We start from the raw sequence: 47,913 nt of genomic DNA, 5'->3' as shown, positions 1-47,913 counted from the left end.
TTTTGATGTCCAAAATTTTGTTTCATTCACTTACCGAAGTTAGCTACTAAAAACTTTATTGATTACGTTTTGCTTGTTCAGTTTTCAAGGTTCATGTTGTTTCGTTTAGTGCGTCACCTCTTGGCGACTCACTTATAATATCAAGTATCAGAAACTATGTCAACACTTTCTCTAAAAAAAAATAGTTTTGAAGTATCATGGATTAAAAGAAAATAGAAGTATCTATATGAACACGTTGATTTCCGTTACGGCGGACGCTTTTCGCGGGCATAGCTTCAGTCTTGAGGTGATGGATAGGATAACGGAAAATAAAAATAATGAACGACATCAATTAAAAATGCCGACAATTGACCAAAAGGTGCCTGAAGACCATTTAGTACGCAAACATTCAGCGACATATTTAGGAAGATTATGTAGAAGGAGCCGAGCATCTTTGTCATATTACACGATTAGACAAATCTATGCGCGTCGCAAAGAAACGACTTTGCTGATGCGATAGAAAAGCATGGTATGCGTTGGCAACCTTAAGAGGTCTCAAAAAATTGTCCATGCACGTGATGCTTACTTTTGCTGCCATGAATTTAAACAAACTCGCTACTTGGACATGGCGAGAAACACAAACAGCGTAATAGTGCTCTTAAGAGACACTGACTTTACTTGACCAACCCTCATTTTCAATGAAAAACCACAGGAAAATAAAAAGGTATCGGGAATGCTCAGCACTCCCGATACCTTTTGTCTTCAATCTGAGGCAATCAAAATAGATAATTGCCTTATTACAACTTAGTCAATTTGTAATAATACGTGAAATATAGAAAGTTCGGTTTTTTCCGAGATCAAAAATCTCTCCTGTGTTACTTAGTTTAATAAGAGGTCGTGTTGGAGCGAATTTGTTGACGAACATTACTTCACCACGTTCTAAATTAGAAAGTTCAACAATTGTACCAATAGGTAGATCAGCGACAAGATCAATAAGTGCTTGTACTACTTTAATATCAAACTTTCCAAATTCAGATTCATTAACCATCTCTATCACTTTAAAAGAGGATTGCTTAGATCGATATACACGTTCACATGTCATTGCATGAAATACATCTGCAACAGCAATTATCTGTGCAAAAATCGATATATTGGCTATTTTTTCACCCTTAGGATAACCGCTTCCGTTTAAACGCTCATGGTGTTGAAAGATAGCTTCCTTCATCGTATCCTTTAAAATCGTCAAATCCTTTACCATATTATAACTATAAATAGGATGCTTATAAATCTCATCAAATTCTTGCTCTGTTAAGGTCGTTTTTTTATCACGAATACGCGGGTGAATTTTAGCCATACCGCAATCTGCTAATAAGCCCCCAATTGCTACTTGAATCGTAAGTCCCCTATCATAGCCTAATTTTTGTGCAATAACAGAAGAAATTAATGCTGTACCTACACAATGATGATATAAATAGTCCTTAGGATTGGAATACTCGTTTAAATCAAAAATAATTGTACGATCTTCTAATACCATCTCTAATAATGGCAAAATAATTGTACGTGCTTTCGCAATATCTACTTTCGCACCAGCTTCCCAATTTTTAAATGCCCTTTTAAATTGCTCTACAGAATTGTTATACACCCTTCTAAAAGTTGGGATAGCTTCTGCTGGAATAGCAACTTCTATTTCTTTGTCATCATTTAACTGACCATCTTTCATTCCATCTGTGTATACAGGGACTCTTGAAATGTTAAATGCACTTAAGACTTGTAGATGCTCATGAGAAAATATTGTGTCTTTAAAAATTATTGGATATTGCGTATTAACAAAAATATCTTCAGATATTACTTTACCCAAGCGTAACTCTGAAATTGGGACATGTGTAGTTTCCACGAAATTAACACCTCTTCACTATTTCACTTGCTTAACATTAAGGTTTATTTCATTTTATCATGGAATTCAAAATAATTACTTATTTTTCATGATTTATAATAAAAAACCGATGATCAGCAACCATTGTTGTCGTCATCGGCTTTTTATTATTCTTCTACTTGTTCATCATCTTCAGAAGAGTCGTCATCTTCTGCTTTTTCAACTTTCGCAACTGTTGCGACAAGTTCGTCATCTCCTAAACGAATTAAACGAACGCCTTGTGTGCTACGACCAATTAACGAGATATCATTTACGTCCATACGTATTAGCATCCCATTGATTGTAATTAGCATTAAATCTTCGGAACCATCAACTGTTTTCACAGCAACCATTGGTCCGTTTTTATCAGTGATTTGGATTGTTTTTAAACCTACGCCACCGCGACTTTGTAAACGATATTCTTCTTCGGAAGTTCGTTTACCGTAACCCTTTTCGGTAACCACTAGAATTTCTTCGCCAGATTCAACGATTTCCATTCCAACTACTTCGTCACCGTCACGTAGTTTAATACCACGTACACCACCTGCTGTACGACCCATTGAACGAATATCATCTTCTTGGAATCGTACAAGCATTCCATCACGTGTACCTATAATCACTTGCTTCGAACCATCCGTTAAACGAACAGCTATTAAGTCATCATCTTCACGCAAGCTAATTGCTATTAAACCATTTGTACGGATGTTCGCAAATTGAGATACTGGTGTACGCTTTGTAATACCTGTTTTCGTCGTAAAGATAAAGTAGGCATCTTCTTCAAATGAACCAACACGAATCATTGCCGTTACTTTCTCATCTTTCTCAATATTGAGTAAGTTAACTATTGGTAAGCCCTTTGCTGTACGACCATATTCAGGAATCTCGTAACCTTTTGCTCGGAATACTTTCCCTTTTGTTGTGAAGAATAAAATTGTATCATGTGTAGATGTATTCATCAGGTGTTCTACAAAATCATTTTCGTTTGTACCCATACCTTGTACGCCACGACCGCCACGTTTTTGACTGCGATATGTATTCGCAGCTAAACGCTTAATATAACCATTATGAGTTAAAGTAACTACTGAATTTTCAACAGGAATTAAATCTTCGTCCTCAATCATTTCCATGCCACCAGCTGTAATTTCTGTACGACGTATATCATTGAAGCGTTCTTTCACTTCTAATATTTCGGTACGAATGATTTCAACTATTTTCGCTTCATCTGCTAAGATAGCTTTTAATTCAGCAATTAACACTTGCAGCTCTTGATATTCAGCTTCTATTTTTTCACGCTCTAAACCACTTAAGCGTACTAAGCGCATATCTAAAATTGCTTGTGCTTGACGTTCAGATAAATTAAATCGCTCCATTAATTGTGGCTTCGCTTCATCACCACTACGAGAACCACGAATAATTGCAATTATTTCATCGATATGATCAAGTGCGATACGTAAGCCCTCTAAAATATGTGCACGGTCCTCTGCTTTCTTTAAATCAAACTCCGTACGACGGCGAATAATGACTTTTTGATGCTCAAGATAATGATAAAGCATCTCTTTTAAGCCCATTACTTTTGGTTGACCATTCACTAGAGACAACATATTAATACCAAAGCTCGATTGCATTGCTGTTTGCTTATATAAATTGTTTAATACGACATTGGCATTAGCATCTTTACGCACTTCAATGACCACGCGCATACCACGGCGGTCTGATTCATCCCGCAAGTTTGTAATACCATCTATTTTTTTATCACGTACAAGCTCCGCAATCTTTTCAATGAGCTTTGCTTTGTTTACTTGATAAGGTAATTCATGAATAAGAATTGTTTCTTTACCATTCGCTTTTTGTTCAATTTCAACCTTTGCACGAATAATAATTGAACCGCGACCAGTTTCATAGGCACGACGAATGCCACTCCGCCCTAAAATTAAACCGCCCGTAGGAAAATCAGGCCCAGGGATAATCTCCATAAGCTCTTCTGTTGTAATGGCAGGGTTTTCAGAAAGTGCAAGTACTGCATCAATTGTTTCTCCAAGTTGATGTGGTGGAATATTCGTTGCCATACCAACGGCAATCCCCGCAGCTCCATTCACTAATAAGTTTGGATAACGACTTGGTAGAACAACTGGTTCCCTTTCAGAACCATCGTAGTTGTCTGTATAATCAATTGTATTTTTATTAATATCACGTAGCATTTCCATTGCAATACGTGACATTCGTGATTCTGTGTAACGCATCGCTGCAGCACCATCACCATCGACAGATCCAAAGTTACCATGACCATCAACAAGCATGTACCGGTAACTAAAATCTTGTGCCATACGTACCATTGCATCATAAATTGATGAGTCACCATGCGGGTGATACTTACCCATTACATCCCCAACAATACGTGCTGATTTTTTGTACGCTTTATCTGCTGTATTTCCTAACTCTTGCATGCCATATAAAATACGACGATGTACTGGTTTTAACCCGTCACGTACATCAGGTAATGCACGTGACACGATTACACTCATTGCATAATCGAGAAAGGATGTTTCAATTTCTTCAGTTATATTAATTCCTTTAACACCAGAGCGTTCTTGTTCTGACAAAGTGTAGACCTCCCCTCAATAAAAATTAAATATCTAAATTCTTTACATATACGGCATTTTCTTCGATGAATTGACGACGAGGCTCAACTTCATCACCCATTAAACGTTCAAATGCTTGGTTTGCCTTGATTGCGTCATCTAATTCTACTTGTAGTAATGTGCGATACTCGGGATCCATCGTTGTTTCCCAAAGCTGTTCCGCATTCATTTCTCCAAGACCTTTGTAACGTTGTACATTTGGTTTTGGTATTTTTGGTAGGCGCTCTAAAATTTCTTTTAATGTTTCGTCGTCATAACAATATTCAATGTGCTTGCCTTGTTTCACTTGATAAAGTGGTGGCTGAGCAATATAAATATAACCCGCTTCGATTAATGGTCTTAAGAAACGGAAAAAGAATGTTAAAAGCAACGTACGAATATGCGCACCATCGACATCGGCATCTGTCATAATAACGATTTTATGATAACGGGCCTTTTCTAAGCTAAATTCTTCACCAATACCAGTACCAAATGCGGTAATCATCGCGCGTATTTCTGCATTCGATAAAATTTTATCTAAACGTGCTTTTTCGACGTTTAAGATTTTACCTCGCAATGGCAAAATTGCTTGGAAGTGACGGTCACGACCAGATTTTGCGGAACCACCGGCAGAATCACCCTCAACAATATAAATTTCACAGTCAGCTGGATTCGTAGAAGAACAGTCTGCTAATTTACCTGGTAAACTCGACACCTCAAGAGCTGATTTACGACGTGTAAATTCACGAGCTTTTTTCGCAGCAACCCGTGCACGAGCAGCCATTAAACCTTTTTCAACCACTTTACGAGCTACAGTTGGATTTTCTAGCATGAATCGCTCGAAACCATCTGAGAATAAAGCATTTGTAATTTGACTTACTTCAGAGTTACCCAACTTTGTCTTCGTTTGCCCTTCAAATTGAGGGTCAGGATGCTTAATAGAAACAATAGCCGTTAAGCCTTCACGAACATCTTCGCCCGTAAGATTTGTATCTGCCTCTTTTAATAATCCATTTTTACGTGCGTAATCATTGATAACGCGTGTTAGAGCCGTTTTAAAGCCGGACTCATGTGTACCGCCTTCATACGTATTAATGTTATTAGCAAATGAAAAAATATTTGATGAGAATCCAGCATTATATTGCATCGCAATTTCAACTGAAATACCATCTTTTTCACCAAGAACATCAATCGGTTCATGGATTGGTTCTTTAGATTGATTCAAGTGCTCTACATAAGAACGGATACCACCTTCATAATGATATGTAGTAGAACGTTGTTCTTCTTCACGTTCATCTGCAATTGTAATGCGGATACCTCGGTTTAAATAAGCTAATTCACGAATACGATGTGCTAAAATATCGAATTCGTAGACTGTTGTTTCTTTGAATATTTCAGGATCGGCTTTAAATCGTGTAGTTGTTCCATTACGATCAGTATCCCCAATAATAGTTATAGCCTGAATAGTTTTCCCACGTTCAAATTTAATTTCGTGAATATGTCCCTCACGATGAACTTGAACGATAGTCTCAATTGAAAGAGCATTTACTACAGATGCCCCAACGCCATGAAGACCTCCAGATACTTTGTATCCACCACCGCCGAACTTACCACCGGCATGTAGCACTGTCATAATTACCTCGACAGCGGGTTTCCCCATTTTTTCTTGAATACTAACTGGAATTCCTCGTCCATTATCTTCTACGCGAATCCAGTTTTCCTTTTCAATTGTTACTGTAATATCTGTACAGAATCCTGCAAGAGCTTCATCAATACTATTATCAACGATTTCCCATACTAAATGGTGAAGTCCTTTGGAGCTTGTTGAACCGATATACATCCCTGGTCTTTTACGAACTGCTTCTAAACCTTCCAATACCTGTATCTGATCGGCTTCATAAGCTTGATCTTGTAAACCTTCGTTTTCTATAGCCACGGCTTTCATCTACTCCTTCATAACATCATTGTGTGTAAATGAATGAACAGTCAACCGAGCTGACTATTACCATTCTTTTATAATCTAAAAAACTCCCCGGCTAACTTTCTTCAATCGCACCTTGTTTCACGTGGAACAGTTGAGCATGTTCCATCGTTTCATGATGAATTCCATCAACACTTGTAGTAGTAACAAAAGTCTGGACCTCACCTTGAATGGTATTTAATAAATGCGATTGGCGATAATCATCGAGTTCCGACAATACATCGTCTAAAAGTAGAATGGGTGTTTCATTTGTTTCTTGTTTAATTAATTCAATTTCGGCGAGCTTTAATGACAACGCAGTTGTACGTTGTTGCCCTTGCGAACCATATGTCTGCACATCATAGTTGTTTACCAAGAACTGCAAATCATCTCGATGTGGACCAACCATAGTTACACCACGATCAAATTCACGACTCTTTGCCTCTAATAGCTTTTTGTGCAAAAGATTTTCGACTTCACTAGGTGTGTGATCTTTTTCAATACCAGCAACTGTGCGGTATTTAATAGCTAAAGTTTCCTTGCCTTGTGAAATGCTTGCGTGAATAGGTTCTGCCCACTCCTGTAATAAATCCATAAATTGAAATCTTTTACGAATAATTTGGGTAGCAGCATGAATATATTGCTCATTATAGACTTCATACATTACGTCATCTGTCATTACTTTGCCTTGGTTCATTTTTAAATAATGATTACGTTGTTTTAAAATTTTTTGAAAGGTTAATAAATCATGTAAGTAGACTGGAGAAATTTGTCCAATCTCCATATCAATAAAACGTCGTCGTATTTGCGGACTCCCTTTTACAACATTCAAATCTTCGGGTGCAAACATAACCACATTCATTTGGCCAATATAATGACTAAGGCGGCTTTGCTCAATATGATTTATCTTACCTTTTTTACCTTTTTTCGTAATCGTAAGCTCAATTGGTAAAATACCGTGCCTTTTTCGAACGGCCCCTTCTATTTTACCATAGTCTGAATCCCAACGTATCAATTCTTTATCGTTCGTCGTACGATGAGATTTAGCCATGGCCAATACATAGATTGATTCCATAACATTTGTTTTCCCTTGAGCATTTTCACCAATAAATACATTGATTTTTGGAGAAAAGTTTAACGCTAAAGCATCATAGTTGCGGTAATTTGTAAGTTTTAACTGCTCAATATGCATAATTTATTGTCCAGCGGGTCCAATGATACGAAATCGACCACATCCAGGTATATTTACGACGTCTCCATTACGTAGTTTGCGACCACGGCGATCATCTACTTCGCCATTTACGTATACTTCATTTTCGTGTAAAAACCATTTAGCCATGCCACCTGAGCTAATAGCATCGGTCATTTTCAAAAGCTGTCCTAACGTCACAAACTCAACGTCAATTTCAATGTCTTTCATAGCTGTGTCACCCTCCAAATACATAATATCTATCTCTCTATCATACCTAAAAATGCATCATAAGTAAAAAAAGATAGCCGTAGTTAACGACTATCTCCTAAAGCATATCAAAATTATTAGTGGTGACCAGCAAAATAAAGTGAACTTAATATCTGTTCCTTAGTTTAGTTACACGTACTAAAAAATTAGTAAGTACGAACTGGTAAAATTAACTGTAGTATTGCGTCATCATGTACAGAACGCAAAATAAACGGTCTCATAGCCCCTGTAAATTGAATAACTACATCTTGCCCATCAATTGCTTTTAAAGCTTCCATCATGTATTTCGCACTAAAGGAAATCTTTAGGCTCTCCCCTTCTAATGCTTCTACAGGAATTTCTTCTTGTACTTTACCGATTTCTGGTGAATTGGATGAAACTTCAACAGCTTGATTATCTAAAATATCGAAACGCACAACATTATTACGATCACCACGAGCTACAAGCGATGCACGATCGATTGCTTGTAATAATGCCTTACCGTTAATCGTCACATTTGTTTGATATTCTTCTGGAATTAAACGTGTTGTATCTGGGTAATTGCCTTCTAGTAAACGAGAGAAGAATAATACATCCCCGGTTTTAAATAATACTTGCTGGCTAGTAATAACAATTTGAACAAGATTTGTAGAATCTTCTAAGACCTTGTTTAATTCATTTAAGCTTTTTCCAGGAATAACCACACTATGTTCAACTGCTGGTAAATTTTCTAGTTGTACCTTACGTCTTGCTAGACGATGACTATCTGTTGCAACACAGATTAATGTTTCATTTTTTATCTGCCAGTTTACACCTGTCAATACCGGTCTGCTTTCTGAAGTGGCAACTGCAAATACTGTTTCACGGATAATTGATTTTAATAAGTCCGCAGGTATAGTAAATTTTTGATCTTCGGTTAATTCAGGTAGCAACGGATACTCTGCTGCATCTGAGCCAATTAAATGAAATTCAGATTTACCTGAACGGATATGTGTTTGGAAACCAGCTGTTACTTGTATTTCAACATCATTTGTTGGTAACTTACGCACAATTTCATTGAACATACGAGCTTGTACAACTATTGAACCTGTTTCAGCTATCTGGATAATTTGTTGCCCATCTTCTTCTACTGGAATAAACGTTTGGATTGTAATATCTGCATCACTACCAGTTAAGCGGATACCTTCATTTGTCACATCAATTTTAATCCCCGTTAAAATAGGAATAGTTGTTTTAGAACTTACAGCTTTCATGACATCATTTAAGCCCTCTAATAAACGGTCACGTAAAATATCAAATTTCATTAGTTTTCCCTCACATATTTATATTATTTATTTATTAAATATAAAAAGATATAGTAATAGGTCCTGTGGATTTGTGGATAAGTGCTTTGAGATGAATAAAATCAGTCTATCCACATGTAGATAGACTGTGCATAAGTTTGTGCTTAAATAATTGAATTATCCACAGGATTATTTCCCTAGCATGCTTCGTATTTGTTTAACATCTTGTTGTAGTTGAGTGTCATTTTTCAACATAGAAGATATTTTTTCGTGAGCATGGATAACTGTTGTATGATCACGACCTCCGAATTCTTCTCCAATTTTCGGCAGCGAAAAATCTGTTAATTCGCGTGATAAAAACATCGCAACTTGACGAGGAAAAGCAATTAATTTCGTTCGTTTTTTAGCGACAAAATCTTCTAAACGAATATTAAAATGCTCTCCTACTGCATTTTGAATGTCTAAAATGGAGACTATTCGTGGTTTAGAATTAGGAATTATATCTTTCAACGCTTCAGTTGCTAATGTAGCGTTAATATCCTTGTTAACAAGTGATGAGTACGCCACGACACGAATAAGCGCACCTTCAAGCTCCCGAATATTGGAGTCAATCTGGTTCGCAATATAGAGCATTACTTCATTTGGAACATCTAGACCATCTGCCTTAGCCTTTTTCCGTAGTATAGCAATACGAGTTTCTAAATCGGGTGGTGCAATGTCAGTAATTAATCCCCATTCAAATCGTGAGCGCAAGCGATCCTCTAATGTGGGAATTTCCTTTGGTGGGCGGTCACTTGAAATAACAATTTGTTTTGATTCTTCATGCAATGTGTTAAATGTATGGAAAAATTCTTCTTGCGTAGATTCTTTTCCTGCTAGGAATTGAATATCATCAATTAGTAGCACATCTACATTGCGATATTTATTGCGAAAATCGAGTGCCTTATTATCACGAATAGAGTTAATAAATTCATTTGTAAATTTTTCTGATGATAAGTACACGACTTTTGCATTTGGATTATGTTCTAACACATAGTGGCCAATTGCGTGCATTAAATGCGTTTTACCAAGTCCTACTCCCCCATATATAAAGAAAGGGTTATAAGCTTTAGCTGGTGCTTCCGCAACAGCTAAAGAAGCAGCATGTGCAAAGCGGTTTCCAGAGCCGATGACAAACGTATCAAATGTATATTTCGGGTTTAACATACCTGGCGAAATATCGTGATGATCGTTATTTTTTGCTTGGATAATAGGCGCTGGTAAGTCAAAATCGTCCGAATCCTGGTTTTTTTGAACAACAAATTTAATAAGCAAGTCTTCGCCTGTAAGCTCCGTTAATATACCTGTAATCAAATGAATATAATGATTTTCAAGCCAATCTCGAGCAAACGAATTTGGCGCGGCAATTGTCACTGTTGACCCACTACCATTGTAAGAAAGTAGTTTTGTAGACTTTAGCCACGTTTCGAAGCTTGGTTTAGAAATTTTTTGTTCAACTTGAGCCAGGACATTATTCCATAATTCTTCTAAATGTTCCAAGCTGCTATTCTCCTTTACAGTTCAATACATATACAGCAATAAAAATATCGTGCATTTATGTGATAGGTAAATACGTTCATTTTACGACTAATCCACAAAATCACAAGCTGTGGATAAAACTTAACCAAAGGCTGTGATAAAAATTATCCACAGCATATCAACAGTTGTGGATAAAAGAATAGTTCGTTTCAGTTTTCAACAAAGTGAAGCACAGTTATCGTATCAGAAAAATAAAGCCATTTCAATAGTTTGCGAAACTTATCCACACAACCTTTGTTTATGCACTTTTGAGTTGTCCACAAGCACTGCTTATGTGAAAAAGCTGTAGATAACACTTGTGGATAAAAAAACATGCAAAAAATACTATACACAGGTCTGTGTGAAAAAGACAAGTATTCTGTGGATAATTACAATAATAAAAAATATAAGATTCTAGAAACGATTGTTGAAAGAAATTTATGAAATACATTGACAAAATAGCTGATTACTTTATATAATATGCAGGTCTGTATGTTGAAAAATTCAACTTTCATTCAGGAGGTGTCTATATACATGAAACGTACTTACCAACCAAAAAAGCGTAAGCACAGCAAAGTTCACGGTTTCCGCGCACGCATGAGCACGAAAAACGGCCGTAAAGTTCTTGCTGCTCGCCGTCGTAAAGGCAGAAAAGTTTTATCAGCATAAAATAAGTCCACTGAGCCACATCAGTGGTCTTTTTTTTCTTTATTTTTGGTAAACTTAAAAATAGAGATCGAAGGATATTATTTAGTAGCAGGTGAAAGTAATGAAAAAACGCCATAGAGTGAAAAAGAATGAAGATTTTCAAAAGGTGTTTAAAAAGGGTAAGTCTTTCGCTAATCGCCAGTTTGTCGTTTATTTTTTACCAAAAGAGGGACAAACGGAATTACGTATAGGCATATCGGTTAGTAAAAAGCTTGGTAATGCGGTAACACGCAACCAAATTAAGCGTTATATTCGACAAAGCATTCATGAATTAAAAGATGAGCTCAAGCCGAATATGGACTATGTTATTATCGCCAGACATCCGGCGGCCACTATGGATTTTCATGAAGTGAAACAAGGTTTGCAGCATGTACTACGAATCGCTAAAGTTTTGAAAAAAGCATAGTACATTCCAGCAAATAAAGTGGCGACAAAGCGCACTTTCGTATAAAGTTCCACTGTAACGAGTGTAAATTTAGTAACTATCCTTACTAAATGGTCATATTAAGTTGGAACATTTAGTAGAGTGAAAGCTTATTTGCATGATAAAATAATTGTTAACTTTATTCAAAAGCGAGAGAATATGTTGAGTAAAGAAGAAGGAAAGAAGAACGTAGATAGATTTAAGAAAATTGAATAGGATTTGTAGGGGGAAGACGGTTGAAAAAACAACTTTGGGTAATTTTGTCGCTAGTATCAGTAGCTCTGCTGCTATCTGGTTGTACAGAATTTAATGAGCCAATCTCCAAAGATAGCGAGGGCTTCTGGAATGAATTCATCGTTTGGCCGTTAGTATCGGCGATAAAGTACTTTGCTGATGTACTCGGTACGTATGCGTGGGGGATTATTGCAGTAACAATTATTATTCGTTTAGCTATTCTTCCATTAATGATTAAACAAACAAAGAGTTCTAAAAAAATGCAAGAACTTCAGCCAAAAATGAAGGAATTGCAAAAAAAGTACGCTTCTAAGGATGCACAAACACAGAAACAATACCAACAAGAAATGATGAAGCTAATGAGTGAATCGGGAGCCAATCCAATTGCTGGATGTTTACCTGCATTTATTCAAATGCCAATTTTAATTGGTTTCTATCATGCGATTAGTCGTATGAACGCTACATCTGCTTTTGATTTAGGAAATTTCTTTATGTTCCCATTAGCAGATCCTGCACCAGTACTAGCAATTATGGCTGGTTTAATGCAGTTTATCGTGTTACGTACGGGCCCAGCAATGGACAACCCCCAAATGAAAATGATGATGTACATTATGCCATTCATGATTATTGGTTTCGGTATGGCTTTACCAGCGGCATTATCATTGTACTGGGTAATCGGGAACATTATCTCGATTCTCCAAAACCTTTTTATTTACAAACCTTGGCAAAAGGATAAAACACAACCTGCTCAAAATGGAGGGGCTAAAAAGTGAAACAACTTACGCAAATAGGCGCAACAACACAAGAAGCGATCTCATTGGCGTTACAAAAACTTGGCAAAACCCGTGAACAAGTAGATGTTGAAGTTTTACAAGAAGGCAAAAAAGGATTTTTAGGTTTTGGTGCACGATCTGCTGAAGTTCGTGTGACAGTAAAAGAAGAGCAAGTTCGTTCAACTACTGAAACAGTAAAAGTAGCTGAGCAACTGCATACAGCTAAGGAACTATCGGGCGAAGCAACAGTAGTAGATGATGTTGAAACAGTAAGTTCACAAGTTTCTGAACAACCAATTGAAATCGAAGCTGTCCAGCAAGTCGTAGTAGAGGAAAGTACAGAGGAAGAAGAGAACTCTGTAAATCCAATTGAAGAAGCAAAAGCTTATTTAGTGAATATTGCCGAACAATTGGATATTCAAGATCTTGAAATTGAAACAATACGTGAAGGTAAATATGTATTGTTTCAGCTAAAAAGTGAAAAGGCAGCAATGCTTATTGGAAAACGAGGACAAACCTTAAATTCTTTGCAGCAATTAACACAACTTGTGTTAAATAAAAGTGCTAAGCAGTTCTTAATGGTGAAATTAGACGTGGAAAACTACCGTGAACGTCGCCAAGTAGCACTAGAGCAGTTAGCAGATCGTATGGCTGATAAGGCACTTCGTTTAAATCAGCGTGTGGCATTTGAGCCTATGCAGTCATACGAAAGAAAGATTATTCATAATCAATTGGCAAATCGCCTTGATATTGAAACATACTCAGAGGGAACAGAGCCGAATCGTTATTTAGTCATAGAACCTGTTAAGTAACGGTCAGGATTTGACCCGCTAAAAAACGTACAGACAAAGTATAATAACCTAGGTCATTTTATCGTCATGATAAAATGACCTTTTTTTCTGTGGATAACCGCCTCATGTTGGCTAGTAACTGTAGAGCTTACAAGTGTATGTTAGTGTCTAAATGTAAAATACCTTGTCGATTTTTGTTTCCAGTGGAGTTTGGATATTTTTTAGCGTAAGTGTTGTCCACAATTGGAAATTATCCTTACTTTAGATTTTTTTAAAAATATGTTAGTCTAAGATGTTAGAAAGAGTTGGTCGGTTATGTTTATCCACATGTGGATAACGTTAAGGAGGTAATATAGATGGAGTTCGATACAATTGCTGCGATATCCACACCGATGGGTGAAGGTGCTATTGCAATTGTCCGCTTGAGTGGGGACGAAGCAGTAGTAATTGCAGATAAAATATTCAAATCACCAGGTGGTCAAAGTTTAACAACAAAGGCTTCACATACAATTCATTATGGGCATTTAGTAGAGCCAAAGACAAATGAGGTAGTAGAGGAAGTAATGTTGTCATTAATGCGCGGACCAAAAACATTTACCCGTGAGGACGTAGTTGAAATCAACTGTCATGGTGGACTTGTGTCTGTCAATCGAGTATTGCAATTAGCATTAACAAATGGTGCAAGGCTTGCAGAGCCAGGTGAATTTACGAAAAGAGCGTTTTTAAATGGACGTATCGATTTATCTCAGGCAGAGGCTGTGATGGATTTAATCCGTGCGAAGACGGATCGAGCAATGAATGTAGCCCTTGGCCAAATGGATGGGAAACTATCTCGTCTTATCGGTGATCTCCGCCAAGCATTGCTAGAGACATTAGCGCAAGTAGAGGTTAATATCGATTATCCAGAGTATGATGATGTAGAAGAAATGACGGTGCCAGTATTACTTGAAAAATGTACATGGGTACGAAATGAAATCATTCAATTGCTACAAACATCGTCTCAGGGAAAAATTTTACGAGAAGGCTTATCTACAGTTATTTTAGGTCGCCCAAATGTCGGGAAATCTTCACTTTTAAATAGTTTAGTACAAGAAAATAAAGCGATTGTGACAGATATTGCAGGGACAACTCGTGATATTATAGAAGAGTACGTGAATGTACGTGGTGTTCCGCTTCGTTTAGTGGATACTGCTGGTATTCGAGAGACAGAAGATATTGTAGAGCGAATTGGTGTGGAACGTTCTCGAGAGGCGTTGCGTGGCGCAGATTTAATTTTATTGGTATTAAACTATTCAGATGAATTAACGGTAGAGGATGAGCGTCTATTCGAGACAATTGAAGCGATGGATTATATCGTCGTTGTGAATAAAACAGATTTACCGCAAAAAATCGATTTAGCGCGCGTGAAAGAGTTAGCAGGCAAGCATCGCATTGTGACAACCTCTCTTCTACAAGAAGAAGGAGTCATAGAGCTTGAAGAAGCAATTGCTGCGTTATTCTTTGAAGGGCAAATTGAAGCGGGCGATTTAACATATGTATCAAATGCACGTCATATTGCATTACTTCACCAAGCTCAAGCTACGGTAGAGGATGCATTAGCTGCAGCACAAGCAGGTGTACCAGTTGATATGGTGCAAATAGATGTAACGAGAACGTGGGAGATACTTGGTGAAATTATCGGCGATACGGTACAGGAAAGCCTAATTAATCAGCTATTTTCACAATTTTGTTTAGGGAAATAATTCTACTAGAGAAGGGAAGATACGAGCATGCCAACACAATATGAGGCAGGCACGTTTGATGTAATTGTAATTGGCGCAGGTCATGCAGGCTCTGAAGCTGCTTATGCTGCTGCCAAAATGGGTGCTAATACACTGATGCTAACAATCAATTTAGATATGATTGCCTTTATGCCATGTAATCCGTCAATTGGTGGCCCTGCTAAAGGAATCGTTGTACGTGAAATTGACGCACTAGGCGGCGTGATGGGGAAAGTTATAGATAAAACGCATATACAAATGCGTATGTTAAATACGGGAAAAGGTCCGGCTGTACGTGCATTACGTGCACAAGCGGACAAAGTATTGTATCAACATGAAATGAAACGTGTATTAGAAGAAAATGAAAACTTAACAATTCACCAAGCAATGGTGGAGGAGCTGATTGTAGAAGAAGACGAAGTAAAAGGCGTAATCACACAAATCGGTGCCATTTATCGTGCTAAAACAGTTGTTGTAACAACCGGTACATTCCTACGTGGTGAAATTATTATCGGAGATGTGAAATATTCAAGTGGTCCAAATAACCAACAGCCATCAATTGGCTTAGCAGATAACTTAAAAGATCTTGGGTTCGGTCTTGTGCGCTTTAAAACGGGCACACCACCACGTGTAAACAATCGTACAATTGATTATTCTAAAACAGAGATGCAACCAGGAGACGATGTACCACGTGCGTTTAGTTTTGAAACTACTGAATTCATCATGGATCAATTACCTTGCTGGCTAACTTATACAAGTCCGCAAACGCATGAAATTATTGAGGCCAATTTACACCTTTCACCAATGTATTCAGGCATGATTAAAGGGACGGGACCACGTTATTGCCCATCTATTGAAGATAAAGTTGTGCGATTTAATGATAAACCGCGCCATCAAATTTTCTTAGAGCCAGAAGGTCGTAATACTCGTGAAGTGTATGTACAGGGATTATCCACAAGCTTACCTGAGCATGTGCAAAAACGTTTAGTACAATCCATTCCTGGCTTAGAAAAAGCAGAAATGATGCGTGCAGGCTATGCTATTGAGTATGATGCAATAGTGCCAACACAACTATGGCCAACATTAGAAACAAAACGCATTAAAGGCTTGTATACAGCTGGTCAAATTAACGGAACATCAGGTTATGAAGAAGCTGCTGCACAAGGTTTAATGGCAGGCATGAATGCCGCTGCGAATGTACTTGGTAAAGAAGAACTGATTTTAAGCCGTTCAGAGGCTTATATTGGCGTACTAATCGATGATTTAGTAACAAAAGGGACAAATGAGCCGTACCGCTTACTGACATCTCGTGCAGAATATCGTCTACTGCTGCGTCACGATAATGCTGATTTACGTTTAATGGAGCGAGCATACAAGATGGGAATGCTTGCTGAAGAACGTTTTTCAAAATTCATGAAGAAAAAAGAACTTATTGAAAATGAAATTGCCCGTCTTCGTGAAGTCATTATTAAACCAAATGAAGCAACGCAATCTGCCATCCGCTCTGTAGGTGGTAGTGAACTAAAAGATGGTATTCGTGGAGCAGATCTTTTAAAACGTCCAGAAGTGCATTATGATTTAATATCTTCTTTAATACCGACTGATATTGAATTTACGGACGAAGTGATGGAACAAGTTGAAATTCAGCTAAAATATGAGGGTTATATTGAAAAGGCATTGCAACAAGTCGAAAAACTTCATAAAATGGAAAATAAAAAAATTCCTGAGAATATAGACTATGATGCAATTTCAGGTCTAGCTACAGAAGCACGACAAAAATTAAAACAAGTAACGCCACTTTCTATTGCACAAGCATCACGTATTTCTGGCGTAAATCCAGCAGATATTTCAATTTTACTTGTTTATATCGAACAAGGTAAAATTGCGCGTGTAAGTGGCGAATAATAGAGCAACAGTAAAGTGAATAAGAGGCGGGCATACCTTTGTGCCCGCTTCCTATTTTTAAAAAGGAGACTTTACATGAACGAACAACAATTTATTAAGGCATTAAAGGACAAGGGCATCGAGCTTTCAGAAAAGCAAATAGCCCAATTTAAGAAATACTTTGAGTTGCTTGTAGAGTGGAACGAGAAGATGAACTTAACGGCCATTACGGATATAGAGGGTGTCTATTTAAAGCATTTCTACGATTCGATTAGTGCCTCATTTTATTTTGATTTTACACAAGTAACTACAGTATGTGATGTTGGTGCAGGTGCTGGTTTCCCAAGCATTCCAATTAAAATCTGCTTCCCACATTTACATGTAACGATTGTAGACTCTTTAAATAAACGAATAACATTTTTAAATCATCTAAGCGATGAATTACAATTAGAGCACATGCACTTTGTACATGCTCGTGCAGAAGAATTCGGTCAAAATGTAGCATATCGTGAACAATTTGATGTTGTGACGGCTCGTGCAGTAGCACGCTTGTCGGTATTATCTGAGCTGTGTGTGCCATTAGCAAAACAAGGTGGCTATTTTGTAGCTTTAAAGGCCGCAGCAGGCGCAGAAGAATTGAAAGATGCCAAAAAAGCATTAGCTACATTTGGTGTTACACTTAGAGAAGAATTTTCTTTCTTGTTACCTGTTGAAGAAAGTGAACGAACTTTATATATATTTGATAAAATAAAAGGAACACCGAAAAAATATCCGCGTAAACCAGGTGTACCAAATAAAACACCAATTCAATAATTAGTGTTTCATGTGAAACTTCTCAAGATGGAAAATATTTTTTCTATTTTGAGCATACATACTAGTTAGGGATGGTTCACGCAAATGACATCTATGAACTATATACATTTTAGGAAATATAATAAATAATAATAGAATGACACAGAGCAAGATAGTTACTTAAAGGTGGTGCCACTTGGATGAAAAGTCCTTTTTCACGTTTTTTTGGAGGCGGAAATAAAGCAGAGCCTATTGTGAAAAATGAAGTAGAACAAGCAGAGGCGGTTCAAACTGCAGAAGAGGTCATTAAGCTTCCAATCGATCAAATTGTGCCAAACCGTTTTCAGCCACGTACTATTTTTGATGATGAAAAAATTGAAGAATTATCAAGAACCATTCATACACATGGTGTGATTCAACCAATTGTTGTACGTAGTACAGCAGAGAATCAATATGAAATCATTGCTGGTGAGCGTCGTTATCGAGCAATGAAAAAGCTACAATGGACAGAAGTTCCTGCGATTGTACGAAATTTAAGTGATAAGGAGACAGCTTCCATTGCGTTAATTGAAAATCTTCAACGTGAAGAGTTAACGGCAATTGAAGAAGCGGTAGCTTATCAAAAATTATTAGAGCTTCATGAGCTTACACAAGAAGCTCTAGCCCAACGACTTGGAAAAGGACAATCCACGGTAGCCAATAAATTACGTTTATTAAAGCTTCCTGAAGAAGTGCAACAAGCTATTTTAAAGCGCAGCATCTCTGAAAGACATGCACGTGCATTAATTGCCATTAAAGACCAGCCGTTGCAATTAGATATTTTACAGCAAACGCTTGACAATGATTGGAATGTTCGTCAGCTAGAAGAGCAAATTCATAGAATATTATATCCTGAGGCAGTGGAACAGGAAGAAACAGCACCGAAGAAAGCTAAGCCAAAGCGAAAGGCAATTAGTAAAGATGTTCGTATTGCCTTAAATACCATCAAGCAATCGTTATCTATGGTGACGAAAAGTGGTATAACTGTAAATACTGAAGAAGAAGATACAGAGGATTACTATCAAATCACTGTGAAGATACCTAAAAAGAAAAAGTCTTAAATACATTGTAGTGGTCTGAAATTATCTTAGAAAAACATTTTTATTGAACTACAGGTTATTTATAGGGGAGACAACTTAGACATATTTCTAAGTTGTCTCCTTTTTTGTATATATTCTTAATATTTTATACAACTCTTTTGTGTTTTTTTGATAGAATGAGAGGTAAGATAGCGGTATTAAACAATGATTTTACAAATGGATTTGTCAAAGCAAACTTTGATAGATGAAAGCAGGTGCTTTTAAATGGGTAGAATTATAGCAATCGCCAATCAAAAGGGTGGCGTAGGTAAAACAACGACATCGGTCAATTTGAGCGCTTGTCTAGCGTACTTAGGGAAGAAAGTCCTTCTAATTGATACAGATCCGCAAGGCAATACAACAAGTGGACTGGGCATTAATAAGGGAGAAATACAAAGTTGTATCTATGATGTGTTAATTGACGATGAAAATGTTGAAAATGTCATTCAAGAAACAAATGTTGAAAACTTATCCATTGTCCCCGCAACAATCTCGCTTGCAGGAGCCGAGATTGAATTAGTCTCAACCATTTCACGGGAAGTGCGTCTAAAGCACGCATTGCAAGATGTGAAAGAAGATTTTGATTATATTATTATAGATTGCCCACCGTCATTAGGACTCCTAACTATTAATGCTTTAACGGCATCAGATGCACTCATTATTCCCGTGCAATGCGAGTATTACGCATTAGAGGGATTAAGTCAGCTATTGTCTACAGTACGTTTAGTGCAAAAGCATTTGAACCAACAGCTATATATTGATGGGGTATTATTGACCATGCTTGATGCACGGACAAATTTAGGCTTACAAGTTATTGATGAAGTAAAAAAATATTTTCAAGAGAAAGTATATAAAACAATTATTCCTCGTAATGTGCGATTAAGTGAGGCGCCTAGCCATGGTCAGCCTATTATCATTTATGACGCAAAATCTAGAGGTGCGGAAGTTTATTTAGAGATGGCGAGGGAAGTGATTAAAAATGGCTAAAGGTTTAGGGAAAGGCATAGGAGCGTTATTTCCCGGAGAGTCCCTAGAACATAGTGGACAAGTAGAAGAAATACAATTAGAGCTAATAGTTGCAAACCCTTTTCAGCCACGCAAAATATTTGATGAAGAAACATTGCAAGAATTAGCAGAATCTATTCGGGAACATGGTATTCTACAGCCAATTGCGTTACGGAAAAAGGCTAGAAAATATGAAATTGTCGCTGGAGAACGTCGTTTTAGAGCATCACTATTAGCTGGATTAGATGTTATTCCAGCAATTATTAAAGAGCTAACAGATGCACAAATGATGGAATTAGCAATTTTAGAGAATCTTCAACGTGAAGATTTAACCGTCATTGAAGAGGCGGAAGCTTACCAAAGTTTAATGGAGAACTTACATTTAACACAGGAAGAACTATCCAAACGATTAGGTAAGAGTAGACCACACATTGCCAATCATGTTCGTTTATTAGCGCTGCCAGATGATGTTCGTACACTGATGAATAAGGGTACATTATCAATGGGACAGGGTCGGGCTTTACTCGGTCTGAAAAATAAAAGAAAAATTTCAGAAGTTGCAAGTAAGGTAATAAAACAGGGCTTAAATGTTCGCCAAGTGGAAATGCTCGTGCAAACTTTAAACGAAGAAGTTTCACGTGAAACAGCGCAACCGAAGAAAAAGGATATTTTTGTAGCGGCTAAAGAATCTCAATTAAGAGATTACTTTGGAACAAATGTCCAAATTAAAAAAGCGAATAATAAAGGGAAGATTGAAATTGAATTTTACACCGAAGATGATTTGGAACGCATTTTAGAAATATTGAATTTACAGGAAGAATAGATAGAATCTTCTATAACGTAATCAGAGCGCCAAAATACTAGGCGCTCTCTATTTTTCTAGAGAGGGAAGGCTAGATTGTGGTATTACTAGGGGCATTAATTAATGCAGTGCTCATTATGGCAGGTGCATTAGTGGGGCGAATTTTTAAAAATATACCTGAGTCGATGAAATCTACCGTATTATCAATTATTGGTTTAGCTGTTGCATTATTAGGGATAAAGATGGGCTTTGAAAGTGATAATTTTATTATTTTAGTGGTAAGTTTAGTAGTAGGGACGGTAATAGGTGAATGGATAGATTTAGATAAGCAGATGAATCGACTTGGTCAGTGGGTAGAGTCATTATTTAGTAAAAATCGCAATGGTGACAATCAAATTAGCATCGCTGAGGGCTTCGTAACTGCCTCGCTAATATTTGTTGTTGGGTCAATGGCCGTGATTGGTGCACTCGATAGTGGTTTACGTAATGATCATAATGTGCTAATAACAAAAGGAATTATCGATGGTTTTACATCTATTATATTAGCATCCACATTAGGTATTGGCGTATTATTATCTGCAGTACCTGTATTTGTGTATCAAGGGGTCATTGCCCTCTTTGCAGGCGTTATTAGTGCTTATATTCCAGATGCAGCGCTACAAATGTTCATCACAGAAATGACCGCTGTTGGTGGTGTCATGATTTTGGCGATTGGCTTAAATATAGCAGGCTTAACCAAGATCAAGGCTGCTAACTTGTTGCCGAGTATCATCGTTGTCGGCATTATGGTTGGTATCATCTATCCTTTTCAATGAATAACGATGTGCGGCCAGTAGTAGCGCCCTTGAAAGTTTTTCAGCCATCGCATAAGAAATATGCAGTCTTGTATTTTGTAAAACAAGCATTTCCATAAAGCCTCCAATATTGACAATTCCTTTAATGGAGATGTCGCCGATTGGGGGCAATTGTTTTTTTACAGCCTTCCCAGGCAAAATAGGTCCGTTCTGTACAGCGATATGACCAATATTATGTTCACTTCCTAGACATGCATCAATCGCAATAATGAAAGGTTTCGTAGTATGATGGTGTAGTTGTTGTAGTGTAGCGTCTAAATTGAGGGCATGTAACGGATCTTCCAGAGATCCTACAACTTCATAGGGAAAACTAACTGATTTTTTTAAAAAGCTACCCGTTAAAGGTCCAAGTGTGTCGCCAGTACAACGGTCACTACCAATACAACAGAAAATAAGGCGCTCATGTTGAAAAGGAATATGTTCTAAAAATAATGTACTCAATTGCCAAACGGCATTTTTACTTTCATGGTGAAGCGAATAAGGTAGTACTAAATCTGGTATAGTATTCATAAAAAAACTCACTTTCATTTTTATTTGGAAGAAGTGCTCAATTTTTATGCAGTATACGCAAATTTATAGCAAGTTATTCAAGAGGTGGTATTTATGGATTACTTTAACGAAAAGGTATTAAGGAACTATTGGGACAAGCTGATGTCAGAGGCGTTTTGGGAAAATGTAATAAATGCTTCAATTAAGATTACGATTATTTTGATAGCATCGTGGCTAGCTGTAAAATTAGGTAAAAAGTTTATTAAAAAAGTGTTTTTAATGCGTATGCGTTCACCTTTAAATCACTCAGAACGTCGACAAAAAACAATCGAAAGACTATTACAAAGTGTCATTTCCTATGTTGTTTATTTTTCGGCAATCGTTGCGATTCTCGCTATCTTAGATATTAAGATAGCTGGGTTATTGGCTGGAGCAGGGATTGTCGGTTTAGCCATTGGTTTTGGTGCGCAGAGCTTAGTGAAGGATATCATTACTGGATTTTTTATCATTTTTGAAGACCAGTTTGGTGTAGGCGATTATATAAAAATAAATGCAGCAGAAGGAACTGTTGTAGAAATAGGTTTACGAACAACAAAGATTAATGGGTCTACTGGAGAGCAATTTATTATTCCAAATGGTGCAATTGGAGACGTCGTAAATTACTCTGTGAACAACTCTAAAATTTTTGTGGATTTACAAATGACGACAGATGCAGATTTTGAAAAGGCTGAGGCCATTATCAATAAATATTTAAGCACACTTTCAGAAGTGCATGAAGAACTGGTGTCGACGCCTGCATTTTTAGGTGTGCAAAACGTCAAAGGTACAGAGGTAACTATTCGTATTGTTGCTGAAACATTGCCACAACAACAATATGGGGTGGCACGAACTATTCGTCGTGATGTGACAAAATTATTTGAGGAAAATAATATTCCAATGGCCTATCCAAATATGATGCTGTATGGTAATAGTGGGAAAGAAGGAGGGAGAAACGAATAAATGGAAGCAAAACAATTTGGTTTAAATGATATTGTTGAAATGAAGAAACAACATCCATGTGGCACAAATGAGTGGAAAATTATTCGTATGGGTGCAGATGTACGCATTAAATGTGAAGGGTGTCAGCACAGTGTGATGATTCCACGTCGAGAATTTGAGAAAAAAATGAAAAAAGTATTAAAATTCGCAAATGAAGCTTAATTTTCAGGTGTATTAGACTTTTTAATAGCGAATCAATATAATAGATAAGGTTATAAAGTGAATCTTTAATCGGTGAGCTGCCGATTATTAAAGAAACTTAGATTAAAAACGCCACGTCCTGTGGCTACGTTTAAGTGACCAACATCATGTTGGTCTGTACAGCATTGGGGACGTTTAGGTTGTTAAACGCCCACTTAAACGGCTTGCGTAGTCTTCATTTTGCAGTGGTTCTTAGCACTGGTTAGTACGGGATGAAAGAGCAAATTTGAACAGAACATAGAAAGGTTGTGTCCATGTATGGCATTAACAGCTGGAATCGTTGGTTTACCGAATGTTGGAAAATCAACATTATTTAACGCAATTACAAAGGCAGGAGCATTAGCTGCTAACTATCCATTTGCAACGATTGATCCGAACGTAGGTATTGTCGAAGTACCAGACGCACGTTTAGATAAACTAACTGAATTAGTAATACCGAAAAAAACAGTTCCAACAGCATTTGAGTTTACGGATATTGCGGGTATCGTAAAAGGTGCATCTAAAGGAGAAGGTTTAGGGAACAAATTCCTGGCGCATATTCGAGAAGTCGATGCAATCTGTCAAGTAGTACGTTGCTTTGTAGATGAAAACATTACACACGTATCAGGTTCAGTTGACCCGATTGATGATATTGAAGTGATTAATTTAGAACTTGCACTTGCTGATCTAGAATCTGTTGATAAACGTATTCAACGCGTAAGCAAAATGGCGAAACAAAAAGATAAAGATGCAATGGTGGAAGAACCAATCCTTGTTAAAATTAAAGAAGAACTAGAGAACGGTAGACCGGCTCGTGCTGCTGGGCTTTCTGAGGATGAGTTAAAGGTTATTAAAGGTCTACATCTATTAACAATTAAACCAATGCTTTATGTTGCAAATGTTTCAGAGGAAGAAGTTGCAGATGTAGATAATAATGAATATGTACAAAAGGTACGTGAATATGCATCAGCTGAGGGCGCTCAAGTAATTACAATTTGTGCAAAAATCGAAGAAGAAATTTCAGAGCTTGATGATGAAGAAAAAGCAATGTTTTTAGAAGAACTAGGCATTAAAGAATCAGGCTTAGATCAACTAATCCGTACTTCTTATGATTTACTAGGACTTGCAACTTATTTCACTGCTGGCGTACAAGAGGTTCGTGCATGGACATTCCGTAAAGGCATGAAGGCGCCCCAATGTGCTGGCGTTATTCATACAGACTTTGAACGTGGATTTATTCGTGCAGAAACGGTTGCTTTCGACGATTTAGTAGAAGCTGGTTCTCAAGCTGCGGCTAAAGAAGCAGGTAAAGTACGTCTTGAAGGTAAAGAATACATTGTACAAGATGGCGATATTATGTTATTCCGTTTTAATGTATAAAATTAAGTGAAAGGGCAATCGCAAAAGATTGCCCTTTTTTAGCTATATAGTTATCTGAATTTTCATTTTCTGAGGAGGCATATGTTATGAATATAGCCCAAATTAAAGAACGTGGTTTAGAAATAGAGCAACATGGTAAGTTGCCAAAAGATATATTAGAGATTATTTATGAGCATCAACTCTTTAAGTTATTTGTAGCGCCTGAATTAGGTGGTAAAAATTTAGATTTACTAGAGGGTATTAAGGTTTTTCAACAGATGTCTTCTCTAGATGGTAATTTTGGATGGCTTGTGACAATTGGAACAGGTGGTAATATATTTATCCCTACATTGAATCAAGAAGTTTGTAAAAAAATCTTTTCATCAGTTGATTCAGTAATAGCCGGAAGCGGTTACCCTACAGGGATAGCCGTAAAAAAAGACGGTGGTTACAGGGTAACGGGACAATGGAAGTTTTGTAGTGGCTCGGACTACGCTACAACCTTTACCATGAACTGCTTTATTGAGCGAGACGGCATTAAAACTGAGGACATTATAAGCTGTGCAGTCAGCCGAGAGTATGTTGAAATTCTGCATGATTGGCGAGCGATGGGGTTGAAAGCTACTGCTAGTCATACAATTCGTGTAAAGGATGTATGGGTACCACAAGAAGCAACTTTTCAATTAGGCATAAATAGAAATAGTTATGGTGGTTGGGTACATAGCTTTCCATTTGGTACCTTTGCTGAGGCTTCCTTTTTAAGTGTTTGCCTAGGTATAACAGATAATTTCTTAGAAGAGGCATCAATTTTAATGAAACAAAAAAACAATGAAGCACAGCTGTTTTTAATAGATGAGCAACTGAAGCGCTTTAAACAATTTGAAGCGCAATTTTATACAAAGTTGACGTCGTATTGGCTGCAACATAAGAAAGGACAACAGCTGACCAATGAAGAGTTAAAGCAATTTTCACAGATCAGCAAAGAGGGTGCAGCAGCTTGTGTGGATATTGCCAATAGTATAATTCGTAGTCTCGGTATGGACGCAATACTTGAGACATCTACGATTAATCGTATTTGGCGAAATCTGTGCACGGCTGCACAACACGGATTTTTAACGCCATAAAGTGGTCTATTATTTCTTTTTGAATGTCTCTTTTTTCTGTGTAGGATAAACATAAAGCTTTGGAAATTGGGGATCGTCTTGTACAAGAGCATCTTTTGGATATTTGCGTAATTCTTTGTACATGGCAAAATCGCCAATGGCCCCTGCTATTAAAAAAGCCCCTACTAGAAGTAATACAGTACTATTGACATAGAAACCAGTAATTGTCGGTAAGATACCAGTTGTCCAAAATGGTAGCAACAATGCTTTTTTCATTGCATGATTAGGTAGTGGTTGATCAGTTGTTGCATAAGCTACACCAAGTTCTAAATTTACACCGTATTTTAATGATTTAAATGGTACCCCACCAAAGAGCATAAACCCAATTAGATGAAAGGTTTCATGTAGTATAATGAGGACAATATAGAGGACGACAAATAGGATGCTCGCACTAAACGTACCCCAAAATGAAAATTGAAAATCTTTTAAGCAAATATATTGAATGGCAATAAATAATATGACTAGACCAGTCGTGACAACTATATTGTCCATCATTAGTTTTTTTATATCCAATTCAATCACAACAGGTTCCTTATCTGGTTGCATAAAAAAGCCCCCTCTATGAACTAACTATCATTTATTATATCGAATGAATTCTTAGTTTGCGACTTGAAAGACATATAGCTATGTGTTACAATTCATTGATGTGAGTAATAATTATTACTTGCTCCTTGCTCCCTGTCAACAGGAGAGCCTGAGTCCATAAGGAGGTGTAAACAGATGAGAAAATACGAATTAATGTACATCGTACGTCCGAACATTGAAGACGAAGCGAAGAAAGCTTTAGTTGAACGTTTCAACGAAATCTTAACTTCTAACGGTGCTGAAGTCATCGAAGCAAAAGAGTGGGGCAAACGCCGCTTAGCTTACGAGATTAAAGACTTCCGCGAAGGTTACTACCAAATCGTAAAAGTAAACGCTACTTCAGAAGCAATCAACGAATATACACGTCTTGCTAACATCAGCGAAGATATCATTCGTCACATTGCAGTTCGCGAAGAAGCAAAATAATTTTAAACAAAATGCTGAAAAGGAGGTTGTATTCTGATGATAAACCGTGTCGTACTAGTTGGTAGACTAACAAAAGATCCCGAGCTACGCTACACACCAAATGGTATTGCGTCTACTCGATTTACAGTTGCTGTAAATCGTACATTTTCAAACCAACAAGGTGAAAAAGAAGCAGATTTCATTAGCTGTGTTGCTTGGCGCAAACAGGCCGAAAACTTAGCGAACTTCATGAAAAAAGGAAGTTTGATTGGAGTAGAAGGTCGTATCCAAACAGGTAGCTATGAAGGACAAGATGGTAAGCGTGTATATACAACTGATGTAGTGGCAGATAGCGTACAGTTTTTAGAGCCTCGTAGTGGCGGAGGTGCTCCGGCATCTAACCAATACGGTGGACAATCTTACGCAAATAGCCAACCGTCATATGGCGGTGGTCAACCACAACAACAGTTTGGTGGCGCGATGCCTCAGCAAGGTTCATTTGGCGGCGATTCTTATCAGCAAAATCAACCACCAATGAATCAGCCGAACTATACACGTGTAGATGAAGATCCTTTTGCTAACAGTAAGGGGCCGATTGAAGTATCAGAGGATGATCTTCCATTCTAATCTTCTATCTACAAAAACTATAAACTAATAAGGAGGAGACATCACTATGGCACCACGTCGCGGAGGCCGCAAACGCCGTAAAGTTTGCTATTTTACATCTAATAACATTACAAATATTGATTATAAAGATGTAGATTTATTAAAAAAATTCATCTCTGAACGCGGGAAAATTCTTCCACGTCGCGTAACTGGCACAAGCGCTAAGTACCAACGTAAATTAACTTCTGCTATTAAAGTATCTCGTATCATGGGATTACTTCCATTCGTATCAGAAGACAAATAAGATTGTTATTGCGAGGGAATACACCCTGCATTAATTTCTAAACCAGCATATTTCGATATTCGTATCGAAATGCTGGTTTTTTGTTGTTATGGAATAAATGTTTTTAAGAGGTGTATTCGATAAGGCATTATTTTCGCCAGAAATAAAATGTTATAGCTTAAAGATACTAAGCAATTCCTCTTGAGAATATAGAGAGCGTTTACTCGTACGAGGGTGCTTGTCGAATGTATAAGTGTTTTTGTGCATGTATGCTGCATAGATTTTGCCTAAAGGAAATAGTTGTTCTTAGCGTTTTTTGTTCAATAACGTGAAAAAATGGTACAATAAGCTTTAGTAAGTTTGACTGAAAAAAAGGAAGGTTTTCAATGCCGAATAATCAAACCAAGGCGCTTGTGCAAGGCTCAATGATGGTCGCAATTTTTACAATCTTAATGATTATCTCTGCGTATATCCCATTTATGTTTATGATAGCCTTATTATTTGCCCCATTACCGATTGCTTGGTATAGCGCAAATTACAAGCGTTCCTCATCAATACTCGTAGCAGTTGTAGGCTGTATTTTAACTGTTTTAATGAGTGGCATTACTATGTTACCGTTCGCCTTTACCATGGGCTTGCTTGGAGTAGTAATAGGTAATGCGATTCACCTGAAAAAAAGCAAACTTTATTTACTCATGTCATCGGGTATTGCTGTACTGTTATCAACAGCGCTAGTCTATATAGCTTATGTGCGTTTAGCAGGCATTAACATGATTGATATGAGTTTGGACATCGTTCGGGAAAATTATGAACAATCGAACGAGCTCGCTAAAAGTGTAACTGGACAGGTAGCGATTAAACCAGAACAATTAGAGGTAATGTTTAGAACAATTGAGCTGACAATCCCTGCAGCTATAACGATTTTTGCATTTATGGTAGCATTCATTATAATTACTTTGAATTTACCTATTTTAAAACGCTTAGGTCTAGCTGTGCCAAAGTTTGCACCATTTCAAAATATGCGTTTACCACGCTCTATTTTATGGTACTACATGATTGTTTTATCCATTAATTTATTTATACGTCCAGAAGCCGGCACTATGTTAGATATAATTGTTTTAAATGTGTCTTATATTTTATGGCTATTATTAATCCTGCAAGGGATTTCCTTTATCCATTATTTTATTTCCAAAAAAGGAATGCCGAATGCTGTGAAATGGATCGCCAGTTTATTGGCAATACCATTGTCGTCATTCATCATTTTACTAGGTATTGTGGATTTAGGTTTCAACGTTCGTTCACTTGTTAAAGGAAAGACTAATGACTAAGGGGCTGATCTAATGGGGACTTTTAGAAAACGACCAATCCGCTATCCACTAATTGTTCTTTCCATTTTTGGCATCGTGACGTTCGTACTTCTATGTATTTGGAATATCGGTTTAGGAATCGGCTATGGAATAGGTTTTGTTCTGATAATGGTGTATACGTGGAAGGTTGAACAAGTAACTTTTGAAGAGACAGAAAAGCATATCGAATCCATTTCCTTTCGTATGAAAAAGGTTGGAGAAGAAGCATTACTTGAAATGCCAATTGGCATTTTGCTTGTGAATGAACAATTTGAGATTGAATGGTCGAATCCATATATGCAAGGCGTCCTAAATAGGGAGACATTAGTGGGCGAAGGGATTGTTAATATATCCGATGATATATATGTGTTGATGAAGACCGAAGAAACCAAGGAAACAACCATTACCCTTCGTGATCGTAAATATCGAGTGTTTTATAAAGAAGAAGAGCGCTTGTTATACTTCTTCGATGTTACTGAGCAAATTGCGATTGAAAAACAGTATTTTGCAGATCGTACAGTTATTGCGATTTTATTTGTGGATAATTATGACGAAATAGCACAAGCAATGGATGATCAGCTTCGAAGTTTAACAAATACGATGGTGACATCGATTGTGAATGATTGGGCTGCGGAGCATGGAATATTTGTTAAACGTATTTCATCGGATCGTTTTTTAGCGGTATTAAATGAATCGATTTTAACAGAACTTGAAAAGAAAAAATTTGCTATTTTAGATACAATTCGTGAAAAAACAGCACAGAAAAATCTTTCACTAACGCTTAGTATTGGTGTTGGTGCAGGATCTTCATCTTTGGTGGAACTTGGTGAATTGGCCCAATCAAGCCTTGACCTCGTTTTAGGTCGTGGTGGTGATCAGGTAGCCATCAAGCAACCTACTGGAAAGCTGAAGTTCTTTGGTGGGAAAACGAATCCTGTAGAGAAACGAACGCGTGTTAGAGCTCGCGTCATTTCACATGCTCTGCGTGATTTGATGCAGGATAGTGATCAAGTGTTTGTCATGGGTCATAAGAATCCTGATATGGACTCAATTGGTGCTTCTGTAGGTGTACGTAAAATGGCACAAATGAATGATGTAAAGGGTTATGTTGTCATAAACTTTGACGAATTAAACGGAAGCGTAACACGTTTAATGAGTGAAATAGAAAGAAAATCTGATTTCTATGAAAACTTCTTAACACCAGAAGAGGTTGCGGCAAAAATGACAGAAAAATCCTTGCTCGTTATTGTCGATACACATAAACCAAATTTAGTGATAGATCCATACTTATTAAAATTAGCGGAGAAGGTTGTTGTGATTGACCATCACCGTCGTAGTGAGGATTTTATAGAAAATCCAACACTCGTTTACATGGAACCATATGCTTCGTCCACTGCTGAGCTTGTAACTGAGTTACTAGAATATCAGCCTAAACGTGCAAAAATAAATATGTTAGAGGCAACCGCATTACTAGCTGGGATAATTGTTGACACAAAGAGTTTCACACTTCGTACGGGTGCTCGTACCTTTGAGGCGGCTTCTTATTTAAGAACAAACGGTGCTGATACAGTTTTAGTACAGCGTTTACTAAAAGAAGATGTGGATACGTATATTGAACGTTCAAAAATTGTGCAGACTGTGAAGTTCGTAAAGCCAGGTGTTGCCATTGCCGTGGGTGAAGATTCGAAAGTGTATGATTCTGTCTTAATCGCACAAACAGCAGATATTTTACTAACAATGAAAGATGTTAATGCTTCTTTTGTCATTGCACACCGCTCAGATGGCTTAATAGGCATTAGTGCAAGATCACTTGGAGAAATAAATGTACAGCTTATTATGGAAAAGCTTGGCGGCGGTGGGCATTTGACGAATGCAGCCTGTCAAATCAAAGCTCTTACTATTGATGAAGTGAAAAAATATTTAGAAGAGGCCATATTTGAGGTACTCGAAGGGAGTTCAGAATCATGAAAGTAGTATTTTTGAAAGATGTTAAAGGTAAAGGGAAAAAAGGGGAAATAAAAAATGTGGCAGATGGCTATGCACAAAATTTCCTTATAAAAAACGGTTATGCTGCAGAAGCAAATGCACAAGCTATGAGTCAATTAGATGGACAAAAAAAATTAGAAGAAAAAAATGCAGCAGCAGAGTTAGCTGAAGCAAAAGCATTGAAAGAAAAATTAGAGACTTTAACTGTAGCGCTAAAAGCGAAATCAGGAGAAGGTGGCCGTCTATTTGGTTCAGTTTCTACAAAGCAAATTTCAGATGCACTACAAAAAGTACACGGCATTAAAATCGATAAACGTAAAATGACTTTAAATGATGGAATTCGTGCACTAGGTTTTACAAATGTACCTGTGAAGCTGCACCATGAAGTAACGGCGACATTAAAAGTACATGTAACGGAAGAATAAGGGGCGACTATCCATGAGCGAACCGATGATGGACCGCGTTCCACCGCATAACCGGGAAGCGGAGCAATCGGTTATCGGTGCAATTTTCTTAGAACCACAGGCTTTAATTACGGCATCAGAAATTCTTCTAGCAGACGATTTTTATCAAAATGCACATAAGAAAATTTTTGAAACAATGCTGCGCTTAAGTGATCAAGGAAAAGCGATAGATGTTGTAACAGTTACTGAGGAATTATCAGCAAAAAAAGAGATTGAAGACGTTGGCGGGCTATCATATATACTAGAGCTCGCCAATGCTGTCCCTACGGCAGCAAACGTTGCCCACTACGCTAAAATAGTTGAAGAGAAGGCTTTATTACGTCGTTTAATTCGTGTAGCCACAAAAATCGTGGAGGATGGCTATACACGTGAGGACGAAGTAGAGGCACTACTTGGCGAAGCTGAGAAGAAGATGATGGAAGTTGCCAATCGCAAAAATGCAGGTGACTTTAAGCATGTAAAAGACGTTTTAGTAGAGACCTTCGATAATATCGAGCAGCTACAATCACGTAAGGGGGATGTTACGGGTATTCCTACAGGATTCCGTGATCTAGACCATATTACGGCTGGCTTCCAGCGTAATGACTTAATTATTGTTGCAGCCCGTCCTTCTGTAGGGAAAACTGCCTTTGCGCTGAATGTTGCGCAGAGTGTGGCAGTTCAGGCACGAGAAAATGTTGCCATATTCTCGTTAGAGATGGGTGCAGAGCAATTGGTGATGCGTATGCTTTGTGCAGAAGGGAATATTGATGCTCAAGTTTTGCGTACCGGTGCTTTAACAAACGAGGATTGGGGTAAACTAACAATGGCAATGGGAAGTTTATCGAATTCAGGTATTTTTATTGACGATACACCAGGTGTACGTATCAATGAAATACGAGCAAAGTGTCGTCGTTTAGCACAAGAGCATGGTCTCGGTATGATTTTAATCGACTATTTACAATTAATTCAAGGTAGTGGTAAACCAGGTGAAAACCGCCAACAGGAAGTATCAGAAATTTCGCGTTCATTAAAAGGATTGGCACGTGAATTAAAGGTACCTGTTATTGCTTTATCACAGCTTTCTCGTGGCGTTGAGCAACGTCAAGATAAGCGACCAATGATGAGTGACTTACGTGAATCGGGAAGTATTGAGCAGGATGCCGATATTGTTGCATTCTTATACCGCGACGATTACTACGATAAAGAATCTGAAAGTAAAAATATGATTGAAATTATTATTGCTAAACAACGTAACGGCCCGACCGGTACTGTAACTCTTGCATTCAAAAAGGAATTCAATAAATTTATTAACGTGGATTGGTCACAGATGCCGCCACCACCACCACGTGATTAGTAATATTAATCTGGAAATGAGATAATATTCATACCATTCCGTCATTAAACACGAACGTTAAATCATTCCATTTGATTTTATGTTCGTGTTTTTGACTATTTTTTGTTGACTAGAGGTTTCTATCATTGTTACAATAATTAACGCTTGATAAATGAGATACAGTAAGTATCTAACGGAGGTGCTGATTATGACATCAGTTGTAGTTGTAGGAACACAGTGGGGAGACGAAGGAAAAGGCAAAATTACCGATTTTCTTTCCCAAAAGGCGGAGGCAATCGCTCGTTTTGCAGGTGGCGATAATGCAGGACATACCATTAAAATTGAAGGTGAAACATATAAACTACATTTAATTCCATCGGGTATTTTCTATAAAGAAAAAACTTCAGTAATGGGAAATGGTATGGTTGTCAATCCTAAGTCGCTTGTAACAGAACTGAAAGGACTGCAGGAGCGTGGCATTGATACAGATAATCTTCGTATTTCTAATCGTGCTCATGTTGTTTTACCGTATCATATTAAACAAGATATCGCAGATGAAGAAAGCCGTGGCGATAATAAAATCGGTACAACTTGTAAAGGTATCGGTCCTTGCTACCAAGATAAAGTTGCGCGTATCGGAATCCGTATGGCTGATCTGTTAGATAAAGAAATATTTGAAGAAAAACTACGTCAAAATTTGGCCATTAAAAATAAATTATTCGAGAAATTTTATGAGGTTGAAGGTATTACATTCGAGGAAATATTTGAAGAATATTACGGCTATGGGCAAGAAATTGCGAAATATGTAACTGACACTTCAAAAATTTTAAATGATGTATTAGATGAGGGCGGCAAAGTTTTATTCGAAGGAGCACAAGGTATTTTACTCGATGTCGATCAAGGTACTTACCCGTTTGTTACTTCTTCAAATCCTGTTGCTGGTGGTGTAGCTATTGGTGCTGGTATTGGCCCATCACGAGTTTCAAGTGTTATTGGTGTATGTAAAGCTTATACTTCACGTGTAGGAGATGGCCCATTCCCAACAGAATTATTTGATGAAGTTGGTCAGCAAATTCGTGAAGTTGGTCGCGAATATGGTACAACAACTGGACGTCCTCGACGTGTAGGCTGGTTTGACACGGTTGTCGTACGTCACTCACGTCGTGTAAGCGGTATTACACATTTAGCGCTTAACTCAATCGACGTTTTATCTGGTCTAGAGACAGTCAAAATCTGTACGGCTTATAAATACAAAGATGAAACAATTACGGAGTATCCAGCGAATCTTCATATTATCGAACAATGTGAACCTATTTATGAAGAACTTCCAGGCTGGTCAGAAGATGTTACAGGCTGCCGAACATTAGAAGAGTTACCAGAGAATGCACGACGCTATGTAGAGCGTGTAAGCGAATTAACTGGCATTCAAATTGCTACCTTCTCTGTCGGTCCTGCTCGTGAGCAAACGAACGTTTTAATAGATATTTGGGAAGCATAATCAACAAAAGAAGCAATGGTACAGACACCATTGCTTCTTTTTATTTTGACTTTTAGTGAATACCCTTCTTCTGGTTAGTACAAGCATCACACGAAATGACAGTGGTTTATACTAAAATTACAGACCATACATTAAGAACTGAATAGTTGACGACTAAGGAAAAAGCCGAAATTTTTAGTTGCTGTATGTCTTCTAAAATATGAGTTGTCCATATGTAGAAAAATCTGTTTAAAAATTATAAAAAATTTTGGATTTTGAGAATGAAAAAATTGTACTGAAATTAGAATTAAAAAATGGTATGGAAAAGACGAGCTGCAATCACAGTTCGTCTTTTGTAAACGATATCCTGTATTTTTAATTAATGAATATCTCGTTTTTTGAAATTTCCACCCTTAACTTCTACCACTTCATATACTGTAACAAAAGCAGTTGGGTCAATTTCATGGATGATTTGTTTTATTTTACTATCCTCCAAACGATTAATGACACAAGAGATTTCTTTAAATTGTTGATTGGAATAAGCACCTTGAACAATTTTAAACGTCGCAGTTCGTCCCAAACGGTCTCGAATGGTCTCTACCATTAATTCTGGTTCATTTGTAATAATATTAAAGGTTTTAGAACCACTTAAACCTTCTTCGACGATATGAATTACTTTGGACGCAATAAAGTATGCGATTGCCGACAATATTGCGCCCTGTAGACCGAATACAGTGGAAACAATAATGAAAACAAACAGATTTAAAAAAAGAATTAAATCACTTGTACCAAATGGTAATTTTCGAGAAAGTAGTACGGCTAACATATCAATACCATCTAGTGCTCCACCATTACGCAAAGCCAATCCCATACCAAAACCGATTATAATACCACCGACAACTGTCACTAATAATGTATCACCTTGGATAATTGTTGGTACGTGATGCATAAGGCTTGTGCCTACTGCAAGAGAGAGAATACCGATGACAGAAAAGATAGCGAAAGTTTTACCAATTTGTTTATATCCTAAAAATATGAATGGGATATTAAGCAATGCAATTAGAAGCCCTAGTGGTAATCCAAACAATTTTGAACCAACGATACTTAGACCAGTTACACCACCATCTGATACATTATTTGGGATTAATACGGCTTCTAGTCCATATGCTGCTATCAATCCTCCAATAACAATCATTAAAACCTTCGTTGCGAACTTTACCCCTTTACGTTTATTCCCCATAACTTACACCTAATTTCTTTATGAATACTAAAGGTTGGCTATTTATATATAAACAGCGTAAAAACGTCTTTACACCAATAATCTTGGATTCTATCCTCTGCTTTTTTGTACCCTCTAAAGAACCATCATAGCGGTTAACGATACCTATTCCAACTCCTGAAATGATGCCACCAAATAATGTCACCAGTAATTCGTTGCTTATAAATGGTTCGAAATTATGTAGAAAAATTGTTGTGGCGGAAGAAAACACAGTCATTCCGAGTGCTGTAGAAAGTGCAAAAGTTTTGTCGATCTGTTTATAGCCTAAAAAGATAAAAGGAAAGTTTAAAACGAAGATAAAAATACCAAGCGGTAAAATTAATAAATGGGAAGTGATAATAGAAACACCAACGACTCCACCATCCATGATGTGGTTTGGTACTAAAAATAACCCTAGTCCAACAGTCATTATTACAGTACCGAGGATTGCCATAATGGTCCTTGTTAGAAGTCTACGGCTGTGGGCTTTATTCTCTTTTTGTGTTTTCCCCGTGAGAGATGCTCTCGCGGAGGTCTGTGAATCACTCAAATAAATCGCTCCAATCAATTAGTGTATTAACTTTACTCTATTTTATCGAAATATTAATCAAGTAAAAAGTAATAAGTCTAAATACTGTCTAAAATTTAAGCCAAAAGGATAAAATTGTTTAAAAAACAGAGTAATTGAATATAAATACAATAGAATAACAATTAACAATAATAGGAGCTATGTAACAATTAGTAGAGAAATAATACATTTTCATTACAAAAAGGAGAAAATATTCAATCAATATTTTCTTTATGGTACATTATATTGGTGCAAAAAAATCCTTGTGGGTAAATAAACCTATGATAGGGTAAAGTTGGAAGGGGCTTTATTGATGAATTCGTCTTGGAATAAAAAAGAAGAAAACAATAGATTCACCTACAATTTTTCTTCTTTTAAAAAGGTATCAATTATTGCAGTATTGGTGGCAAGCTTAACTATTAATATGGGGTATGCCAAAGAAATTAATCATAAAGAAGCGTTACATAAAATCTATCATGTTTATGTAGACAATAAATATATGGGTACTGTATCTGATGACAAAGCTGTTAAGGAAATCATTGCTTCAAAAGAAAAAGAAGCAAGTAATCAGTACAAAGAATTCTCTATAGATGCGAACTCTGCTGTAAAAATAATACCAGAGCAAGTCTTTAGTAATGAAACAAAGGATGCAGAAACCTTAGAGAAGGTTGAGCAATTGCTAATAGCACAAACGCCAGCTTTTTCATTATTAGTAGATAACAAACCAATTGCCAATATAAAAGATGCGAATGCTTATGAAGAAACTGTGCGTATGCTAAAGCTACAGTATGTTTCACCACAAGAGTTAGCAAGTTTTCATGCTGACCAACAGGCTATTAATGGTTTACCATCTCTAAAATCTGGTGAAACGCGAATCTTAGATATTTCCTTTAAACAAAGTGTTTCCGGTGTCACACAAAAGATAGCACCAAATGCGATACTAACGTCTGAGGACGCAGTGAAATTATTAATGACAGGCTCTATCGAACAACAAGAATATAAAATTCAATCTGGTGATGTTTTAGGATCAGTTGCTAAAAAACATAGTTTAACAACAGCTGAGTTATTAGCTTTAAATCCTGGTATTACAGTGGATACAGTATTACAAATAGGTCAAGCTGTAAATGTAACTGTTGCTAAACCGTTTGTAACAATTGCTGTAAAACAAGAAAAAAAAGTTACGGATACAATTCCGTTTAAGAAGGTTATAGAAGAAGACCCAACGATGTATAAGGGTGAGTCAGTTATAAAACAGCAAGGTGTTGACGGTAAAAAGGAAACATCCTATTTACTAACATCTGAAAATGGTACACGTACATCCAAAGTAGCTTTAGAAGAAACAATTGTACAGCAACCTATTGATGAAATTGAAATTGTAGGTACAAAGGTTATCTCTTCTCGAGGTACAGGTGAGTTTACTTGGCCGACAGTAGGTGGCTATATCTCTAGTCAAATGGGACAACGCTGGGGTGCACAACATCGAGGTATCGACATTGCCCGTCCTAGTAACTACAACATTCTTGCAGCAGACAATGGTGTTATTGTAGCAGCAGGGGTTTCAGGTAGCTATGGAAATCGTATTGTTGTTAATCATAATAATGGCTACACGACTCTATATGGACATTTATCTTCTATTGATGTAAAGGTTGGACAAGTTGTCGAAAAGGGATCAGTTATTGGAATTATGGGTTCTACTGGAAATTCAACAGGCACACATCTACATTTTGAAGTTGAGAAAAATGATGCGCTTGTGAATCCTTTATCTTACGTAAGTCAGTAATTTACTTGTATAAAAGGCAGTCCAAACGCTGGGCTGCCTTTTTTATATAATCATAAAATATGATGTTATTTCCCAAGAAATATAGTTATTTTAATCGGTGAAACGCTCAATGATTATTTAGAAACGTCGCTAAGATATTTTAATAATCTTAACCACCAGAGAGATTGGGAAAATTGTCAAAAAAGATAAACTGATCATGAATAATGCATGGAAGCTAAAAGCATGTTAGAGTTAAGAGTAGTGACTTTTAACTTTTTTCAGTAAAGTTGACTACTTTGCCGATGAGGTTACACAATGTTTTTCTACGCGAAAGCCAAACGACAAGATCAGACTTCAATACACTAAAATGAAATTTATAATACACATTGTTTTAGAATAGATGAATAGCGAAAGGGAGAGAATGGATGAACAAAACGATATTAGTTGTTGACGATGAAAAACCAATCGCAGATATTTTACAGTTTAATTTAATTAAAGAAGGCTACAAAGTTATTTGTGCATATGATGGAGATGAAGCGCTAGAAAAGGTTGAAGAAGAACAGCCGGATCTAATGCTATTAGATATAATGTTACCAAAGCGTGATGGTATGGAAGTTTGTAGAGAAGTGCGTAAAAAATATGATTTTCCTATTATTATGCTGACAGCAAAAGGCTCTGAGATTGATAAGGTATTAGGCTTAGAAATGGGCGCAGACGATTATGTGACGAAGCCATTTAGTACACGGGAACTGATTGCTCGTGTGAAAGCGAACATGCGCCGGTTACAAGTAGTGGCCTCTGCTGCAGAAGAAGCACAGGAAGAGTCAAATGAAATTGTTGTAGGCTCTCTTGTTATTCAGCCGGATGCTTATTTAGTAATGAAGCGTGAAGAATCAATCGAACTTACCCATCGTGAGTTCGAACTATTGCATTACTTAGGTAAACATATAGGACAAGTGATGACACGTGAGCATCTATTACAAACCGTATGGGGTTACGATTATTTCGGTGATGTACGTACAGTGGATGTAACGATTCGTCGTTTACGTGAAAAAATAGAGGACAACCCGAGTCATCCAGCTTGGATTGTGACACGACGTGGCGTAGGTTATTATTTACGAAATCCTGAACAGGAGTAAATGGAATGCAGAAAGTGAGTTTCTTTAAATCAATTCATGTCAAGCTAGTGCTTATTTATATCTTACTTATCATGCTAGCCTTGCAAATTATAGGCATCTATTTCGCACGGGAATTAGAGCGAAATTTGAAGAATAATTTCCAAGAATCCATTTTTCAACGTGTCGATTTGATGCAATATAGCATTCGTGAAGAAATTTTAAAAGAACGCGATGAAAGTATGCCAAAGCTCGAAGAAAGCCTAAAGTCCATCGTGAAGGAATTTTCTACAGGCTTGAAGGATATCTCGACTGGAGATATTTTAGAAATTCGCGTTATAGATAGTCGACAGCGTATTCTCGCAACATCAGAAGTAGAGAACCAAAATTTGATTGGACAACGTTCGAATACGGACCTTGTCCGCCGTGCCATATCAGCAGAAACGTTATTTGATATTATAAAACTCGACAATAAAACAAGAAACCGAGTATGGGTGTTAGCAACCCCAATTCGTGATGGAGCAGGTCCTGATGATGAAATCATAGGGGTACTCTATATCGAAGCAAATATAGAATCAGTTTTTGAACAATTGAATGATATTAACCGTATTTTCCTGGGCGGAACAGCGATGTCTTTAGTTATCACTATCTTCTTAGGAATTTTAGTAGCTCGTACGATTACACAGCCGATTGCTGACATGCGAAAACAGGCACAGGCGATGGCAAAAGGGAACTATTCACGTAAAGTACGAGTTTATGGGACGGATGAAATCGGGCAGCTCGCCCTTACCTTTAACCATTTGACGAATCGCTTGCAGGAGGCACAATCTACAACAGAGGCAGAGCGACGTAAGCTCAATTCGGTTCTAAGTAATATGACAGATGGTGTGATTGCCACTGATCGCAAAGGGCGTATTATTCTTATTAATGATCCGGCACTAGAGTTATTGCATATTTCAAGAGATATTACATTAGGCCGTCCCATTGCATCTGTTTTAGGCATCGATCAGGAATATAGCTTTGAAGATTTAATTTATATGAACGATGCAGTGAGTTTAAATTTTAGTACGGCAGAGGCTCCATATATATTACGCGCGAATTTCTCAGTTATTCAAAAAGAGACGGGCTTTATCAATGGTTTAATTACCGTGCTACATGATAACACGGAGCAGGAAAAGATTGAAATGGATCGTAGAGAATTTGTATCCAACGTTTCACATGAATTACGGACACCATTAACAACGATGCGCAGTTATCTAGAGGCGTTGGCTGATGGAGCTTGGAAAGATGAAAATATTGCACCAACATTTTTAAATGTTACACAGACAGAGACCGAGCGTATGATCCGCTTAGTCAATGACTTGTTGCAGTTATCTCGCATGGATAGTGCAGATTATGAGTTGAATAAAGATATTGTCTTATTTAATTCATTTTTTAATCGCATCATCGATCGCTTTGAAATGTCTAAGTCGGATAAGGTAGTATTTGAACGGTTATTCCCAGAGGCATCTTATTATGTAGAATTTGATACAGATAAGGTGACACAGGTTATTGATAATATCATTTCCAATGCTATTAAGTATTCACCTGATGGTGGTAATGTACGCTTTGGCTTTACGGTTCAGGGGAATATGCTGAAGGTAATGATTTCTGATGATGGCATGGGGATCCCAAAAGAAAATGTCGGTCGTATTTTTGATCGTTTCTATCGAGTAGACCGCGCACGTGCACGCTCTATGGGTGGTACAGGCCTTGGACTAGCAATTGCACGGGAAATGATTGAGGCACACGGCGGGAAAATCTGGGCGGAAAGTGATGAAGGTCATGGCACAACGATATTCTTCACATTACCATATGATTTAGACGAATTTGACGAGGCGGGTGAGTGGGAATGAAATATTTAGAACCAGTAAAATCGGCGGTTTTATTTCTACTCGTAATGCTGAGTGTTGTGTTGACCTTTATAATATGGACATACACACCGGATTATAAATTTATTGAAAAAACAGAAGGCAAGGAAATTTTAATCGATGCACAAAAAAATGAGGAAGATGTTATCAGACCTTATAAAGCTATTTATCGTGCTGAAGATGAATTTACAGGAACTGTATCGAATGGCGCTATGAAAGATATTATGAATGCCTTTAAGGGCTGGAATATTCTTGATTTGGTGCGAATTAATAATAAAGTTTCGCCAGACTACGTAAATGAGCTGATGCGTGCCAATAATCGCATGACGGTCTTTTTTACAGGGGAGATTCCGTTCTCAGCATTTAACACTATTTTTCAATTTGCTGATAAGGAACTACCAGAAACAACTTTCAATCGTATGATTATAGATTGGAGCCAATACAACAATAAAGAATTACAAATATTTTTCGTTAGTAGCAATAACGAATCACTGTTACGTTCTCATGTAAGTCTTGCAAACGCCAATCAGTTTGTAAATGATATCATTGAACCTTCAAAACAGTATGGTGTTTTTAAAGAGATAGAGCGTGATGGCTATACTTCACTTTATGTTGCCAATGATAAAATTGAATCTGTAAAGTATACGTATTATATAGTTGATCTACCACTAGATTCATTTAAAAATGTGTTATTTACAGACCCAAATATTGTACAGAGTAATGTTGAAAGTGCGACATCTGAAAAATATACAGATGGCATGTCGCTAATGACGGTCGATACGAGGTTAAAATCACTGAACTATGTGTATCCAGCTGCAGAAAGTAGTGAAAGAATAGAGCCGTCAAAGCTATTAAATAGTAGTTTTGAATTTGTCAATGAACATGGGGGCTTCACGGCGGATTACCGATATGTATCAACAAGTACAAGCAAAAATCAACTGGATTACCAACTCTACTTACAAGGATTCCCGGTATATAGTGATCAGGCAACAACCCGAATTACAACTGTTTGGGGAGACAATCGCATTTTCCGTTATAAACGATCATACTTTTCGTTAGATATGGATATACCTTCGGAAAAAGAGATTAAAGAATTGCCTTCTGGAACAGAAATAGTTGAAAAAATTCATACACTTAATAATATTGTATTATCAGATATAGATGAAATTGTTGTGGGCTATTATTTAACAAAAGTTGAAAACGAAAGTTTATTTAATTTAGAGCCAAGGTGGTTTGTTATACGCAATGGTTCATGGATTTTATTGACGCCTGACATGCTAGGAGGTGTCAAAAATGGATTGGAATAGAACAAAATCCATTTTTATTGTCGTTTTTTTAATCTTAAATATTTTCTTATACTGGTTGTATTTGAATCGTTACAATGAGGCGCAGAACGTAGAGATATCTGGTGAGAAAACGATTGGAGTTCGTTTAGAAGATGATAATATTACGTATGGGGCACTCCCCAATAGTATAGAATCTGCTACGTACATTTCAGGCAAAGTCCATAATTTTACACCTGCTGAATTTGTCAATCAAGTGGAAATCATAGATGAAACGCAAGCGCGCGTTATTCTGGCGAGTCCTGTGAAATTACGAAATGTAAATGATGATACGAGCTTTACAGAGTTTGTCCAAGCGAATATCAAAGCAGGTACTTCCTATGCATTATGGAAGATCGACCGTGAGGAACGTGTCGCAATCTTCTTCCAAAAAACAAATAATCGAATGCTCTATTACAATAAGAGTGGTTTAATAAAAGTACAATGGAACACAAACAACGAAGTAACAATGTATGAGCAGACAATGATTGATAGTATTGAAGAGATGGAGCAACAGGAAAGTGTAATTCCACCACTTCAAATTCTACAGACATTATATGCAAAAGGGCTGTTAAAGCCAGATTCGCGTATTACGCAAATGAAGTTAGGCTACTCGACACTTGTTTATTTAACTCGAACACAGGTACTGGTCCCAACATGGGAAGTACGAGTGAAATTATCGGATGGAGAAACTGAAGAGTATTTTGTCAATGCTGTTGAAGGTAATGTTATTGAAATCCAAGAGGACAAGCAAGAGGGCGAAGAACAAGACTGGGGAGTTTAAGTATGCGATTTAGTGTTTTAGCAAGTGGCAGTACAGGCAATTCGATTTATGTGGAGAACGACGATTATGCATTTATCGTTGATGCCGGCTTTAGTGGTAAAAAAATGGAGCAGCTCTTTGTAAAAATCGACCGTAATATGAAAAAGTTAAATGGTATTTTTGTAACACATGAGCATAGTGATCATATTAAAGGAATTGGTGTGTTAGCACGAAAATATAATGTCCCAATTTATGCAAACGCCAAAACATGGCAGGCAATGGATGGGCTCGTGGGTGATATTCCAGTAGAGCAAAGATTCGAGTTCGAGATGGATACTGTGAAACATTTCGGCTCATTGGCGATTGAATCTTTTGCAGTATCACATGATGCCGCAGATCCAATGTTTTATACATTCCATGAGGATGGGCGCAAGCTTGTTATCATTACCGATACAGGTTATGTGAGTGATCGTATGAAAGGGATAATCCGTGGTGCAGATTCCTTTGTTTTTGAAAGTAATCATGATGTGAATATGCTGCAAATGGGACGTTATCCGTGGTCAGTAAAACGCCGTATTTTAAGTGATGTAGGACATGTGTCAAATGAGGATGCAGCTATTGCCATGAGTGAGGTTGTTTTTGAAAAGCAGACCAATATTTATTTATCACATTTAAGTAAGGACAATAACATGAAAGAATTGGCGCGAATGAGCGTAGCGCAAACCTTACAATCATGCGGTATTATTGCAGGCGAGTATGTTCATTTATATGATACAGACGCAGACCAACCAACAAGGTTAGTAACCGTTTAACATAAAGGGCAATGATGCTTTATGTAGGGTTGATTGGAGTGCCTGTAGATCGAATCTTAGCGGGTTAGCCAGCGGATACAGGCATGAAAATTAACCATTGATTTAACAGAGTCTTCATAAAAGAAAAGCTGTTCAAGCGCATTTTTAAATGAATGCATTGAACAGCTATTTTTATGTCCATTTTATTTATTTTTCATCTAATTTTAATGTTTGAATTGTAAGATAAGGGTAACAATTAACAAATAGCAATAAATGAAAGGATGAGGACGATGAGTAATTTTCAAGATAACGATAAAAACAGTGATTTTCTAAATAATGATGAAATACAGAAATCACCTTTACAGGAGCGACTCGAACGTGACGAGAGGGAAATGCAGTCAAAGCGTTTAAAAAAGAAAGTTGGCGGAGGAAAGGGCGGTTACTTCTTTAGCGGTCTTATCGGTGTTATTATTGGCGCTTTACTCGTTTGGCTAATGCTACCTGGACTTGTCAATCAAATGCCAGGGACCACAACAAACGGTGCAGACAAAAATGAGACAACCATCAATCAGGTAGCAACAGAAGTAACAACGGATGTCACAGCAGCGGTTGAAAAAGCCTCAGCGGCTGTAGTGGGAATCACCAATATTCAAGAAGTGACAAGCAATGGCTTTTGGAGTCAACCTTCAACAACTACAAAAGAGGCAGGAAGCGGTTCAGGTGTTGTTTATAAAGTAGAAGGCGACAAAGCTTTTATCGTGACAAACAATCACGTTATTAAAGGTGCCAAGCAGTTAGAGGTAACAATGCCAGATGGCACGAAAGAAGAGGCTCAATTAGTAGGTCGTGATGTCTGGACAGACCTAGCAATTGTTTCGATTAGCGCTAAAAATGTTAAAACAGTTGCAACGTTCGGTAACTCAGATGTATTAAAACAAGGGGAAACTGTAATTGCTATTGGGAATCCACTTGGTTTAGACTTTTATGGCTCTGTTACGACTGGTGTTGTTTCAGGTAAAGATCGTTCCGTTCCAGTTGACTTAAATGGAGATGGCACGGAGGATTGGCAACAAGAAGTATTACAAACAGACGCAGCTATCAACCCAGGTAATAGTGGTGGCGCACTTGTAAACTTAGCAGGTGAATTGGTCGGCATTAACTCCATGAAAATTGCAGAATCCTCTGTCGAAGGACTAGGTTTCTCCATCCCAATTAACTCAGCGATTCCAATTATTGAGGAGTTAGAACAAAACGGTGAAATGAAACGTCCAACAATGGGTATCTCACTAGTTGATTTAACAGATGTACCGGCATTCTACCAACAACAAACGTTGACATTACCAGAAGAAGTAACAACAGGTGTTGTGATTACAGATGTTATGGCTAACTCACCAGCTGCAAAAGCGGGAGCAAAACAATATGATGTCATTGTGGAAATGGATGGCAAAAAAATTGAAACAGCGATAGATTTACGCAAACATTTGTATAATGAGAAAAAGACGGGTGATGAATTAACAATGAAAGTATATCGCCAAGGTAAATTAGTAGAGCTATCATTAACGCTAACAAATAGCGATACACTGTAAAGTGAAACTTTAAGTGGTGTGGATAACTAGAAAATTGTGAATAGTAACTTTACACAGCGGGTAGTGGAAGAAAGTCTTTTCTTTCCTACTCGCTTTTCCTTTGTTACAATAGGTTGTGGATAACATAGACTGATTTGTGAATAAGTTTGTGGAAATTTCGGAAAATAAGGAGTCAAGCAAAAATGGAAAAATACAGCTGTGAAAAGCATATAGATCACGCTTTAGACATGTTCGTGGCAGAGGAAAAAGTATTCCCAATTATGGATAAAATCGAAGAGGATAAAAAGTTATCCACAAAATGCAACTACTGTGAAGAGCCAGCAGAATATATTGTATCAAGGAAATAACTTTACACAATATATAGAAGAGGGTTGTGGATATGTTGATAACTTTTGTGGATAATTTGTTTGTAAATGAATTGTAAAGGTGGATAACGTGTGAATATAACGATTGTATCAGTCGGGAAACTAAAAGAAAAGTATTTAAAAATGGGAATCGATGAGTACATAAAGCGTCTAGGTAGCTATGCAAAAATGGATTTAATTGAAGTGCCAGACGAAAAAGCACCCGAGCAACTAAGCGATGCCGAGATGGAAATTGTCAAGAAAAAAGAGGGTGAGCGTATTCTTTCTAAAATCGCTCCAGACACACACGTTATTGCCCTTGCCATCAATGGCAAGATGAAAACCTCTGAAGAAATGGCATCAGATATTGAGTCGTTAATGACGTATGGTAAAAGTAAAATCGCCTTTGTAATCGGAGGCTCTCTCGGTTTACATGACGATGTATTGAAGCGTGCCGATGAAAAGCAATCATTTGGTAAAATGACATTACCACATCAGTTGATGAAGCTTGTGTTAATCGAGCAGATTTATAGAAGTTTCAGAATTATGAAGGGTGAACCGTATCACAAGTGATAGTAAAGCGGAAATTTGAACTTATTATATAATAAGAGATAGTCTTGAAAAAATTACACCGTTTATAAAAAAGTTGAACCGAAATGTTATTATTTCAGTTTTTCTTGATCCACTAACAGGCAGATAGTTGAAGAAGAGATCACTGGATCATTCGAACAGAAAATAGCGGCGTAAATGCGAACGGATGAAAAATAATGTTCGTACTTGTATCGTGAGATTTTGAATAGATGTTCCAGTGTTATAATGAATAAAAGACTTGATTGGCGTGAAGACATGGATGAATACATTCGATTGGTGAACAAGACCGAAGATTATATTGAAAGCCATCTGAGCGAAAAAATCTCACTAGATGACTTAGCAAATAATGCAAATATGTCCAAATATCATTTCCATCGTATATTTAGCAAATACAGTGACGAGACGGTGAAACAGTTTGTTACCAGAATAAAAGTGGAGCGATCAGGGATATTCCTCGCAGTCCGCAATGATTTGAGCATCACAGATATTGCTCTCCAATATGGCTACAATGATGCGAGTACCTTCAACAAGGCTTTTAAGAAGTATTTGGGAATGTCTCCATTAGAATACAGGAAAGCAAGAAACGACAAGAAATAGCAGATAGTCTCCCCTATACTTAAGTTAAGGGAGATGATATTAATGGAAAAACCAACGATCACAGTAGAAAATATTGAAATGAAAGTAATCTATATACGCTTCAAAGGAAATTATGTCGAGTTTAGAAAAAATAGTCGTAAGATGTTCAATGAACTATTCAAATTCGCAAAAAAATATGATCTTATCAAAGATAATGTCACAAAGGTAATGACTATATACCATGACAATCCTTTCGTAACTGATTCAGAAAATTTACGAACTAGCGTAGCAATGACGGTTCCATCAGATGCTGCAATTGAAGAAGAAGGACAAATCGGTACGATGACTTTTGGCGGGAAATACGCAGTATTACATTATGATTTAACGCTGGGTGAGTATGAAGAAGCTTGGAAATATGCTTATTCTGATTGGTTACTGAATAAAGGCGAATACACACCAAGAGATTCATTCCCATTTGAATTATACGTTACTGAGCCACCAAAAAACTTCAAAGCTAAGAGCAAGACAGATATTTATGTTCCGATTGAGTAAAAATACAATAATAATTATCTAAGTAAAATAGAAAAGGCTGAACTATATAAAGTTTATATATGTATAGTTTAGCCTTTATTCGAAATTTTATATAATTGAGTCAATTTCATAATTTTGAGACCTTACGGCTCTAAGCTTAAAATGACAAGAAAATAGAGCACCTCCCCAAATCCTGTATAATGAGAGTTAC

At 37.2% G+C, this 47,913-nt stretch carries 45 protein-coding genes and 1 pseudogene; 35 read left to right on the top strand and 11 right to left on the bottom strand.

Annotation, left to right across the window (positions count from 1 at the left end; all coding sequences use genetic code 11):
* Positions 1-386: 386 nt before the first annotated feature.
* Positions 387-629: pseudogene (locus ACQKII_RS22310) on the top strand (transposase); the annotation flags it as partial.
* A gap of 158 nt (positions 630-787) precedes the next feature.
* On the opposite strand, the gene ACQKII_RS22305 reads toward ACQKII_RS22310, so the two are convergent.
* The 7 genes from ACQKII_RS22305 to dnaA all read right to left on the bottom strand — a co-directional run bounded on the left by ACQKII_RS22305 (position 788) and on the right by dnaA (position 10,729).
* Complete coding sequence (locus tag ACQKII_RS22305; protein ID WP_427462643.1) at positions 788-1,873, bottom strand: HD-GYP domain-containing protein; 1,086 nt, start codon at positions 1,871-1,873, stop codon at positions 788-790.
* Positions 1,874-2,019: 146 nt separating this feature from the next.
* Positions 2,020-4,491: a DNA gyrase subunit A gene (gene gyrA, locus ACQKII_RS22300; RefSeq protein WP_427462642.1), complete on the bottom strand. Its 2,472-nt coding sequence runs from the start codon at positions 4,489-4,491 to the stop codon at positions 2,020-2,022.
* A gap of 25 nt (positions 4,492-4,516) precedes the next feature.
* Complete coding sequence (gene gyrB, locus ACQKII_RS22295; protein ID WP_427462641.1) at positions 4,517-6,454, bottom strand: DNA topoisomerase (ATP-hydrolyzing) subunit B; 1,938 nt, start codon at positions 6,452-6,454, stop codon at positions 4,517-4,519.
* A 91-nt stretch (positions 6,455-6,545) separates the two neighbouring features.
* Positions 6,546-7,661, bottom strand: a complete 1,116-nt coding sequence (gene recF, locus ACQKII_RS22290; protein WP_427462640.1) for a DNA replication/repair protein RecF — start codon at positions 7,659-7,661, stop codon at positions 6,546-6,548.
* Between the two features lie 3 nt (positions 7,662-7,664).
* Positions 7,665-7,889 (bottom strand): S4 domain-containing protein YaaA, encoded by a 225-nt coding sequence (gene yaaA / locus ACQKII_RS22285; protein WP_143996690.1) that lies wholly within the window; start codon positions 7,887-7,889, stop codon positions 7,665-7,667.
* Between the two features lie 185 nt (positions 7,890-8,074).
* Complete coding sequence (gene dnaN, locus ACQKII_RS22280; RefSeq protein WP_143996691.1) at positions 8,075-9,211, bottom strand: DNA polymerase III subunit beta; 1,137 nt, start codon at positions 9,209-9,211, stop codon at positions 8,075-8,077.
* Positions 9,212-9,379: 168 nt separating this feature from the next.
* Entirely contained in the window at positions 9,380-10,729 is a 1,350-nt protein-coding gene (dnaA, locus tag ACQKII_RS22275) for a chromosomal replication initiator protein DnaA (RefSeq protein WP_427462639.1), read from the bottom strand.
* A 552-nt stretch (positions 10,730-11,281) separates the two neighbouring features.
* On the opposite strand from dnaA, the gene rpmH reads away from it, so the two are divergent.
* From rpmH to ACQKII_RS22220, 11 genes are all read left to right on the top strand, one after another.
* A complete protein-coding gene (rpmH, locus tag ACQKII_RS22270) occupies positions 11,282-11,416 on the top strand; it encodes a 50S ribosomal protein L34 (RefSeq protein ID WP_004233310.1) in 135 nt (44 codons plus the stop codon).
* 100 nt (positions 11,417-11,516) lie between these two features.
* On the top strand, positions 11,517-11,861 hold the full coding sequence (gene rnpA, locus ACQKII_RS22265; RefSeq protein ID WP_427462638.1) for a ribonuclease P protein component: 345 nt from the start codon (positions 11,517-11,519) through the stop codon (positions 11,859-11,861).
* 254 nt (positions 11,862-12,115) lie between these two features.
* Positions 12,116-12,886 (top strand): membrane protein insertase YidC, encoded by a 771-nt coding sequence (yidC, locus tag ACQKII_RS22260; RefSeq protein WP_427462637.1) that lies wholly within the window; start codon positions 12,116-12,118, stop codon positions 12,884-12,886.
* Positions 12,883-13,698, top strand: coding sequence for an RNA-binding cell elongation regulator Jag/EloR (gene jag / locus ACQKII_RS22255; RefSeq protein ID WP_427462636.1), 816 nt, complete (start codon positions 12,883-12,885; stop codon positions 13,696-13,698). Before yidC ends, jag begins: the two co-directional genes overlap by 4 nt.
* A gap of 335 nt (positions 13,699-14,033) precedes the next feature.
* Positions 14,034-15,419 carry a tRNA uridine-5-carboxymethylaminomethyl(34) synthesis GTPase MnmE gene (gene mnmE / locus ACQKII_RS22250; protein ID WP_427462635.1) on the top strand — a complete coding sequence of 462 codons (1,386 nt, stop codon included), beginning with the start codon at positions 14,034-14,036 and terminating at the stop codon, positions 15,417-15,419.
* Between the two features lie 27 nt (positions 15,420-15,446).
* Positions 15,447-17,342, top strand: coding sequence for a tRNA uridine-5-carboxymethylaminomethyl(34) synthesis enzyme MnmG (gene mnmG / locus ACQKII_RS22245; protein WP_427462634.1), 1,896 nt, complete (start codon positions 15,447-15,449; stop codon positions 17,340-17,342).
* A 75-nt stretch (positions 17,343-17,417) separates the two neighbouring features.
* Positions 17,418-18,134 carry a 16S rRNA (guanine(527)-N(7))-methyltransferase RsmG gene (rsmG, locus tag ACQKII_RS22240; RefSeq protein ID WP_427462633.1) on the top strand — a complete coding sequence of 239 codons (717 nt, stop codon included), beginning with the start codon at positions 17,418-17,420 and terminating at the stop codon, positions 18,132-18,134.
* A 179-nt stretch (positions 18,135-18,313) separates the two neighbouring features.
* On the top strand, positions 18,314-19,213 hold the full coding sequence (noc, locus tag ACQKII_RS22235) for a nucleoid occlusion protein (protein WP_427462632.1): 900 nt from the start codon (positions 18,314-18,316) through the stop codon (positions 19,211-19,213).
* Positions 19,214-19,456: 243 nt separating this feature from the next.
* Positions 19,457-20,218 (top strand): ParA family protein, encoded by a 762-nt coding sequence (locus ACQKII_RS22230; protein WP_427462631.1) that lies wholly within the window; start codon positions 19,457-19,459, stop codon positions 20,216-20,218.
* Positions 20,211-21,059, top strand: coding sequence for a ParB/RepB/Spo0J family partition protein (locus tag ACQKII_RS22225; RefSeq protein WP_427462630.1), 849 nt, complete (start codon positions 20,211-20,213; stop codon positions 21,057-21,059). Before ACQKII_RS22230 ends, ACQKII_RS22225 begins: the two co-directional genes overlap by 8 nt.
* 77 nt (positions 21,060-21,136) lie before the next feature.
* Positions 21,137-21,853 (top strand): DUF554 domain-containing protein, encoded by a 717-nt coding sequence (locus tag ACQKII_RS22220; protein ID WP_427462629.1) that lies wholly within the window; start codon positions 21,137-21,139, stop codon positions 21,851-21,853.
* Here the strand turns inward: ACQKII_RS22220 and yyaC are convergent.
* Positions 21,770-22,402, bottom strand: a complete 633-nt coding sequence (gene yyaC / locus ACQKII_RS22215; protein ID WP_427462628.1) for a spore protease YyaC — start codon at positions 22,400-22,402, stop codon at positions 21,770-21,772. The genes ACQKII_RS22220 and yyaC overlap by 84 nt on opposite strands.
* Positions 22,403-22,495: 93 nt before the next feature.
* On the opposite strand from yyaC, the gene ACQKII_RS22210 reads away from it, so the two are divergent.
* The 4 genes from ACQKII_RS22210 to ACQKII_RS22195 all read left to right on the top strand — a co-directional run bounded on the left by ACQKII_RS22210 (position 22,496) and on the right by ACQKII_RS22195 (position 26,082).
* Positions 22,496-23,380, top strand: coding sequence for a mechanosensitive ion channel family protein (locus tag ACQKII_RS22210; protein WP_427462627.1), 885 nt, complete (start codon positions 22,496-22,498; stop codon positions 23,378-23,380).
* The gene (locus ACQKII_RS22205) at positions 23,381-23,581 is read left to right on the top strand and encodes a DUF951 domain-containing protein (protein ID WP_427462626.1); all 201 of its coding nucleotides are present in this window, start codon (positions 23,381-23,383) and stop codon (positions 23,579-23,581) included.
* 297 nt (positions 23,582-23,878) lie between these two features.
* Complete coding sequence (gene ychF, locus ACQKII_RS22200) at positions 23,879-24,979, top strand: redox-regulated ATPase YchF (RefSeq protein WP_427462625.1); 1,101 nt, start codon at positions 23,879-23,881, stop codon at positions 24,977-24,979.
* Between the two features lie 86 nt (positions 24,980-25,065).
* A complete protein-coding gene (locus ACQKII_RS22195) occupies positions 25,066-26,082 on the top strand; it encodes an acyl-CoA dehydrogenase (RefSeq protein ID WP_427462624.1) in 1,017 nt (338 codons plus the stop codon).
* Positions 26,083-26,091: 9 nt separating this feature from the next.
* Here the strand turns inward: ACQKII_RS22195 and ACQKII_RS22190 are convergent, their stop codons facing one another.
* The gene (locus ACQKII_RS22190) at positions 26,092-26,667 is read right to left on the bottom strand and encodes a DUF3267 domain-containing protein (RefSeq protein WP_427462623.1); all 576 of its coding nucleotides are present in this window, start codon (positions 26,665-26,667) and stop codon (positions 26,092-26,094) included.
* Between the two features lie 174 nt (positions 26,668-26,841).
* On the opposite strand from ACQKII_RS22190, the gene rpsF reads away from it, so the two are divergent.
* The 8 genes from rpsF to ACQKII_RS22150 all read left to right on the top strand — a co-directional run bounded on the left by rpsF (position 26,842) and on the right by ACQKII_RS22150 (position 34,609).
* Entirely contained in the window at positions 26,842-27,132 is a 291-nt protein-coding gene (gene rpsF / locus ACQKII_RS22185) for a 30S ribosomal protein S6 (RefSeq protein WP_010860723.1), read from the top strand.
* Positions 27,133-27,168: 36 nt separating this feature from the next.
* A complete protein-coding gene (gene ssb, locus ACQKII_RS22180) occupies positions 27,169-27,738 on the top strand; it encodes a single-stranded DNA-binding protein (protein ID WP_427462622.1) in 570 nt (189 codons plus the stop codon).
* Positions 27,739-27,784: 46 nt separating this feature from the next.
* Complete coding sequence (rpsR, locus tag ACQKII_RS22175; RefSeq protein WP_427462621.1) at positions 27,785-28,021, top strand: 30S ribosomal protein S18; 237 nt, start codon at positions 27,785-27,787, stop codon at positions 28,019-28,021.
* A 365-nt stretch (positions 28,022-28,386) separates the two neighbouring features.
* Positions 28,387-29,328: a YybS family protein gene (locus ACQKII_RS22170; protein WP_427462620.1), complete on the top strand. Its 942-nt coding sequence runs from the start codon at positions 28,387-28,389 to the stop codon at positions 29,326-29,328.
* A gap of 12 nt (positions 29,329-29,340) precedes the next feature.
* Positions 29,341-31,314, top strand: a complete 1,974-nt coding sequence (locus tag ACQKII_RS22165) for a DHH family phosphoesterase (protein WP_427462619.1) — start codon at positions 29,341-29,343, stop codon at positions 31,312-31,314.
* Positions 31,311-31,757: a 50S ribosomal protein L9 gene (gene rplI, locus ACQKII_RS22160; protein WP_427462618.1), complete on the top strand. Its 447-nt coding sequence runs from the start codon at positions 31,311-31,313 to the stop codon at positions 31,755-31,757. The genes ACQKII_RS22165 and rplI overlap by 4 nt, the downstream gene beginning before the upstream one ends.
* A 13-nt stretch (positions 31,758-31,770) precedes the next feature.
* Positions 31,771-33,132 (top strand): replicative DNA helicase, encoded by a 1,362-nt coding sequence (gene dnaB / locus ACQKII_RS22155; protein ID WP_427462617.1) that lies wholly within the window; start codon positions 31,771-31,773, stop codon positions 33,130-33,132.
* A gap of 187 nt (positions 33,133-33,319) precedes the next feature.
* The gene (locus tag ACQKII_RS22150; RefSeq protein ID WP_427462616.1) at positions 33,320-34,609 is read left to right on the top strand and encodes an adenylosuccinate synthase; all 1,290 of its coding nucleotides are present in this window, start codon (positions 33,320-33,322) and stop codon (positions 34,607-34,609) included.
* Between the two features lie 358 nt (positions 34,610-34,967).
* Here the strand turns inward: ACQKII_RS22150 and ACQKII_RS22145 are convergent, their stop codons facing one another.
* Both ACQKII_RS22145 and ACQKII_RS22140 read right to left on the bottom strand, forming a co-directional pair.
* Positions 34,968-35,828, bottom strand: coding sequence for a YitT family protein (locus ACQKII_RS22145; RefSeq protein ID WP_427462615.1), 861 nt, complete (start codon positions 35,826-35,828; stop codon positions 34,968-34,970).
* Positions 35,818-36,396, bottom strand: a complete 579-nt coding sequence (locus ACQKII_RS22140) for a YitT family protein (RefSeq protein WP_427462614.1) — start codon at positions 36,394-36,396, stop codon at positions 35,818-35,820. Before ACQKII_RS22140 ends, ACQKII_RS22145 begins: the two co-directional genes overlap by 11 nt.
* 331 nt (positions 36,397-36,727) lie before the next feature.
* Here ACQKII_RS22140 and ACQKII_RS22135 point away from each other — a divergent pair, with 331 nt between their 5' ends.
* From ACQKII_RS22135 to ACQKII_RS22085, 11 genes are all read left to right on the top strand, one after another.
* Complete coding sequence (locus ACQKII_RS22135; RefSeq protein WP_427462613.1) at positions 36,728-38,194, top strand: peptidoglycan DD-metalloendopeptidase family protein; 1,467 nt, start codon at positions 36,728-36,730, stop codon at positions 38,192-38,194.
* Between the two features lie 404 nt (positions 38,195-38,598).
* Positions 38,599-39,312: a response regulator YycF gene (gene yycF, locus ACQKII_RS22130; protein WP_427462612.1), complete on the top strand. Its 714-nt coding sequence runs from the start codon at positions 38,599-38,601 to the stop codon at positions 39,310-39,312.
* A gap of 5 nt (positions 39,313-39,317) precedes the next feature.
* Entirely contained in the window at positions 39,318-41,183 is a 1,866-nt protein-coding gene (walK, locus tag ACQKII_RS22125; protein ID WP_427462611.1) for a cell wall metabolism sensor histidine kinase WalK, read from the top strand.
* Positions 41,180-42,505: a YycH family regulatory protein gene (locus ACQKII_RS22120; protein ID WP_427462610.1), complete on the top strand. Its 1,326-nt coding sequence runs from the start codon at positions 41,180-41,182 to the stop codon at positions 42,503-42,505. The genes walK and ACQKII_RS22120 overlap by 4 nt, the downstream gene beginning before the upstream one ends.
* On the top strand, positions 42,492-43,304 hold the full coding sequence (locus ACQKII_RS22115; RefSeq protein ID WP_427462609.1) for a two-component system regulatory protein YycI: 813 nt from the start codon (positions 42,492-42,494) through the stop codon (positions 43,302-43,304). Before ACQKII_RS22120 ends, ACQKII_RS22115 begins: the two co-directional genes overlap by 14 nt.
* 2 nt (positions 43,305-43,306) lie before the next feature.
* The gene (locus ACQKII_RS22110) at positions 43,307-44,095 is read left to right on the top strand and encodes an MBL fold metallo-hydrolase (RefSeq protein ID WP_427462608.1); all 789 of its coding nucleotides are present in this window, start codon (positions 43,307-43,309) and stop codon (positions 44,093-44,095) included.
* 269 nt (positions 44,096-44,364) lie between these two features.
* Positions 44,365-45,660, top strand: a complete 1,296-nt coding sequence (locus tag ACQKII_RS22105; protein ID WP_427462607.1) for a S1C family serine protease — start codon at positions 44,365-44,367, stop codon at positions 45,658-45,660.
* A gap of 182 nt (positions 45,661-45,842) precedes the next feature.
* Positions 45,843-46,007 carry a CxxH/CxxC protein gene (locus ACQKII_RS22100; RefSeq protein WP_427462606.1) on the top strand — a complete coding sequence of 55 codons (165 nt, stop codon included), beginning with the start codon at positions 45,843-45,845 and terminating at the stop codon, positions 46,005-46,007.
* A 90-nt stretch (positions 46,008-46,097) separates the two neighbouring features.
* Positions 46,098-46,577: a 23S rRNA (pseudouridine(1915)-N(3))-methyltransferase RlmH gene (gene rlmH, locus ACQKII_RS22095; protein WP_427462605.1), complete on the top strand. Its 480-nt coding sequence runs from the start codon at positions 46,098-46,100 to the stop codon at positions 46,575-46,577.
* A 243-nt stretch (positions 46,578-46,820) separates the two neighbouring features.
* Positions 46,821-47,192, top strand: a complete 372-nt coding sequence (locus ACQKII_RS22090; RefSeq protein WP_427462604.1) for a helix-turn-helix transcriptional regulator — start codon at positions 46,821-46,823, stop codon at positions 47,190-47,192.
* 42 nt (positions 47,193-47,234) lie between these two features.
* Complete coding sequence (locus ACQKII_RS22085; RefSeq protein ID WP_427462603.1) at positions 47,235-47,723, top strand: AraC family transcriptional regulator; 489 nt, start codon at positions 47,235-47,237, stop codon at positions 47,721-47,723.
* Positions 47,724-47,913: the final 190 nt, after the last annotated feature.

The sequence above is a fragment of the Lysinibacillus sp. NPDC048646 genome, from assembly GCF_050272295.1.
Classification (GTDB): Bacteria; Bacillota; Bacilli; order Bacillales_A; family Planococcaceae; genus Lysinibacillus.
This window is presented reverse-complemented; position numbering and strand designations above follow the sequence as displayed.

What these genes read in the sequence shown, in the direction of transcription:
- gyrB (WP_427462641.1), bottom strand. Translation starts at nt 6,454, where the DNA reads ATGAAAGCCGTGGCTATAGAAAACGAAGGTTTACAAGATCAAGCTTAT.
- recF (WP_427462640.1), bottom strand. Translation starts at nt 7,661, where the DNA reads ATGCATATTGAGCAGTTAAAACTTACAAATTACCGCAACTATGATGCT.
- yaaA (WP_143996690.1), bottom strand. Translation starts at nt 7,889, where the DNA reads ATGAAAGACATTGAAATTGACGTTGAGTTTGTGACGTTAGGACAGCTT.
- dnaN (WP_143996691.1), bottom strand. Translation starts at nt 9,211, where the DNA reads ATGAAATTTGATATTTTACGTGACCGTTTATTAGAGGGCTTAAATGAT.
- rpmH (WP_004233310.1), top strand. Translation starts at nt 11,282, where the DNA reads ATGAAACGTACTTACCAACCAAAAAAGCGTAAGCACAGCAAAGTTCAC.
- rnpA (WP_427462638.1), top strand. Translation starts at nt 11,517, where the DNA reads ATGAAAAAACGCCATAGAGTGAAAAAGAATGAAGATTTTCAAAAGGTG.
- mnmE (WP_427462635.1), top strand. Translation starts at nt 14,034, where the DNA reads ATGGAGTTCGATACAATTGCTGCGATATCCACACCGATGGGTGAAGGT.
- mnmG (WP_427462634.1), top strand. Translation starts at nt 15,447, where the DNA reads ATGCCAACACAATATGAGGCAGGCACGTTTGATGTAATTGTAATTGGC.
- rsmG (WP_427462633.1), top strand. Translation starts at nt 17,418, where the DNA reads ATGAACGAACAACAATTTATTAAGGCATTAAAGGACAAGGGCATCGAG.
- noc (WP_427462632.1), top strand. Translation starts at nt 18,314, where the DNA reads ATGAAAAGTCCTTTTTCACGTTTTTTTGGAGGCGGAAATAAAGCAGAG.
- ACQKII_RS22230 (WP_427462631.1), top strand. Translation starts at nt 19,457, where the DNA reads ATGGGTAGAATTATAGCAATCGCCAATCAAAAGGGTGGCGTAGGTAAA.
- ACQKII_RS22225 (WP_427462630.1), top strand. Translation starts at nt 20,211, where the DNA reads ATGGCTAAAGGTTTAGGGAAAGGCATAGGAGCGTTATTTCCCGGAGAG.
- yyaC (WP_427462628.1), bottom strand. Translation starts at nt 22,402, where the DNA reads ATGAATACTATACCAGATTTAGTACTACCTTATTCGCTTCACCATGAA.
- ACQKII_RS22210 (WP_427462627.1), top strand. Translation starts at nt 22,496, where the DNA reads ATGGATTACTTTAACGAAAAGGTATTAAGGAACTATTGGGACAAGCTG.
- ACQKII_RS22205 (WP_427462626.1), top strand. Translation starts at nt 23,381, where the DNA reads ATGGAAGCAAAACAATTTGGTTTAAATGATATTGTTGAAATGAAGAAA.
- ychF (WP_427462625.1), top strand. Translation starts at nt 23,879, where the DNA reads ATGGCATTAACAGCTGGAATCGTTGGTTTACCGAATGTTGGAAAATCA.
- ACQKII_RS22195 (WP_427462624.1), top strand. Translation starts at nt 25,066, where the DNA reads ATGAATATAGCCCAAATTAAAGAACGTGGTTTAGAAATAGAGCAACAT.
- ACQKII_RS22190 (WP_427462623.1), bottom strand. Translation starts at nt 26,667, where the DNA reads ATGCAACCAGATAAGGAACCTGTTGTGATTGAATTGGATATAAAAAAA.
- rpsF (WP_010860723.1), top strand. Translation starts at nt 26,842, where the DNA reads ATGAGAAAATACGAATTAATGTACATCGTACGTCCGAACATTGAAGAC.
- ssb (WP_427462622.1), top strand. Translation starts at nt 27,169, where the DNA reads ATGATAAACCGTGTCGTACTAGTTGGTAGACTAACAAAAGATCCCGAG.
- rpsR (WP_427462621.1), top strand. Translation starts at nt 27,785, where the DNA reads ATGGCACCACGTCGCGGAGGCCGCAAACGCCGTAAAGTTTGCTATTTT.
- ACQKII_RS22170 (WP_427462620.1), top strand. Translation starts at nt 28,387, where the DNA reads ATGCCGAATAATCAAACCAAGGCGCTTGTGCAAGGCTCAATGATGGTC.
- ACQKII_RS22165 (WP_427462619.1), top strand. Translation starts at nt 29,341, where the DNA reads ATGGGGACTTTTAGAAAACGACCAATCCGCTATCCACTAATTGTTCTT.
- rplI (WP_427462618.1), top strand. Translation starts at nt 31,311, where the DNA reads ATGAAAGTAGTATTTTTGAAAGATGTTAAAGGTAAAGGGAAAAAAGGG.
- dnaB (WP_427462617.1), top strand. Translation starts at nt 31,771, where the DNA reads ATGAGCGAACCGATGATGGACCGCGTTCCACCGCATAACCGGGAAGCG.
- ACQKII_RS22150 (WP_427462616.1), top strand. Translation starts at nt 33,320, where the DNA reads ATGACATCAGTTGTAGTTGTAGGAACACAGTGGGGAGACGAAGGAAAA.
- ACQKII_RS22145 (WP_427462615.1), bottom strand. Translation starts at nt 35,828, where the DNA reads ATGGGGAATAAACGTAAAGGGGTAAAGTTCGCAACGAAGGTTTTAATG.
- ACQKII_RS22135 (WP_427462613.1), top strand. Translation starts at nt 36,728, where the DNA reads ATGAATTCGTCTTGGAATAAAAAAGAAGAAAACAATAGATTCACCTAC.
- yycF (WP_427462612.1), top strand. Translation starts at nt 38,599, where the DNA reads ATGAACAAAACGATATTAGTTGTTGACGATGAAAAACCAATCGCAGAT.
- walK (WP_427462611.1), top strand. Translation starts at nt 39,318, where the DNA reads ATGCAGAAAGTGAGTTTCTTTAAATCAATTCATGTCAAGCTAGTGCTT.
- ACQKII_RS22120 (WP_427462610.1), top strand. Translation starts at nt 41,180, where the DNA reads ATGAAATATTTAGAACCAGTAAAATCGGCGGTTTTATTTCTACTCGTA.
- ACQKII_RS22115 (WP_427462609.1), top strand. Translation starts at nt 42,492, where the DNA reads ATGGATTGGAATAGAACAAAATCCATTTTTATTGTCGTTTTTTTAATC.
- ACQKII_RS22110 (WP_427462608.1), top strand. Translation starts at nt 43,307, where the DNA reads ATGCGATTTAGTGTTTTAGCAAGTGGCAGTACAGGCAATTCGATTTAT.
- ACQKII_RS22105 (WP_427462607.1), top strand. Translation starts at nt 44,365, where the DNA reads ATGAGTAATTTTCAAGATAACGATAAAAACAGTGATTTTCTAAATAAT.
- ACQKII_RS22100 (WP_427462606.1), top strand. Translation starts at nt 45,843, where the DNA reads ATGGAAAAATACAGCTGTGAAAAGCATATAGATCACGCTTTAGACATG.
- ACQKII_RS22090 (WP_427462604.1), top strand. Translation starts at nt 46,821, where the DNA reads ATGAATAAAAGACTTGATTGGCGTGAAGACATGGATGAATACATTCGA.
- ACQKII_RS22085 (WP_427462603.1), top strand. Translation starts at nt 47,235, where the DNA reads ATGGAAAAACCAACGATCACAGTAGAAAATATTGAAATGAAAGTAATC.